The following is a 56479-nucleotide window of genomic DNA, read 5'->3' as shown; positions in this document are numbered from 1 at the left end:
GAGGCCTACCGGCAGAGCATCACCGACTTGCAGTGGATGGGTGAAGAAACCAAGCAGGAGGCGTTGAAGAAGCTGGACGCGTTCCGGCCCAAGATCGGATATCCGGAAGAGTGGATCGATTACTCGGCGGTGGCGGTCGACCCCTCGGATCTCCTCGGCAACGTGGAACGCGCCCACAACGCAGATGTCGAAAGGCATCTCGGCGAAGTGGGAAAGCCCGTGGACCGGAACAAGTGGCTCATGACGCCTCAGACGGTCAACGCCTACTACCACCCGATGCTGAATGAAATTGTCTTCCCCGCGGCGATCCTGCAGCCGCCGTTCTTCACAGCCGACGCCGACGACGCCGTCAACTATGGTGGGATCGGCGCCGTGATCGGGCATGAGATCGGCCATGGGTTCGATGACCAGGGCTCACAGTTCGATGGCGGCGGAGCCCTCCGCAACTGGTGGAGTGAGGATGACCGAAAGGCGTTCGAGGCTCTGACAGCCAAGCTCGTCGCGCAATTCGATGCTCTGTCTCCGCTGGCGGCGCCCGAGCACAAGGTCAACGGCAAGCTAACACTCGGCGAGAACATCGGTGACCTCGGCGGACTCACCATCGCTTACAAGGCCTACCTCCTCAGCCTGAACGGTGAGGAAGCGGCTGTCATTGATGGTTTCACTGGGGAGCAGCGATTTTTTGCTTCCTGGGCCGCAGGCTGGCGGCAGGTGATCAGGACAGAAGAGGCAATCCGCCGCCTCGCGACGGACCCCCACTCCCCCAATGAGTTCCGTACGAATGCCATCGCCAAAAATCTGGATGCCTTCCACACGGCGTTCGAGGTCACCGACCACGACGGGATGTGGCTCTCACCCGAGGATCGCGTCAGTATCTGGTAAGCCGCCCGCTGATACCGACGGCGGATGAAACAGACGGCGGCGGACCCCACTACGGGGGCTGCCGCCGTCGTCGTTCCTGAGCATGATGGCTCCAGGCCGTCGCAGTCCCTATCCGTCGATGTACAGCGGATTGACCTGCTGGCAAAGAGTTTCCCCGGCCGTTTGATTAACGATGTTGGGCGGCAGCGTCACGGAGCCGAACTTGGTGCCTGTGGTGAAGTCTGAACCCAAGTAGACCTGCACTCCTGCCACCCCAAGCGAAGGAACCACCTGCGCGGACGGGATACCCAGCAGGGCCGCGACGTCAGGGGCAACGTCAGCGTACTGCGCCCCGTAGTAGACCATGGTGGTCTGTGTTGGTTCAGCGGCAAACTGGCTTGTCTGGGTAAACCCACCGTCAACAACGGCCTGGACAATCTCCTGTGCCCGTGCGGGCAGCCCGGTACCGTTCGCGATGGTCACCGGCTGGAGTGTCTTGTCATAGGGCGGCGGCGCGGGTGCGGCTGGAGTCGTTCCCACAGGCGGGGTGGTCGCCGTCGAGGTGGGCGTTGGCGTTGGCGACGGAGTGGCTGTCGGATCAGTGAGGTCCATGTCATTCCTCAGGCCCGCGAAAAGCTGTGAGGCGTCCGGCTGAGCCAGTTCCAGCCGGTTAGGGTCGCTGACGGCTTGAACTGTGGGGGCCGCAACGAACGCCACCTTGCTCACATCGATGGTCTTGAGCCGGTTGCCGATGGTAAGCAGGGCCGGAACCGAGGCCAAGCCGTCATCCACGGTGAGGTTCTGGGTGACCGTATCGGCGATTTGCAGCATCTTTCCAGGATCGGAGAGGGTGCCGTCGTCCTTTATTTTGCGCGTCAGTGAGGACAGGAAGCCCTGCTGGGCCTTGATCCGGCCGAGGTCTCCGCCGAGTTCAAAGGCATGGCGCGTCCTGAGGAATGCCAGTGCCTGCTCGCCTTGGACCGGGGAGGTGCCTTTCGGCAGGCGTAGGCGTGAGTCAGGATCAAAGACGGGGTCGCTGACACAGACGTCCACGCCGCCCACAGCGTTGGAGAGCTCCTTCACGGCGTTGAAGTCAGCCATCATGAAGTGATCGATCTCGAGGCCGGTCAGCTGATTCACGGTATCCACGGCGCAACCGATCCCGGCTTGGGCCATGGCTTCGTTGATCATCGCGTTCTGTCGCTCCGGGTAGACGTTGCCCGTTTCCTGGTCCTTGCACTCGGGGATGTCAACGAGGAGGTCTCTGGGGAAGCTGACGACGCTGACACGCTTGTTGTCGGCGGAGATATCCATCATCATCATGACATCGGATTGTCCGTAACCCGACGAAAGGTCTGCCGCTCCGTATTCGGAGTTCTTCCCGTCGCGGGTATCTGAACCAAGGATGAGAATCTGCATCCGGTCAGTCGCGTCGTTGACGGCTCCTTCTGTCTTTTGGTTCCCGGCACCCAATGGCGCCTTTTCGATGTTGCCTTGCAACCGGATAACCCAGAAAGCGGCAAAAGCGAGTCCCGCGACCAGGAAAACTGACACGATGGCGGTGGTTACCTTCAGCCAGGCCGGCATGTGGCGGGTGGCCCCAAGATGCCGGGCAGCGCCGAGGCCGGCGTGTTCCGAGTGCCTGGCGGCGGCGTCGGAGCGTGACCCGCTGGGCCTGTCTGCGCTGTCATCGCGGCCTTGCACCACTGAATGTACCTTCCTGTAAAAACATGATCCGCCCTATCTTAGGGGCTGAGACTGGGAAAAAGCCGGGCGCGCACGAAGCGCCGCGCTGGTATCGGCTGTTTTCCAGAACGAGTCAGAAACCGAGCTTGACCAATTGTTTGGGATCCCGCTGCCAGTCTTTGGCGACCTTGACATGGAGATCCAGGTAAATCCGGGTTCCCAGCAACGCCTCGATTCCCTTGCGGGCGTTGGTGCCGACCTCCCTCAACCGTGCACCGCCCTTACCAATGATGATGGCCTTTTGCGACGGCCGCTCGACGTACAGGTTCACCCGTACGTCAAGGAAAGGACTGTCTTCCGGACGGCCTTCCCTTGGAACGATTTCGTCCACCACAACAGCCAGTGAGTGCGGAAGTTCATCCCGGACGCCTTCAAGGGCCGCCTCCCGGATGAGTTCGGCCACCATGACTGCTTCCGGCTCGTCCGTCAGCTCGCCATCCGGGTAGAGGGGAGGCGACGGCGGCATGTGGCTGATGAGGACGTCCGCGACCGTACTGACCTGGAAGCCGTCTGTTGCGGATACAGGCACGATGTCTTTCCAGCCTTCCTCCCCCAGGACAGTCCTGCCCAGGGCGGCCACGGCCAGCAATTGCTCTGTCAGGGCCTGCCGGTCTACCAGGTCGGCTTTCGTTACGAGCGCGATGATCGGCTTTTTTCCGACGGCGGCAAGCTGGGCTGCGATGAACTTGTCGCCAGGGCCGATTTTCTCATTGGCAGGAAGGCAAAAACCAATTGCGTCGACCTCGGCCAGGGTATCGGCCACGAGGTCGTTGAGTCGTTTGCCCAGCAGGGTACGGGGACGGTGAAGGCCTGGTGTGTCCACAAGGATCAACTGCGCATCCTCACGATGGACTATGCCGCGGATGGTGTGCCGTGTTGTCTGCGGTTTGGCGGAAGTGATGGCAACCTTCTTACCCACCAGGGCGTTGGTCAGTGTTGACTTGCCGGCGTTGGGCCTCCCGACCAATACCGAGAACCCGGCACGGAAGCCGCCGTAGGCGTCCCCGGCATCGGCCTTATTCTGCTTGCTCACGTGGCACTCCCTGTTGCGTTGATTCGGCCTCGTCGAGAAGCTCGTTATGGTCAGTTTCTTCCTTTGGCACCGGAGCCGCAATGATGTGGCTTACCCGGTTGCGGCGGCCCTCAAGGCGGTCAGCCCGGAGCGAGACACCATCCACCGTCACGGCGCTTCCAACGATCGGAACCCTCCCCAGGGCCTTAGCCAGCAGACCACCCACGGTGTCCACTTCGTCGTCGTCGAGTTCTATGTCAAACAGCTCACCGAGGTCATCTATGCTCATCCGGGCGCTGACACGGTAGCTGCCATCCCCAAGCTCTACGGCCTCGGCCGACTCCGTGTCGTATTCGTCAACGATTTCGCCCACGATTTCCTCGATGAGGTCCTCCAGCGTCACCAGGCCGGCGGTGCCGCCGTATTCATCAATCACAATGGCAACGTGGGTGGATTCCTTCTGCAGTTCGCGGAGAAGATCACTCACCTGCTTGGACTCCGGGACGTACCGGACTTCCCGGGCGAGGTCGTCCACCGTACGCGGTTCATCCCCCGGCCCGAGTTCGTGCAGTGCAGCGGCGACGTCTTTCAGGTAAATGATCCCCAGGATCTGATCGGTGTTGTCGCGGATCACCGGCATCCTTGAATACCCCGAGCGCAGGAAGAGCGACATTGCCCTCCGAAGGCTCGAGCCGGCGTCGATGCTGACAATGTCGGTCCGGGGAACCATAACGGCGCGGACCAGGGTGTCACCAAAATCGAACACGGACTGGATGAGCTCAGCTTCGTTATCCTCAATCACGTCCGACTCGGTGGCGCGGTCCACGAGCTCACGGAATTCCTCTTCACTGAAGAAGGCTTCGTCGCCGTTTGAGGAGCCAGGCGCCACTGCGCTTCCCAGCTTCACCAGCCAACCGGGAATGGGACCCAGCACCCAGCACAGGGACCGGATCAGCGGCGCAGTGAACCTGACCAATGCACCCGAATGGACGCGGCCAAGCTGGCGCGGCGAAACGCCCACGATGACAAAGCCCACAACCGCCATGATGCCCGTGGCAGCCAGCCCGGCGAGCCAGATGCTGTCGAGAATGCTGTGGAGCAGGACAGCAACGGCCACAGCCGCCGCCATCTCGAACCAGACGCGCCAGAAGCGTAATGCCCGGATGTGCGAAACGGGCTGTGCCAGGATGCGTTTCAGGGCGGGGTTGCGGGTCCTGAGCAGAGCCTGCTCTGCGTCGTGCCGGGGAAGGAAATTGAATGCGGCTTCTGCTGCCGTGAGCAGGGCAGCCATGCCCAGGAAGACCACGGCCATGCCCACAAGAATAAGGGGCGTCACTGAGTCGTCTCTGCCGGGGCCTCTTTGCCGGTAAAGCCGGTCAAAAGCTCGCGCTGCAGGCCAAACATCTCAGCCTTTTCCTCAGGGTCCTCGTGGTCGTACCCCAGCAGGTGGAGGATCCCGTGGGTGGCGAGGAGCAACATTTCATCCTGCGTCGAATGGCCTGCATTGCGTGCCTGGACTTCAGCCACCTGGGGACAGATGGCGATGTCGCCCAGCATCCCTTGGGGCGTGGGCTTATCCGGTGTGCCTGGAGTCAGCTCATCCATCGGTACCGAGAGGACATCGGTGGCACCGGGTTCATCCATGAGCTCGATGTGCAGCTTTTCCATGGCTTCTTCGTCCACAAGCAGCACCGACAGCTCGGCTTGGGGATGAATGAACAGACGCTCGAAAATGTAGCGTGAAAGTGCCACGAGCTGCTCCTCGTCAACCTTCACGCCGGACTCGTTGTTGATCTCTATGCTCATGAATGGTCCCCGCGCTTCTCGCGGGGCACCGTGTGCTTGACCCGGTTCCGCTGGACTTCGTCCCAAATGCTGTACGCATTCACGATGTCACCGACGAGCCGGTGCCTCACGACGTCGGAGGAGTCCAGCACTGAAAAGTTGACGTCGTCGATACCGTGCAGAATCTCTTCGACGATCCGCAGCCCCGAGCGGGTGCCGAACGGAAGGTCCACCTGCGTGACATCTCCGGTCACCACCATTTTGGAGCCGAACCCAAGGCGCGTGAGGAACATCTTCATCTGCTCGGGGGTGGTGTTCTGCGCCTCGTCAAGAATGATGAAGGCGTCATTGAGCGTCCGCCCGCGCATGTAGGCCAGGGGTGCCACTTCGATGGTTCCCGCAGCCATGAGCCGAGGGATGGACTCGGGGTCGATCATGTCGTGCAGGGCGTCATACAGGGGGCGCAGGTACGGATCGATCTTGTCGCTAAGGGTTCCCGGCAGGAATCCCAGACGCTCCCCTGCCTCCACGGCAGGCCTGGTGAGGATGATCCGGGTGACTTCCTTCTGCTGAAGGGCCTGGACCGCCTTGGCCATGGCCAGGTAAGTCTTGCCAGTGCCCGCCGGGCCGATACCAAAAATCACCGTGTTGGCATCGATGGCGTCCACGTAGTTTTTCTGGTTCAGGGTTTTAGGCCGGATGGTCCTTCCCCTGCTTGACAGGATGTTGTGGGTCAACACCTCAACGGGGTTCTGCAGCGACTGGGTCCGGAGCAGCGAAACGAGCTGTTGAAGGACTGCCGGAGTGATAACCGTTCCCCTGGCCACCAGCCCGTTGACTTCGTTCAGCAGACGGAGGATCCGGGGAACGTCATCGGAGGGTCCACTGAAGGACAGTTCGTTACCGCGAACGTGGAAATCGACGCCGGGGAACTGGTCCTCGATGAAACGCAGCGCTTCGTCATGGCTGCCGAGTGACTGAACCATCTGTTCTGAATTGTCAAAAACAATAACCTCTGTCCGGATGCCCGGAAGGGTATGGGGAAATTCGCTGGGGGTCCGTTCGCCGGCGCTGGTCCGGGACCTTCCGTTCGCTGCTTCAGTCATAATGATGGCCCGCAGGCCTCTGGTCCCCTCCAGTTTGGAATCGTTGGGTCGGCAACTCCCGGCGTCAGCCGAGTCTTCTTATCTTACGCCAGACCCGCGTCCCCCACGCAGCGCTGACGTGACCGCGGCTACAGTTCCGTGACGTGTTCCCGAAATTAGATATCAACTTCGTATCGTCCTCATATCGTTCCCGTTGCAGTTACGGGCTTGGGAGGTAATCCTGAGAGGCTGCGGACAGCCGTATGTAATGCTGGAAATGGCGGTAACCAAGACACGCTTGCGGGTACTGCCGACACAACGAACTATGGGAAAGAGCCACATGATGGATAGGCACGCGACAGGAAAGAGGCACCTTCGCGCTGCCCTCCTGCCGTTGGTGCTTGGGCTCGCCTTGACCCTTTCCGGCTGTATTGCCGATCCGCAGCCCGCCCCCACCAACGGCGGTACGGCGGACCAGTCGACGTCGGCTCCCGCCACCGGGGACATACCAACCACGAGTGCCCCCCTCGAGACAACACAGGCATCGAACAAGGCTCCCGTCTACTGGGTGGGCAAGAGCAACGAGGACTTCTTCCTTTACCGGGAGTTCCGGGACGTCCCGGCCCAGGAGAACCCCGTCACCAGCGCCCTCCGGGCCATGATGTCGGAAGAACCCATGGACCCTGACTTTTTCACTCCCTGGCAAAATCCGAAGGAGCTGGCCACCTCCATTTCGGGGAAGAACGTCATCACGGTGGACGTCTCACCCGACGCCTTCAACAGCAACCTTGACGCTGACACGGCCGATCGCGCTATCCAGCAGCTTGTCTACACGGCAACGGCGGCAGGCGCCAGCGCCGGCCTGATTGACACCAATCAGCAGTTGCAGGTTGTAGTGCTCGTGGACGGTCATACCGGCTATCTCGGCTTTGACCACATACGGCTCGGTACTCCCATGTCCCGGAGTACCGGAATGGTGGCGCCTGTTTGGATCATCGATCCGCAGGAGGGAACTGAATTTCCCGAGGGCGTCGTGAAGATCAACGGTCGAAGCACGAGCCCCGGCAACAAGCTGCGCTGGCGCATCCTCCGGGTGGAGGGAAACAGCGACAAAACCTCGTATCTCAGCGGGGAAGTTACCGCTTCCGCAGACCCTTCCCAATCGGGGATCTTTGGTTTGTCGGTCAACCTCGGCCCGGGCAAGTACGAACTTCGGGTGTCCCGGATCCTGTCCGTGCAAGGCGACTCCGAAGTCAACGTGGACAGCCGCGGCTTCATCGTCCGCTAAGGCTGCGCGCAGCTGCCACAGTCAACAGCTGCTGTTACCAGCGTCCCAGCACGTCGCTGGCCAGGACTGTAGCGGCAGGGCCAGCCGTGGAGGACCGCAAGACATGGTTGCCCAGCAAGGCTGTTACTGCCCCGGCGTCGCATAGCTTGGTCACCTCCCGCGGACTGATTCCACCCTCCGGCCCCACAATCAGCAGTACTTCCCTGGCCCCGGCGCCGTCGGCACCATCTCTGAGTTCAAGGTCAGGGTTGGAATTGTGCCAGCTTTCCAGGACCTGCCGCAGGGGCCGCACAGCGTCCTCATGCAGAATGATGGCTAGGTCAGCCGCCGAGACAGTCCGCTGCAGAGCGGCAGTGTCGACGGCGTCGCGTACTTCGGGGATCCACGCCCTTCGCGCCTGCTTGGCAGCTGCTGTCACCACGGATTGCCATTTGGCATGGGCCTTTGCCGCACGCTCGCCTTTCCATCGGACAATTGAGCGTTCTGACTGCCAGGGAATAACGGCATCGATCCCGAGCTCAGTGGCGGTCTCCGCAGCAAGCTCGTCACGGTCCCCTTTCGCCAGGGCCTGCACAAGGACCAGCCGGATACCGGGCCGGTCCTCAACCTCCAATGCCCTGCATTCGACGGTAAGCGCAGACGGAGCGGCGGAGGTGACAATTCCGGTCATTCGTTTTCCGGAACCATCCGCAATATCCACTGGCTCCCCCACCGCAAGCCGTTTGACCGTAACAGCGTGACGGGCCTCAGGGCCCTCGAGGACAAACTGTGACCCCGGTTGCTGTCCGTCGAGGGTTCCTGCAAGGGTAAAAAAGACCGGGTTGCTCACTGCTACAGGTTACCGAACCTGTCCCGCAGCTTCGCAAAAACCCCGCCGCTGGCGGCAAGTTTGCCTTCAGTGAACTGTTCACCCCGGAGCTTGGCGAGTTTCCTGAGCAGCTCCTCCTGTGCGGGATCGAGCCTGGTCGGTGTTTCAACCTGCAGGTGCACCTTGAGGTCGCCGCGGCCGTATCCCCGCAGGTGGGTGACTCCAAGGCCGCGGAGCGTAATGATCTCGCCGGACTGAGTGCCTGCCTTGACGTCGATCTCCTGCTCGCCGTCGAAAGTCTCCAGGGTGATTTCGGTGCCGAGGGCAGCGGCCGTCATGGGGATATTGAGGGTGGCGTGAAGGTCGTCGCCTTCGCGCAGGTATGTGGAGTCCGCGTTGACCCTGATTTCCACGTACAAATCGCCGGAGGGGCCGCCTGCGGGACCTGCTTCGCCCTGGCCGGACAACTGGATCCTTGTTCCGGTAGCCACGCCCGCGGGGACCTTGACGGTCATGGAGCGGCGGCTCCGGATCCTGCCCTGGCCGTTGCACTCATTGCAAGGGTCTTTGATGATCGTTCCAAACCCTTCGCAGGAGCCGCAGGGAGCCGCGGTCATGACCTGTCCCAGGATGGAGCGGACGGCGCGCTGCACTTGTCCGCTTCCGCCGCAGATGTCGCAGCGGACCGGGTGGGTGCCCGGACGGCAGCACGAGCCCTCGCAGCTCGGGCAGAGGACCGCCGTGTCCACTTCGAGCTTTTTATTGACGCCGAATACTGCATCGCGCAGGTCGATGCGGACGCTGATGAGGGCATCCTGCCCCCGGCGCACGCGGGAGGCAGGTCCTGCGGAACCGCCGGCACCGAAGAAGGTGTCAAAAATGTCCTGGAATGCGAAGCCCTGGCCGGCATAACCGCCGCCGAAGCCGTTGTCCGTACCGTTCTCGTTGCCTGTGGTGTCATACACACGGCGTTTTTGGGGGTCCGAGAGCACCTCGTAGGCGTGGGTCACGGCCTTGAACTTGTCGGAGGCATCAGGACCAGGGTTCACATCCGGGTGCAGGGTACGTGCAAGCTTCCGGTAGGCCTTCTTGATTTCTTCGCCGGTGGCCTCCGGTGAGACTCCAAGGACGTCGTAATGGCTGCTCAAAGTTTGTGTCTCTTCCTGGTTGTACTGCCTGTGATAGGAACGCGCTGTCTACGAACGCGGCGCCTCAGGTGCGGGCGCAGAATCGGGTGGGACCGTCAGCCCCCGGGGCCGAGGATCCTGGAAAGGTAGCGGGCGACGGCTCTGACGGCGGCCATGCTGGTGGGGTAATCCATCCGTGTCGGGCCGAGAACCCCGATCTTGGAACTTGAGTCAGGCCCGTATCCGGTGGCCACCACGGAGGCCTCCGCCAGGCCGTCGTACGGGTTCTCGCGACCGATGCTCACGGTAACCCCCCGCGGATCCTGAGCCATCTCGCTGAGCAGGCGCAACATCACCACCTGTTCCTCCAGTGCTTCCAGAACGGGGCCGATACTCAGGGGGAAGTCCACGTTGGACCTGGCCAGGTTGGCTGTTCCAGCCATGACCATGCGTTCCTCGCGGCTGCTGTGGGCGAGTCCTTCGAGTCCACGGGCCAAGGCCTGTGCCACGTTACGGCGGGACGGTTCGCAGGAGGCAACCACGCTGGGGAGAACGTGGGGCAGTTGGCTCAGGGGTGTGCCGGACAGGCCCATGAGGAACCGGGTGCGCAGGGCAGCCAAGACTTCATCGCCCAGATCCTGCCCCGCGTCGATAACCCGCTGGTCCACTTTCCCGGTATCAGCAATCAGCACGATCAGAACCTGCCGCGGTGCCAGCAGGACGAATTCTATGTGGCGCACCAGCGCCCGGCTCAGGTGCGGGTACTGCACCACAGCAACCTGGTTGGTCAGCTGCGACAGCAGGCGGACGGTGCGCTCGAGGACGTCGTCGAGATCGTCAGATCCCTCCAGGAGGGACTGGATGGCCCGGCGTTCTGCCTGTGAGAGAGGTTTGACGGCAGAAATCTGGTCGACAAACAGCCGGTAGCCCTTGTCCGTGGGTATGCGGCCGGCGCTTGTGTGGGGTGCGGTGATGAGGCCTTCATCCTCCAACGCAGCCATGTCATTGCGGATGGTCGCACTGGACACTCCCAGATGGTGCCGTTCCACGAGGGCTTTCGAGCCCACTGGTTCACGTGAATGGACATAGTCCTCCACGATGGCACGCAACACTTCAAGTTTGCGTGGTTCGCTCACTGTCCACCTCCGATCTGCTGTCCGCCCAAATGTCTGTGCTGTCGGCTCGAGGTCCGCGTTCAACCTCACGACGCTTAATTGTCGGGCTCCACGTCACGACGGAGTTCCGCGGTTAGCACTCGACATGCCTCAGTGCTAACCAGTCTAATATGACTCAACGCGTTGTTAGCATTGGTACCGCTCCGGGCGAAACTCCCGCAGTGAACCGGCGCGTGCAGATTCCCGAGGCCACGAGCGGATTCCAAGTGAAAAGCAGAGTGGCGATGACATACCAGGACTGGGGCCCGCAGGACATCACGGTGCCCGCCAAACGTGAGCTCCCTTGCGTTCCGGTGGAACGTGGAATGGTCCTCGAAGACGTCCAGTCCGGATGGGTAGGAGCCGTCACCAGGGTTGAAAAGTCCGGTGGAATGCACGTTGTGGCCCTCGAGGACCGCCGGGGTAAGTCACGGTCCTTCCGCCTGGGCTTCGGCTTCCTGCTGGAAGGTCAACCCATCCGGTTGCTCCCGCCGGCGCCCCGCAAAGACGCCGCTTCCGCCGGTCCCCAGCGGACGGCCTCCGGCTCGGTCCGCGTAGAGGGCCAACGTGCGCAGGTCGCCAAAGCAAGCCGCATCTGGGTGGAAGGAAAGCACGACGCCGAACTGGTGGAGAAAGTTTGGGGTGATGACCTCAGGATCGAAGGGATCGTCGTCGAACCCCTCCACGGCATTGATGACCTGGCAGGCGCGGTGGCCGCGTTCCAACCCGGACCCAACCGGCGTCTCGGGGTGCTGGTGGACCACCTTGTAGCCGGTTCCAAGGAGTCCCGGATTGCACAGTCGGTAATGTCATCGCCGGGGGCGGCAGGAAACGTGCTGATCGTCGGACACCCCTACGTTGACGTATGGCAGGCAATCCGGCCCGGTGTCCTTGGAATAGAGCAGTGGCCCGCGATCCCGCGTGGCATGGACTGGAAGACAGGTATTCTGGCCGCCTTTGGCTGGCCCCACTCCACAAAGGAAGACATCGGCCTCGGGTGGCAAAAACTCCTCGGCGCAGTGCGGACTTATGCCGATCTTGAACCATCACTCCTGGGCCGTGTGGAAGAGGTCATCGATTTCCTGACAGCTCCCTAGCAACCGGCGCGCCGAGGCTACCCCGCGAAGCCGGACGGAAACCAGTATTCTTGGAACGGCGGTGGCTTCTTGCAAGCCTCCCCTGCTATCCAGGCACCAACGCACCACTGCAATCCAAAGGACGTAACCGTGGCAGAAGACGCACGTGAACACAGGGACGACCATGGCAGCCAGGGTCAGTCCCAGTACCATGGTGTTCCAGCCAACGCGCTGCCGTTGACCGCCAGCGAGGACCGTCAATGGGCAACACTGGCGCACTTCGGCGGCATCCTCGGGTGCGTACCTTCACTGCTGATCTACCTGATCTTCAAAGAGCGGGGTCCCTTTACCGCCCAGGAATCCAAAGAAGCCCTGAACTTTACGCTTCCTCCCACCATTGCCGCAGTAATCGCCAACATACTGGTCATGCTTCCCGTGGTCGGCAATCTCTTCGCTGTGCTTGCCACCGGGATCTGGATCGCCCTGACCTGCTTTGCCGTGGCCGCCGGGATCCATGTCAACCGGGGTCAGCCGCACCGCTACCCGTTCAATCTGCGGTGGATCAAGTAGCCCCGGCAGAGCGGCGCCTGCCTGACTAGTCCGGCAGGACGCGTCGAACCACGGCGTCAGCAAGCAACCGACCCTTGAGAGTCAGGACCAGCCGCCCCTGAAAAGCGGCTGGTGCATCGACCAGCTCGTCGGCTATCAGGCCGGCAACGGCACGGCGCCCGGCGGCATCCAGAGCTTCGACGTCCAGGCCTGAGGACAGCCTCGCCTCCAGCATGATGCGCTCCACGCTGCGTGTTCCGGCGTCGAGGGTCTCCCGTCCGGCTGCCGGGGACAGTCCCTGCCCAAGGCGTCCAGCGTACGCTGTGGGGTGTTTGACGTTCCACCATCGCACTCCGCCCACATGTGAGTGCGCTCCGGGTCCCACTCCCCACCAGTCGTCACCGCGCCAGTAGGCAAGGTTATGGCGGCAGGCCTGCTCCGGCGTGCGGGCCCAGTTGCTGACCTCATACCAGCTGAGACCGGCTTCGGTGATCAGCTGGTCGGCGAGTTCATACTTGTCGGCGTGGTCGTCGTCGTCGATTCCAGGGACCTCGCCACGGCGGATCTGGGCGGCAAGTTTGGTGCCGTCCTCTACGATCAGCGCATAGGCGCTGATGTGGTCGGGCTGGTAGGACAGGGCCGTCTCCAATGAATGTTGCCAGTCATCCAGCGATTCACCCGGCGTACCGTAGATGAGGTCCAGGCTGACAGCGAGCCCGGCCTCCCGCGCCCATTGCACCACCTGCGGCACCCTGCTGGGCGTATGCGTCCGGTCGAGGACCTTCAATACGTGCGGAACCGCGGATTGCATGCCGAACGAGACCCGGGTGAACCCGGCTGCCTTGAGGATTGCAAGAGACTCAGGGGTTACCGAATCGGGGTTCGCTTCGGTAGTGACTTCCGCGCCGTCCTCGATCCCCCACTGATCGATGGCAGCACGAAGGATCAGGGCAAGGTCATCCGCGGGAAGCAGGGTAGGCGTGCCCCCGCCGAAGAACACTGTGCTGAGCCTCCTGGCGGGGAGTCCGGACTGCATCAACGCACGGCCCGCCAACTGCACTTCGGAGATTGCAGTGCCGGCGTAGGCATCCTGAGACGCGCCCCCACCAAGTTCGGTGGCAGTGTACGTGTTGAAGTCGCAATAGCCACAGCGGACGGCGCAGAACGGAATATGGACGTACAGACCGAACGCCCGCTCCGCCGCACCTTCCACTGCCTGGGCGGGCAGCAGGCCGTCCGACGGCGCGGGGTCGCCGAGGGGAAGGGTGCTAGGCATTGCAGGGGCCTCCGGTGTTGCCGGACGCTGTGTTCACTACTTCTTGGCCTTGTCCTTGGACTCGTCTGTGGTCAGGGCGGCGATGAATGCTTCCTGGGGGACCTCCACGCGGCCCACCATCTTCATGCGCTTCTTGCCTTCCTTTTGCTTCTCCAGCAATTTGCGCTTCCTGGAGATGTCACCGCCGTAGCATTTGGCCAGTACGTCCTTGCGGATGGCCCGGATGCTTTCACGTGCGATGATCCTGGAGCCGATGGCTGCCTGGATCGGAACCTCGAACTGCTGCCTGGGGATGAGTTCGCGGAGCTTGCCAGTCATCATCACGCCATAGGCGTAGGCCTTGTCGCGGTGGGTGATGGCGGAGAATGCATCCACCTGTTCGCCCTGGAGCATGATGTCCACCTTGACCAGATCGGCAACCTGTTCGCCGTCGGCCTTCCAGTCCAGCGACCCGTAACCTCGGGTCTTGGATTTGAGGATGTCGAAGAAATCAAAGACGATTTCGGCAAGAGGCAGACGGTACCGGATTTCCACGCGGTCCTCGGAGAGGTAGTCCATGCCGCCCATGATGCCGCGCCGGCTTTGGCACAGTTCCATGATGGCTCCGACGAACTCGTTCGGCGCGAGGATGGTGGCGGAGACCATCGGCTCGCGGACCTCTGCGATCTTCCCGGTGGGATACTCGCTGGGGTTGGTCACGTGGACCACCCTCTTGTCCTCCAGGGTGACCTCGTATTCCACGTTGGGAGCTGTGGAGATCAGGTCAAGGTTGTATTCGCGTTCGAGCCGCTCACGCGTGATTTCCAGGTGCAGCAGGCCCAGGAAACCCACACGGAATCCGAAGCCCAATGCGGCGGATGTCTCCGGCTCGTACACCAGAGCGGCATCGTTGAGCATCAGCTTCTCGAGCGCATCGCGCAGCACCGGATAGTCCGTGCCGTCCAACGGGTACAGCCCGGAGAAGACCATGGGCTTGGCATCCGCATAGCCGCTGAGTGATTCCGCAGCCGGCTTGGCAAGGTTGGTGACGGTGTCTCCGACCTTGGACTGGCGGACGTCCTTCACACCCGTAATCAGGTAGCCGACCTCGCCGACGCCCAGGCCCTTGGAGGGTGTGGGCTCCGGGGAGCTCACACCGATTTCCAAAAGCTCGTGAGTTGCACGCGTGGACATCATCTGGATCCTCTCCCGCGGATGCAGCATGCCGTCCACGACTCGGACGTACGTCACTACGCCCCGGTAGGTGTCGTAGACCGAGTCGAAAATCATGGCTCGGGCCGGGGCGTTCGGATCGCCCACGGGGGCCGGCAGATCACGGACGATCTTGTCCAGCAGGGCTTCCACGCCGGCACCGGTCTTACCGGAGACGCGCAGCACTTCATCGGGATCGCCGCCGATCAGGTTGGCAAGCTCGGCAGCATACTTCTCCGGCTGCGCCGCCGGAAGGTCGATCTTGTTGAGGACCGGGATGATGGTGAGGTTGTTTTCCATCGCCAGGTAGAGGTTGGCGAGGGTCTGGGCTTCAATGCCCTGCGCCGCGTCCACGAGGAGCACTGCGCCTTCGCAGGCGGCCAAGGAACGCGATACCTCGTAGGTGAAGTCAACGTGGCCTGGAGTATCGATCATGTTCAGCGCATAGCTGGCACCGTCCAGTTCCCAGGGCATGCGCACAGCCTGGGACTTGATGGTGATGCCGCGCTCGCGTTCGATGTCCATACGGTCCAGATACTGGGCCTTCATGTCGCGGGATTGAACGACGCCGGTGTACTGCAGCATGCGGTCGGCCAGGGTGGATTTACCGTGGTCAATGTGGGCAATGATGCAGAAGTTCCGGATGATGGCCGGATCTGTCGCGGCGGGCACCGGTGCGGTGCGGGCCATGGGAGACACGCAGGGTCCTTACTGTTGGCTTCTGTTGGCGATACTGATGGCTTCCAGGGAGCACGACGGCTGCAATTTGTCCGGCCGCCTGCCACTTCTCTGAAGTTATAGTCTCCCACGTTCGGCGGTTCTGCGGTGCATCCTATCCGGGAAGGATGCACCGGCACCTCTCACGGCACCGGCAAGACTGGGGCGGCGCCCATGACCCCACGAAGGTATGGTTTTCTCCATGGCCCTGAACTTCCGCTCATTAGGCGCAATCGTCCGTTCATCCCTGCGGCTTCTGGAAGGGCTGCGCGGGCAGGCGCCTGCCGGGAAAAAGGGAACGCGCGGGGCGGCTCCCGTCAGAGGTGCGGCTCCCGTCAGGAAGGATCACCGGCGAGGGGCAGCAGCACCCGTGAAGCCCTCTGCTATCAAACGCGCCACCTTCAACCCTTCCTCAGGGCTTTCTGCTCCTTATAGCGGCGACTTCACCGGCACCGCCCACCTGCGGTATGCCCCCTCCCCCGACGGCAAACCGGACCCCGGAGAAGTGATCTGGACCTGGGTCCCGTTTGAAGAGGACCACTCGCGGGGCAAAGACCGCCCGGTGCTGTTGATTGGCAGCCATGGGCGTTATCTTCTGGGAGTTATGCTCACCACCAAGGATCATGGAAAGGACCATCGCCGGAGCGGCGACTACGTTGACCTTGGCCCTGGAAGCTGGGACCGGCAATGGCGGCCCAGCGAAGCGAGGCTTGACCGCATCCTCCAGATCAACCCCAGGGACATTCGCCGCGAGGGTGCCATCATCGACGCCGGCAGTTTCGTTATGGTGGCTGACGCACTCAGGGCGCGACACGGCTGGAACTAGTCCAGGAATCGCCACAGGTTCAGCCAATCTGCTAATATTTATAGCTGTGTGTCCGTGCAGGTCGACGGCCACTGATGGTTGGCCGCCATAGGTATCCCCACGCCGCTCAGTCAATGGCCAATCTGAAAGCCCTCTAGACCATTTCCGCATTAAAAAGAGAGTTCACACGTGGCTAATATCAAGTCCCAGAAGAAGCGCATCCTGACTAACGAGAAGGCTCGCCTGCGCAACAACGCAGTCAAGTCCGAGCTGAAGACCGCCATCCGCGCGGTCAACACCGCCGTTGAGTCCACTGACAAGGATGCCGCTGCCGCTGCGCTGGCAACTGCCGGTCGCAAACTGGACAAGGCTGTCAGCAAGGGCGTTCTTCACAAGAACAACGCTGCAAACCGCAAGTCGGCGATCTCCAAAAAGGTCAACGCACTCTAAGGTTTTCCAGTTCACCTGAACTGATGATTATGGTCGGCACCTCCGGGTGCCGACCATATCCGTTTAAGCGGCTGGTCCTCAAATCCTCTTGCCCTGTGTTTGAGCGATCTTTTGGGCGAAGTCGTTCAGCGCAGCAGCAACAGCGTCTGGATGGCTCAGGGTGGCGTAGTAACCCCCTGGAACTTCCCACGATTCGACGCCAAGTCGCTGGTGTACTTGGCGTCTCATGAATGCTGGAAAGAACCAGTCGCCACGGCACAGCAGTGCTCTGGTGGGCACGGCCGGATGCCCCTGACCGGGCCAGGGCCGTGACATCCATGCACCTTGCTGGTCGCGCTCCTTGTCACCTGCCTGTTGCGCCAAATGTTCAGGAACGTCGTTGAAAACACCGCATGGGGGTCCGGATCTATGGCCTCGCGACTATGTGCTGGGCGTGTACGAAAACCGCCAAGATGCCACCCCGATTAGCCGCGGCGAACAGATGTGGCCACAACTGTCACGGCATGCTCGACGGCATAGACGGGATCCCGCGACAGCCCTTTCACCTGGGCATCTGCCTCTGCGGTGACCTGGATGGACCGGATAAGGCCTTCGGGAGTCCAGCGACGGACGTCCCGCTGTGCCTGCTCCACCAGCCACGGTTGCATTCCCAGCTGCCTGGCCACCTGGGCGGATGAGCCCTGAGCACCGGCTACCTTAGCCAGGGTGCGAAGCTTCGCTGCGAGGGCGGCCACCAAAGGCACCGGATCCGCACCCGTAGCGAGGGCGTGCCGCAGCGTGGACAGGGCCAGCGGCGCGTTCCCTGCCATCGCCGCATCGGCGACTTTGAAGGCAGAGGCCTCAACGCGACCACCGTAGTAGCGGTCAATCATGTCCGCATCCACCGCCGTAGCGGCATCGGAAATCAGCTGGCTGCACGCCGCTGCCAGCTCTGCCAAACTGGCGCCAACCGCGTTTACGAGGGCCTGGACTGCTGCGGGCTCGATCCGGCGGGAGGCTGCTTTGAACTCCGCCACCACAAAGGCGGTCTTATCCGCCTCTTTCTTGAGGGGCTGGCAGTCCACGGTGGGCCATCCTGCCGACTTCACTGCGTCGAGCAGCTTCTTGCCGCGGTTTCCGCCGCCGTGGCGCAATACCAGGACAGCATCGGGCTCCGGATGGGCCAGATAGGCCAACGCATCCGCAAGGAACGCGTCATTCATGGACTCGAGCCCATCGACCTCAATGAGTTTTTGCTCCCCGAACAGCGACGGGCTCACATTCATTGCCAGGGAACCTGCTTCGTAGCTGCCGGCGTCCAGACGGGTGACTTCAACGTCCGGTTCCGCAGCCCTCACCAGAGAACGGATTCTGTCCATTGCCCGCGTTCCCAGATATTCTTCTGGGCCGGAGATCAGTACCACGCCTGTCGGTGTCACGTCCCGCCAGGTTGCCGTATTCGACGCCGGCGTTCTGGACGATGCCTGGGTTGCGGCCACTCTTGGTTCCTCCCGGAAATAATTCTGCGGACTCTAAGCCTGCCACGCAGTCTCCGCGCCACCAAGCCCAACCGGGACCTGCTGTTATTGAACGGGAAAGGACCTGCACCGGCCAGCCGGTCCAGGTACCCCACGAGGGCAGCATGGACAAGCAGCAGCTTCTTTCCGGCACTCAGAGGATGGAATACCAGCCACATTCCCGGAATGCCGAGACAGGACAGGATAACCATTGTGGAGAGCCCGAATATTCCTTCCGGCCACGGCAATGAGGCTCCCGGCAAGGATGCGAAGAACCGGGCCGTGCCAGCGACGCAGTTGGCGAAGAACCCGGCGTTGAAAACCAGTATCCCGCCGGGCAGCGGGGCAAGAGGCAGCAGGGGCACGGCCGCGGTTCCCAGTATGGTGACGGGACCGACGAACGGTGAAGCAACGATGTTGGCAGTCAGGGCGTATGGCGAGAACTGGGGTTGCAACAGGACAATCACCGGGCTGCAAAGGAGCTGTGCTGATAAGGGAACAGCCAGCCCCGCAGCCGCCCATCGCGGCACAATCCTGGGCGTCCACTTGACGAGTTGCTGCCCGATTGTCACGATGCCCAGCGTGGCAAGAACTGACAGGATAAACCCGTAACTGGATCCGAGTGCGGGATCAACCAGCAGCAAGCCGATCACCGCCAGGCATAGGAAACTGAGTCCCCGGCCCGGTCTCCCCCCGGCCAGCGCCATCAGTCCGATCGAGCCCATGAGGGCTGCCCGGAGGACGCTGGCGTCCGGTCCCACTACAAGGACGAAAAAGCCGAGGCCACCCAGCGCGCATCCCGCCGCTATCCCGCGTGGCAGACGGAGACTGCGGGCCACCAGAAGCAGCGCCCCGAGGACGAGGCTGCAGTTGGCTCCAGTGAATGTTAAAACTGGAGATGGGTCGGTTCGGGCCCGCGTCTCCCCCGTTCAGGCAAGGTTCTCGGCATTTAATAGGCCCCTGGGGCGGCGATCAAGTCGACCGGGCCGAGCTTGACCGGAGGACGATAGCGACCCTGCGCGAGACCATGTGAGAGGAACTTGATTGACGAACGTTCAAGAACGAGGTGGGTCGGCAGGCCTAGGTCGCATCGTACTAGCTCAACCAACCAGCGTCCGTCTGACGGACGAGTGATCGGGCACATGGATGATCATCGCGTGGGACGGGGCTCGAGCTCGGTCACGATCACCTGAGTCCGGCAGAGCCGCCGTCAACAGTGCGCCGCCGATTGTCTCCCGAAATGTTGTCGCCCGGGAGTCCAAGTGGGCAGGCTCGAATGGTCACCGTGGCGCGGCGTCGCGATCGGGCGAAATTCGCCGCCCCACCGATCGTACTTAGTCTTGCCTGCTCCCGGAGGAGTGTGTATCGGTACGGTGATGTGCTCGTAAATGAGCGAAAAGCGAGCTTCAGATCCGTGCCAGCACGCCGATATCGCCCTCGCCACCACATGCTCATGTGTTGGCGAACTCCGGCACTGCGATGGAGTCGCCGGCTCCGCAATGTTGCGCTGAATTTGGCCGACCTGGAATGGATCCTCGCACCGCCTCCCCCGGCCTGGCCGAGCTCGGCCGCCGCCGAGCTTCCCCGATGAGGACTCCCCGACGGGGCGGGCACATGTCGCCCCTCCGGACTGGTGAGCTGGACAGTCCCTCCTTCTGGGCCGGGCGCTTTTCCTTGTGCGTCCTCAGCCGCTGCGCGTTATCGAAACGTCCTTTCGTTTACCTGGCGAGTGCCTTACCCTGTCTTCGTTCCGAACGACGATAATGAGCTCTCTCAAGATCCAAACGGTCCTCGGGGCCCCGTGGGCCATAAGAAGGAGTGAGAGTTCGAAAAGCCAGGGCGCAGCGACATCCGGCCCATTGACGACTGTGATGGCAGCACCCAGGCTCAAACCTGCGGCCGCGAACCCTGCCAATGATGTCGAAGTCCAGTTGCCACGGAGGCTCTTACCCGCCTCCAGCCTGAAGACTCTAAACCTGTCACCGTCGGCGGTCAATCCGAAAACTACGACCACGCCGGCAAACCCAGCCAGAATCGCAGCGGCCGCAGCAGTTCCCAAGAATAGCGTCACCGTGACGGAGTCCTCCTGAGCCAAGGTCCCTGCCCACATGTTAGGTAACTGATCCAGCCACGTAAGCGCTGCTTGTGCCGCCACGGCGGCAAAGATCGACAGGGAGACATAGAGGGGATGATCTTGGACTTTGCTTCTAAGCCACTGCATGGCTCCTCCTCGCACGGCAAGCTACCCGAGGGACGTCCTGAACTTACGGATGGCCTCAGACATCGCGGACAGAACAACCCCGGGCGTCGCAGGTTCATCCTCTGATGTCCCAACGTACTCGCTACCCGTGACGCGATCCTTGAGGAAGTCGATCTTTTCGCGCTTGGAGCGTCCATCTGCATCGGTGGTGAGCAGAGTGGCTTGTGCCGATTTCAGCGGCACTTTTCCGACAATTGCCCGCACCTGATTTGCCACCTGTTCGGCATAAAAATGATCAGGCTCGGCGTTCCCGAAACTCACTGTCAGGTCAACCGATACTCCCCCGGCGCCCAGATCCTGTATTTTCCTCATCGCGTTTCCAAAATCGTCCGAAGCACAGCCACATATGTTGTGCCGGAGACCGGCACTTGTATGCCGGTTCGATGAGTGCATCAGCTCCGCTACCCAGGTTTAGCGTCGTAACAACGCCATTGGAGTCACTGATATCCGGCCAGTCTGCGCTCCCGCGAGGTTTGCCGATGTAGAGATAATCCTCGGACGGTGAGACTTCCGACCGGGTCTCTCCAACGTACTTCCGACGTATATCTTGAGTCTGCATCGCGCCGGCTCGAGGCTAGCCACGTGCTTCAGGAAGAACGACCAGAAGTCCGCGGAGAGCTCCTCGAGGCTGCCATCTTACTTCTCAATTACCGGCTCAAGAGTGTAGATCCTGCGCTTCGCACTCTGCGACTGTGCCACAATGTCCCCTGTTGTGATGAATTTCACAACCTTATGGCTCATCAACGGATCCTTTCTTTCTTGACGCAGCAGACCAGAGTTAATTCCTATCCCGATGACCGGTAGCACTCGCTCCCGGACAGCTGTGACCGCAGGGTAGGTCCACTATCGGCTCTTGAAAATGAACGGGGGAAGGTCTGACAGCTCTCAGCGGAAGTGCTGTGTAGGTGTCGGATTCGTTGTCCGGTGAGCATCACCGCGGCGGAGTAGTTCCTCCGGGATAGCGTGCGGTCGCTCGAGCCATTAGACCGGATTTAGGGATTTCGCGTGCTCATCTTTCAATGTGACTTGTAACCGAAACCTCCCGGGTTGCGGCAGGCAGACCCCGGCAGTTTGTTGGTCGCACAATTCGGCTAGTCCGGTTCAGAACGGCAGTAGATGCATGACGGCTCACATTCCAGCCGTTGCAGTGGCGAGTCATTGCGCGAATCGGATCCAGCTTCGTTCCGGTGTTGGGTGGCCACCTCAACTACCGACTGCCGTGCGATTGGGATTGGAGGGGAGGTCATGCGAGTGAAATGCCGGCCATCCACGACCAAGGTGTGGCCGTTGACGTGGCCCCAAGGCCCAGCGCTACGCATTGTCCGTCGTCGAAGGGAATTAGCTGTTGCGGAAGGCAGCACAGCTGTCGCTTTGACAGGGCCGGCACATGAACCGTACCCGGAAGTCGGAGCCCTGGCTTTAAAGTCAGCCGGACCTGTTGGAGCTCCAACAGGTCCGGCCGGGTAGAACGTCTCCAACGGAGGCGGAGGTTCGAGTGTCTGAGACATTGATGTGCGGGTGACTTCCCGCAACTGTGACCTAACTGACGCTCTTGGATCTTGGCCCGGGTTTAGAGGCCGAGGTGCTTGTTCAGCTCGTCAAGGGACTTCACGGTGGTGATGTTGTAGCCGTCGGCGAAGGGTTCTGCGCTACGGTCCAGCATTACAAGATCCCGGAAACCCAGGTTGTACATCGGTATGTGGTCGTACAGGGGGTGCGAGGAGACATGCAGGAAGTCCTCCGGCTTGGCGTCCAGGGTGTCCAGCATGTACTCAAACGCCTGTAGGCGCGGCTTGTACGCCCCGGCCTGTTCAGCGGTAAACACGGCGTGCCACTCTGCACCTAGCTTGGGAATGCTGATGTCCAGGAAGCTGTCGTCAGCGTTGGACAGAGCCACCAGCTTGTAGTTGTCGCCCTGGAGCTTCAGGGCAGCCGGCACGTCCTCGTGGGCAACGGCGTTGCGCACAGCTTCAGCCAACTCTGCCCCGGCACCGGGAGTCGGCCCAATGCCGAACCTCTTGCATGCGCGGTCAAAGGCACTTTGAAGAATCTCCACGTAGGGCTTGTAGTTGCCATTGACCTCGTCGAACCGGTAGGCACGGAACACCCTCTTAAAGGCCAACCACTGCTCGTCCGGGATGCGGCCAGCGAGCAGGCGCTGGGTGGTGGGATAGATGTTGAAGTTGATCAGCGTGCCGTAGACATCATAAGAGATGTACTTCGGCCGGAAGTTCGTGTCTGCCATGATTAATCCGTTCCTGGTTGTTTTGTATTTTGCTGCGGGTTGTTGATTGATTGATTGATGCTGCCTTAGCTCAGAGCCAGTGACGTGAGTTGTGTGTCCGGCCCGAGGAACCTGGCGGGGTTCATGAAACTGACGTCGGTGGCCGTGGTTCCGTCCAGCACAAGATCGGCGGCAATAGCACCCAGTGCAGAAGCCATTTTGAAGCCGTGGCCGGAGAAGCCGGCCGCCACGACGACGCCTTCCATTCCGGGCACTTTGCCGAACAGTGCGGTCTTGTCAGGTAAATGACCGTCCGCGCACGCGGCAACCCGCACCGGATCCGGAATCAGTCCCGGAATGAATTCCCGGACCCATGCCCGGATGGTGTCCAAATGCTGAGGATCCCAAGTAGGAGGCTTCTCCATGGACTCAACCTCGTCTAAGAAGATGCTCGCGACGACTTTCACTGTCCAACCGTCAGCGCTCGAGAACCCATAGAACTCGGCTTTGTCTGACCTTCCGTCTTCCTCTGCCCTCCTGAGGAAGACTGGCATGCCTTCCCTGCAGAATGCTGCTGGATCCCTCACGGGGAACCATGTCAGGATCTGGGGCAGAACTGAAAGGTGAACACCGAGTTCCTTGCAGACTGCTCCCGCACCATTGCCCTGCGAGATGATTACGCGGGAGGCAATGATTTCTTCTTGATCGGTCCGGACGATGTACCGGTCACCGTACGGTTCAACGCTGTGCGCTTTCCGGTTTCCCAGGAACTGAGCACCAAGCCGTGTAGCTTCCGCCAGTGCGGCGGTCACGGCCCTTTCGGACTTAAGGTAGCCGCCCTCTGGATCAAAGATGGTGACATCCGTGTCCCTGATCACATGTTCGGGATACTTTGCCCTGGCCTCGTCACCCCGGAGAAGCTGGTAGTCAAGGCCGTTGTCTTTCCCGGCTGCAAGGAGCGGTGCCAACCGCGGATTGTGCTCGTCATATATCGTGACGGCTCCCGTGGTGTTGAGCAGTTGGATCCCGCTGATTTTCTCCAGCTCGCGCCACAGGTCCTGTGACCTCTGCAAAAGGGGCGTGTAGTGCCCGCCCTCCGCATAAACCTTACGGAAAAGGCGCGATTCGCCGGCGTAGGCGGAGAAGGGGCCGGGGATCGAAAACCTGTCTATTCCAATGACCCGCTGACCCCGGGAGGCGAGTTGCCAACTCGCCATGCTTCCTACCGAGCCGACTCCGACGATTACGACGTCCGTTTCGAGTGCAGTCATGCTTCCACCTTGCTTTCCCTTATTGCACGCCGTAGTCCCAGTTCCGGGTCTGCCTATGAAGGCAAGATCTTCGGCTTCTGCTAGCGTACGAGACAAGAAGAAGGCGAACAACGGCCCGTGAGACAATGCATTGTTTCCAAGAACGATAGAAGCAGGATATGGACCTCAGAACGATCGATGATTTGGACTTTTTTGAACAGATTTCCCGTTCCCAGAGCCTTACCGAGGCGGCCAGGAGCTGGGGTAAGTCGGTGTCGGCGGTGAGCAAACGCCTTGCCGCGCTTGAGTCGCGGCTGGGGGTACCGCTGGTCCGGCGCAGCACCCGGAGGCTGACCCTGACCGAAGAGGGGCAGCGCTATGCCTCAGGCGCCCTGGCCATCTTGCAGCAGAAAACTGACCTCGAAGAAGCCCTGTCCGAGCAGCATGGTGAGCTCAGGGGACGCATTACCGTTCATTCGTCCCTGGGAATCGGACGTAAGCACATCGCGCCGCTGCTGGGGGAGTTCGTCCGGCAGCACCCGTTGATCCAGATAGACCTGGAGCTTTCACCGTTGCCTTTGAACATCTCGGGTACGAGTTTCGACATCGCCATCAGGGTTGGAGGACTTTCGGACTCCAGGCTCAAGGCAAAACTCCTGGCCCGAAACCGAAGGATCGTCTGCGCCGCACCCAGCTACTTTGACACCGCACCGCCGCTGGAGACCATCAGGGACCTGGAACGGCATAACTGCATCGTCCTGCGTGAAAACAACGCAGATTACGCACTGTGGCGCTTTGGCGAGAAAGAGCAGGAGTACGTCGACGTCAAGGGCAACATGATCAGTGACGACGGGGATGTGGTGACCGACTGGTGCGTCCAGGGCCTCGGCCTGATCATGCGCTCCACATGGCACGTCAACCCGCTGATCCAACAGGGAGTACTTCAGCAGGTCCTCCCGGACGTCCCCACGCCCAACGCCGACGTTTTCGCTCTCTACCCCGCGACGGAACGGACACCCCGCCGGATCACCTCGGCAATTGAGCATCTGCGGCAGGGCCTTGAAGCGAGAATAGGTCCCTAGCCCCGGCAAGGTGCGCGGCCCCGCGCACCAAAAAGCCCCGAAACAGCCGCTGCTGTTCCGGGGCTCCTTTTGGTCAGGCTCCGTCCTAGTCGCGCCGGACTGGTCGTTCGCCGGCCTTGTCGATTGTCGGACTACTCGACGTCTTTCACAACCCACATTTTGCGGACCGTTTCACGGATAGTCCAGCGGCCCTCCCAGCCGGCGGGGGTAACGAACAACGTCCCCGGGCCGATTTCAAAGCTGGTGCCATCCGGTTCAGTGATGGTGCCGGATCCACTCAGAATCTGGCAGATCTCGTCATACCCGGGCCGGGTGCTCTTGAACTCCCCCGGAGTTACCTCCCAGATACCGGTTTTGAAGTCGTCCCTGGCCCAAAGGCGAAAGGACACTTCGGTCTGGCCGGGCGTAACTGAGGTTTCCTTGGATTTGTGCTCCCCCGGATTTGCGGTTGTTGCGTCACTCATGACGGTCGCCTTGACCATAGCTACTCCTTCTCGTCTTTCATTTGTTGTAATGCCGTTGTCTCGACATTGGACTTACGGTGCTTCCAGCGTACGAGACAAGAAAATGCGGATTAACGGCAACTGAGACAACGCATTGTTGCTAAAGACGACAGAAGCAGAAGCTGAACCGCGTTGCGCCGCTACAGGGGAAGGTCGTCGGACAAGCTCCGTTGACCCATCGATTGATCTAAGCTCCACAATCCCCTTCTATCCTTCTTGGAAACAATGCATTGTCTCCAATGCCCTATTTCAGGCTCTTCTTGTCACATACGCTAATAGAGCCGCAGAAGTCTGTGGTCCTTGAGAGCGAAACCCGGAATCGGGACAACGGCGGCCAACTCACTCATCGGACCCCTGTCAGCCGGGTTAACAGCTGCACACTCCTGAAGCTTCATCAGCCGCTGCGAACAACAGAAAGAAGATCATGAACTCACCTTTGAAGACCATCAATCCTGCCGTGGCGGCCCAGGACACGAACCATCCTCCGGTGCTTGCCATGCTGCACACGGTCCCCGGCCTGGTAGCGGGCATGGAAACGCTGGCCGCGGGCACGGTTCCCGGCCTCCGTGTGTTGCACTACGTTGACGAGTCATTGCTCCAAGACACGATTGCCACTGGAACTACGCCAGGACATGTTCGACGGCGGCTGGTCAACTATGCCCGCTACGCCGAGGAATCGGGTGCCCAGGCACTGTTGGTGAGCTGCTCTTCCATCGGTGAAGCGGCAACCGCCGCCGCGGACTTCGTCTCCATCCCTGTCCTGCGCATCGACACTCCGATGGCCGAGCTTGCCGTACTGTCCGGCGAGAGGATCGGCGTACTCGCCACCCTGTCTGCGACCCTTGGGCCGACCACCAGGCTCGTCCAGGACTCAGCGAAAAGGCAGAACAAAACGCCCACCATCACCGCAAAAATAGTCGACGGCGCTTTCCCCGCCCTGCGCGCAGGTGACCGGGCGATGCATGACAGTTTGGTGCTCGCCACGTTCTCAGAACTGGCAGCGCAGTGCGACGTCATCGTTCTCGCCCAGGCGTCCATGGCCCGCGTCATTGAGCATACCGAAGACAAGGCGGGGCGACCCATAGTCCTTGCCTCTCCCGACTCCGGGATGACCCAGCTCAGCACTGTTTTCGCCTAAAAAGACTCATAGGCAACGCCACTACCCGAGAAGGATCCGATTATGTCGAACACTCACATGAGAGCAAATGTCCCATGGCTGGGAGTCATCGCCGACGACTTCACAGGAGCCTCCGATGTGGCCGGCACGCTTGTGGGCGCCGGGATGCGGGTAGTGCAGACGTTCGGCGTCCCCGACCCATCAATGCAGCTGCGCGACGTTGACTGCATCGTGGTCTCCCTGAAGACCCGCAGCGTGCCGGCCGCCGAGGCTGTAGAAGAATCTCTCGCGGCGGCACGTGCCCTCAAATCCCGAGGCGTCCAGCAGCTCTACTTCAAATACTGCTCCACCTTCGACTCCACCCCGGAAGGCAACATCGGCCCGGTCGCCGACGCCCTGCGCAAAGAGTTCGTCCCGGCCGGCCAGATCACCGTCGTCGCTCCCGGAACCCCGGCACTGCGGCGGACCGTGTACAACGGTGTGCTGTTCGCTGGCACGGATCTCCTGCAGGAATCATCCATGCGCAACCATCCGCTGACCCCGATGACCGATTCGAGCGTGCCACGGCTGCTCCAGGCCCAAACCAAAAACGTCGTGGGCCACATTGGCTACAGCATCATAGAAACCGGTGCTCCCGCAGTTCATTCCGAGATCCAAACTCTGAGCGGCCAGGGTACCCAGTACGCCGTCGTCGACACGCTCAGTGACGGGCACCTCGCCGTGCTGGGCGCTGCACTCCTCGATCACCCGCTCGTCACCGGCGGATCAGGACTGGTCGGAGGGCTTGCGGTTGCCCGCGGGTTTCAAGCCCAACCAGAATCGGCGCGCGCCGCCCGGCCCGCGGGTCCGGCCGCCGTCGTCGCCGGCAGCTGCTCGGAGATGACTAACCTCCAAATCGACACCTTCCGTCAGTCCCGCCCCTGCTTCCTGGTGGATCCTGTCGCCATAGCTGAAGGACACGACGTCGTCGCCGCAGCGCTGCTGTTCGCGCGGGAAAACCTGGCGGACGGCCCAATCCTGATCCACTCCTCCGCCTCCCCACAGGAAGTCTCGAGAGCGCAAAGGCACCTTGGTCAGGCCCGGGCCGCGGAAATAACCGAAGACAGCCTTTCCGCGATCGCCGAAGGGCTTGTTGGTCTGGGCTGCCGGCAACTCATCGTGGCCGGCGGAGAGACCTCCGGCGCTGTAGTCCGCAGGCTCGGCATCACCACAGCCCACGTCGGCAAGGAAGTCTCTCCCGGCGTGCCATGGCTGAAAACGGAAACAGACCCCGGGCTGTCCATCCTGCTCAAATCAGGAAACCTCGGAATGCCGGGTCTCTTCCTTGATGCATGGGACCATAACCGGTGACCGACATGGACAGCCGCAACGAGCTCGTCCGGCTGGCCAGGTCCCTTCACCGAAGAGGACTGACCAGGGGAACATCCGGAAACCTCAGCCTGCGCGTGGACGGCGGAATGCTGGTCACCCCCACCAACGCCTCTCTGGGAGAACTCACAACTGATGATCTGTCGATGGTCTCCGACAACGGCGAACACCTGTCCGGAGCCCGCCCGTCCAAAGAGGCTTTCCTGCACTTGGCCATGTACCGGGCCAGGCCGCAGGATCATGCGGCCGTCCATCTGCATTCCACCTACGCGACCGCGCTTTCATGCCTGGACGGTCTGGACGACGATGACGTTCTGCCGCCCTTGACGGCCTACTTTGTGATGAGGGTCGGACGGCTGGTCCGGTTGCCTTATTTCGCCCCCGGCGACCAAGGCTTGGCCGAAGCTGCCCAAAAAGCGGCTGCATCGACCCGGGGCCTGCTGCTGGCGAACCACGGACCGATCGTTTCCGCGCCTTCCCTCGCACAAGCTGTGGACGCCGTTGAGGAAGTAGAAGAAACTGCCCGCCTGTTCTTCCTACTGCAAGGCCATGCGACGCGGCCCCTCCAACCCGCACAGATTGCCCAGCTCTGCCCAGGGTGTGCTTAGGAAGTGGCGCAGGAGAAACGGAAACCAGTCCCAAATGACCCTCACCACGAATTTCCCTCACTTTTCTGCAGGTTGGCAGTGGGAGGAATCCGCATGAGTGGCAGCAGCCTGCCTCTTCAAGGACCGAAAGCCAGCATTCATCAGTATCCGTCTACCGGCGCCATTCAAGCGCTGGCTCTAGAATCAGGAGAGTCAACTGGCACGTAAAGGTCTTGTCAGGGCTGGACCAGCCCCGCAGCTGTTACTGGTCAGCCAGTTGATTTTCAACATCGGCTTCTATTCCGTGGTGCCGTTTCTCGCAGGCGTGATGCGGGACGACTTCGGCATGGGAACGTTGGCGGTCGGGATCGTTCTTGGCGCGCGCACATTTGCGCAGCAAGGATTGTTTCTTTTCGGCGGGGCGCTTGCCGACCGATGGGGAGCAAGGCAGTCAATGATTGCCGGTTGTCTGGTACGGGTCGTGGGCTTCCTGCTTTTGGCGTGGGCATCGGACTTCCCGCTGTTCCTACTCGGTGCCGTGGTGACGGGCATTGGCGGCGCGCTTTTTGCGCCTGCGATGCAAAGTCTCGTGGCATCTGCCGCCGAACTGCCCATCGCCCTGAAAGGCACCAAACAGGAGGGCGCCACGCATTGCGCCGCCGCACGGAAAAACCATAGATCCACACTCTTTACATGGCTGGTGGTCTGCGGCGAGGTAGGTGCTGTCGTAGGTCCGCTTTTGGCAGCTCTTCTACTCAAAACAGGCTTTGACACCGCCCTGCTGGTTGGGGCAGGGGTCTTTGCCGTGATGGCTGCAGTCTTCCTGTGCTTCCTGCCAAAACCACACCGCGGTGCCCCCAAAACAGCAGGCGGAAAGACTTCCTCCTCACCGGCGCCGGGCCTGTGGTCCTGTCTTAAGGAGAAACAGTTCGTCCGGTTCACGGCCTTCTACAGCGTCAATCTCCTGGCGACCAACCAGCTGTATTTCGGGCTTCCAGTGGAACTGGAACGCAGCGGGGCAGGGGCAAGTGCGTTGGCGGTGGTCTTTGCCTACGCATCCGTCCTAACTATCATCCTTCAATGGCCCATAGCCCGGCTCATGCGCAAAGCAGGACCAGAAATTGCACTTCCCGTCGGCTTTGCCCTGCAGTCTCTTGGCTTCGCTTCCATCGCGGTCCTGGCTGTCATCCCTCCGCCAAGCGGTCTATCCATGTTTCCGGCCCTCTTGCTCGTAACAGGTCTTGCCCTCGGGAACATGTGCGTGATGCCCATGGCCATGGGATTAGTATTGGAGTTCGCCGCCGGGCGCCCCACAGGCGCCTATTACGGGTTGCTCGCAACCGCAGGAGGACTCGCCGTCATCATCGGCAATGCGGTCCTGGCCCCGCTCTACGAACACGCCTACACACCGTCAATCACGGCACTCCCTCCATGGCTCCTCATGTCGCTCTTCGCAGCGATAACGGCAACATTCATTCGCCGCTTCGTCCCCAACAGGCCCCTCCGGCCCCCCAAACCGTTTGTCTTTCTACGTGGTCTTCGGCCAAGAAAAGTTCCAGGGTGACCTGATCGGGGAGCGACTCGCGATGGCTTTCAGCGTAAGACCTGTTACACCAAGCGCCAGATTGAGGAATCCCCGGCGCCGGCGCTTACTGCCACTTCCTGAGCATCAGGATGAGCACAACCTTGGAGCTGGACCGCACCGCGGTGCGAAGCAGTCCGGCTACGGTCTGGAATTCGGAGCAGAAGCTTCGAACACGGCGGTGCGTCGGAGACGCCTCACCTGCTGACCATCCTCGAGGTCAAATAGCCCGTGTTTGGGCTGCCACCGGTCCAAGCGGCCTCCTTATCCTCCAAGAAGGACGATCATGCCTCCCATGAAAGAGTTGCCCACGTTTGTGCTGGCCCTTTCAAGGTCTTCCCGCTGTCCAAGGAACTCTTCGCTCCAATCGCGCTGACGTGTGTTCATCCCCTTATTCACCAAGCAAGTCTAGGCGCATAAGCCTTGCACACGTTCAAAAAAAGACACACCCCAACCTGACGTCGGGCACCACTCGGGTCCTGTCACGATAGAGTCCATTTCATTCTTTCCTGGCAAGGTCACGAGTGGGTCCTACAACTCAACCTGACACGTGGGGGCGAACGACCTTCTCCCCTTGGAGCGCACCGCCACCCTTGGACCACTTGCCCATTAACCCTGGCGCCGGGGCGCAGCCAGCTAACCGCCTGGCTCGCTCGGCGTCCTCGCGGTCGGTTCCCAACAGGTTGGCCACGATGTCTGCGGCGGTAGCGGCGTACATCCGAGCGATGTAGTCCTCCAGGTCTCAGCTAGGGCAGCCTCTGCCCTCACGGCGATGGTTCCCTGACCGGATCCTAACGGCCAAGCCATTCGGATCGAGCATGTCCTAGAGCCGAATGGGCTTGCATTAGGGTACGTCTCTCGCGGATGCCTCCGACCCGACCGGCGCAAACCACCTCCGCTAGGATTGGTGGCACCGTATCCCCCACGCCTCTCAACGAAGCGCATTGGGGGATTTTCGATGGTTAGAGGTCCTCGCAGGAGCCCTGAGTCTGGCCGGCCCGATGTCGTTGCTGAGCAGCTGTAAGTTCCGGGAACAGCATTCTGCGCTGACAGTGGGCTCCTCTCCCCCAGGTTCGACTCTCAATGGCCGCGGCGCGATGCCGGTCAGCAGAAGTTCGCGGCCGGATGAAGTCTCATCGGCGCATCGAGTACCTCAAAAGTGAACATTATGGGTCACAAACTATATGCCGGGGATGGGTAGCAGAAATTGCTTTGACCTGCGGGAATGCGTGAAATTACCCCGTTTTGAACCCATATAAAATTCCAGATTTTCTTGCCAGTGAATGTTAAAGACAGAGGTGGGTCGATCGGGCCCGTGTTTCCCCTATTCAGGCAAGGTTCTCGGCATTCAATCGGCCCCTGGCACGGCGATCAAGTCGACCGTGCCCAGCTTGACCGGAGGACGATAGCGACCTTGCTAGAGACCATCTGGGAGGAGCTTGATCGACGAACGTTTAAGAACGTGGTGGGTCGGCATGGGCCCGGTCGAATCGTGCTCGCTTGGCCAACCAGCGGCCGACTGACGGATTAGTAATCGGGCACATGCATCATCATCGCGTGGGACGCGGGCTCAAGTTCGGTCACGATAACCGGTGTCCGGCTGTTATAGCCTCGACCTGGTGATCCGCTGGATCCGGAGTCGTCGACCCTCTCCCCCGCGATGCATGGGCACAACCTGAGCACAGCCAGAGTCCGCACCAACTCTCAAGTTCGGGATTGGTGGCGAAAGTTCTGTCCGAGCAGCCGCTTTGCATAGGCATGGGGCGCGGCAGGGCGGCGACACCCATCCGCTAATTTTCGCCACTGAATGTTTTCAACGGAGTGGGTGCCACGCTAAGCACACCCTCAAGAACTGCCTAAGCAGATTCTCCCCTGCTTGCCGGGCTCCAGACGTTTTTTCGGCTCCGTCTCGTCGTTTGACTGGCTGTCAAAAAGAAATCCCATCAAAACAATCCGTACATCTTTCGCCACGCCCGGCTGCGTGACTCAAGCTGTGGATGAAGGTTGGCCAAAAGAATATTTCCTCCCCATCTACGTTCGAGTGTTTGCGCAGGTCAGCAGGCAGCAGTCTTCGAAAGATTTTCTATATCCACAGGCCCAGCAACAGTATGTGCACAGGTATCCCCAGTTAGTGCACAGGTTATTCACAGACTTGGGGCGCCGGGGGTGGGTTAATCCCGGATCTTCCGGCTACCGTCATGGTTATGGACTTCTTCGCATTCATTAACGGCTTCCTCGCCTGGAGCCAGACGCCCCTGGGCGCAAACATTGTCGGGCCGCTGGTGGTGGTCCTGGCCACCGCTACTGGTATCTTCCTCATCAAGTGCATCCGCTCCGTTCCGGACAGGTTTGACCGCTGGTTGAAGCGGAGGGTGGGGCTGATATGAAACCAGCCCACCGCTCGCGCCGTACGCTGGTTCGTCGTCCAGCAGTTTGAGCAGGGACTCCCGCAGGGCTTCCGTGCTGCCACCGGGAACTGCCTCCACCAGCTCGAACTCAAAGCCCGCCAGGGCAAAGAACAACATCCTCACCCTGTATAAGGCAGAAGGACGGCTTCCACCAAGGGCGCCTCAGCCCGGGAACGGGCGCTGGGCATCTGGCTCCACCGCCGCCGGCACGAAGCCGCGCAGGGGATCCTCTCCCCCTCCTACAAGGAAGCCCTCGACGATATCCCCGTATGGTACCACCCGTCCACCAAGAAGGCCGATGACGAAGCACGCTGGAAGCAGCGCCTGGCAGAGGTCGCCGACTACGAGGCGGAGGCAACGACTGGCCCCGGCACAACAAAACCGACATGGCGGAAGAACGCCTCCTGGACTAGGCGCCGGTCCAGCGCCGTGCGGTGCTGTTGAGCAGCCCGATCAGAATGCTGGTCCACCAGCATGCCTGCGAGATGCCCAACGCCATCAAAAGGCGGAGTTGCAACACCCGGCCGATTTCCCCGAACCGGGTGCCGGCCGGCAGTGCAAACAGCTGGTGCATGGCCGGGCCGATACTCAGACCATTGAGCATGAGAAGGAGGACACAGCCAAGTTTTACCGCCGTGACAGGGTTGCCCATGTTGGGGTGAACGAGGGCTCCGGAGGCCAAGAGCAGAGCGAGACCGCCCCAGATCAGTGGCTTTGCCGCGGCCTCAAGTCGTGTGGATTCGTGCAGATCCCGCCTGCCTAGGAGCCATAGCAGTCCAAGCCAGTCAACGGCCAGCACGGAGCCGAAGGACAGCACAAGGGCGAGGATATGCACGGCCAGCCCAATGCGGTGCACCTCGGGTCCCCAGTCCACGTTGTGCCCGACGAGCACCGAGGCAAGCCAGCCCGCCGTGCACAGCCCGCCCAGCAAGACCATCCGGCTTCTTTGCCGCCCCGAAGGCTTTCGGTGCCCGCCCGGTGCTACCGGCCCGGAAAGCGCGGCCGGGGCGTGGGTAGTCATACCGGATAAATCGACATGCGGCAGCATAGCGGTAGGCGGAGTTGTAGTCATGACTCTCCTTGAGACGAAATTACGCTATACCTTAGAAAAAAGTTTAGGGGTGCCTAAAAAGACTACAACCACGGTTCCTAACTGGGTAGTTATTTCCGCAACCCATTCCCGAGGTCCATCAACGATTTCGTTGCACTAGTGCCACGCCGGTCGCCCCAGCTGACCCTCGACGACTTCACCGACGCACGAGCATTCGTGCGAATCGAGCGCACCACCCGCGGCAACTTCCGACGCCTCGAGCGACTCATCCCGCAAATCGAACGCGTTCTGAAGATCAGGGACCTCAACGCCGCCGAGTATCGCGCCCCGACGGGCGTCATTCATCGGGCGTGGACGCCAGGCCGTCCAAGGCGCAAGATGAGGTGCATGACAACAACCGTCATGATCCTCGGCGCCGGCTTCGGAGGGTTGGAACTCGCGAGCACACTGTCGGAGCGCCTTGCCAGCGAGGTCGACGTCACCCTCGTCGACCAGCACGACGCCTTCGTGTTCGGCTTCTCCAAGCTGGAGGTCCTCTTCGGGCACCAGAACGCCGAACAAGTGCGGATCCCCTACCGCGAGATCAGCACTCCGGGCGTGGAATTCCGCCAGGAGCGGGTGCTCGCAATCGACCCGGGGACGCGGCACGTCGTCACCGATGCTGCGGTTTACGATCCCGACATCATCGTCCTCGCCCTCGGTGCCGACTACAACATCGCCGCGACACCCGGCTTCGCCGAAGGAGGGTTCGAGTACTACACGGTCGCAGGCGCCGAGCGGCTGCGCGACGAACTGGCGGCGTTCCGCGGCGGCCGGGTGATGCTTGCCGTGCTCTCCATCCCGTTCAAATGCCCGCCCGCGCCATACGAGGCGATCCTGCTGCTCCACGACCGGCTCGTCGCCCGCGGCATCCGCGAGGGCAGCAACCTTCACATGGTCAGTCCGCAGCCGTCGCCCATCCCGGTCTCACCCCAGACATCGGCCGCGCTGGAACGCGCGATGGCCGAGCGTGGGATCGCGTACACGAAACGCCACCGGATCCACGGGATCGACCCCGACGCGCAGGTCGCGCAGTTCAAGGACCACGACGAGCCGTACGACTTGTTCATCGGCATCCCGACCCACAAGGTGCCCGACGTGCTCGTCGAGGCGGGCCTGACGCAGGACGGCTGGGTCGCCGTCGACCCCGTGACGCTGGAGACGCCGTACGCCGGGGTGTACGCGATCGGCGACTGCGCCGAGACCGGGATCCCGAAGGCCGGCACCTTCGCCGAGAGCGCGGCCCACGTCGTCGCGGACGGCATCGTTCGCAGCATCCGAGGCGCCGGCGGACTTGCATCCGGGGGCACCGGGCTCTGCTATCTGGAGTTCGGCCACGGCGACGTCGGTCGCGTCGACGTCGACTTCCACGCTGACGGCGGGCCGACCGCGCCGCTCCTGGGGCCGTCGCCGGCGTACGCCGCTGAGAAGGCGAAGTTCGGCGCGGCGCGACGCGCCCGCTGGTTCGGGGCCTGAACGCGCCTCGCACGTTCGGGGTGTCGCAGGACCGGGGTGGCAGAGCCGGCGCGGCTACCGTGGAAGCATGCCCGGCCCCCGTCGCACCCGCGCCCCGGCCGTGGTGCGGCGGGTTTGGCTGCCTCAGTAAGTTCTGCCCACGCGCACCGCAGATCCTCCGGGAGTTCCGGCGACACGGGTGCATCCGGGACAGGGACGGCCGCCTGAACAGGACCCAAGGGTGCCGCAGTTGCGGCCTTTCACCGAAAAAGACTTCTAAGGCCCATTTCTGTTTCCCACTGACAGTTTGGGCGAATCCAGAGTATCAATGCCGCATCAAGGAGTCGGGGGCCCTCCCTTAAACGCTGTTCCCAAGAGTGCATCTGACAGACTGGCCCGCATGATCGAGATGCCGACGCCTGAACCGCCTGAGCTGGAGCCGGACAAGATCCGGGCCCTGTTCGACTACGCGGACAGGATGGCCGCGTTCATGGAGGCTGAGATGGAGCTGGCCCGTCACCTTGTCAGGGCAACTCCGGAGAACGACCTGCGCGACTGTGCGGCGCGATTTTCGGCCTCGTCGTCCTGAAGCTGCTGCTCGGCACCGTCCTGCTTGCCGGGCGCCGTCGCCCCGCACCCTGCCGGCCACAGCCGCTCACTGACCCAGGCGGGTCGGGTGGCAGTCTCCCGCGACCGGACCCGCCGTCTTCCGCCTGCCGATTTTCGCTAAAGGCTGAGATGATGGAACCGAACTGCCCCACTATCTGATCATCACCAACCCCGAAGACCTGGCCGGGGGCGCCCGTTCCTGCCGATGGGAGCACAGCGTGTCCAGACCCGGACTGCGAGCGGCGGCTGCGGTGGTCCTCGCACTCGTCGCGTCGTCTTGCGCAAGCAGCACCTCGAGCGAGGCGCCGGACTTTACCCCGCCTCCGAGGGCGAGCACTCCGACTCCGGAGAGCCCGAAACCCCAGCCGAGTCAGCCATCCAGCGCGCGAGAGCCGGGCACCATGATCACCACAGCCGCGAGCGACTTCGGCCAGATGCTCTTCGATGCCAAAAAGCAGGCCATCTATATCTGGGAGAGTGAGGAGAGCATCACGCCGGAGTGTTACGACGACTGCGCTGAAGCGTGGCCACCCGTGCTGACCGACGGAGCGCCGACCGCTAGCGGCGAGGTCGACTCAGCGCTGCTGGGGACGACGAAGCGGCGGGACGGCACGACCCAGGTCACCTACAACGGGCATCCGCTCTACTTCTACGCGCACGAGGGGCCTGGCGAGGTGAAGTGCCACAACGTCTCGACTCACGGGGGGCTCTGGTGGGTTGTAGATCCGGACGGGATCCGAGCCCCGTAGCTGCAGTGCATGCGGAGCCGAACCGGGCGGCGCATCCTGCAGCTACGTGGCGTGGGCTCACCATCCGGGGACTGGCTGCGCCTCGTGAAACTCGACGGTCCAGCCACCAGGGATGTTGAGGTGCGGGTCAGCTCACAGCGGCGAGTAGGTCGCCAAAGATCGTCGCCGCTTGGCGAGACGGTGACGGCTTGCGCTGCGTTTTACTCCCTGCGGACGCTGTCGCGAGCTCATCAGAGAAGTCGACCCAGCCCATCTCGACACCGAGATGATTCTTGGATCAGGTCAATCCGCATTGCTGCGAGAAAGGCTGCCAGCAAATGAATGGACAGAGCCGCTGACGTCTGACTGATGCGCACCGTAGACCGATCCCCTAGCGGACCGTGCCACAGATGGTTCCTCAAAAGGCCCGATGCTTACGGGCAGATCTGGAAGCACTACGATTAGGGGTGATCGGAAGGCCTGGGCAGAGAAGCTCCAACCGAACTTTTAGAGCCATCGTCCGGCGGAAAGGTCATCGGCCAACCGTGTCTGGAGTGTGGGAAACCTGGCCGTGCCAAGCCTTTGCCTTCATTACGGCACCGGACTAATAGCTGGCCTCGCGCGTACTCACCTCGACCTCTACGCAATGGACTGTGCGCTGCTGACCCTGCGAGATGGCATAGTTCCGGCAGCGACAGAACAACTCACCGAAGTTCGGGGTACTGGGCAGCGAACGGTCGGTGCATCTACCTATATCAACCTGGTGAATGCGCAATACGCACAGGACAGGATGGACGAGCCAGAACCTACCCTCTTCGACCCGTCGGAGCGGACGGAGCAATCTAGCGACCTCGCCCGAGCGGGCCAATCCTTGATCAATGCGCTTTTGAGTCCTTGGACGCTACGAGGGAGAGGCTGGTGATGCCGTACGTGTCTGTTGCCCGGCGTGCCCTGCCCGATAGGAACGTATAGGGATTCTTCTTCCGCTCCCTCAAGGTCAGCCCGCTGTCGGCGATCAGCTGTTCATAGACGCCCAGCTGCTCCGCCCCGCCAACACAGGCAGCCCATAACTCGGTATTACAAACGATCTCAGGCGTGAGCGCCCTGCCGCTGACAATGTCGGCAATGACCAGCCTCCCGCCACTGCGCAGCACGCGGGATGCCTCGCTGAACACTGCCGCCTTATCGGGAGACAGGTTGATCACCCCGTTGGAAATGACGCAGTCAAAACTTCCGTCCTCGAACGGCAACTCCTCAATATGACCTTCCCGGAACGCCACATTGGCAAACCCGCCGGTCCGCTGGAGCTCGCCGGCCTTGTGCAGCTGCTCGGGTGTCATGTCCAGACCGACGACCTCCCCGCCGCTTCCGACCGACACAGCAGCGGCGAAGCTATCCGTTCCTGAACCGCTTCCCAAATCCAGGACTCTTTCCCCCAGGGAGAGACGTGCCAGGTCAAAGAAATATCCCACACCGGCGAAGGACTCAACAGCGCCGGCAGGTATTGAATCGAGCAGTCGTGCCGGATAGCCCAGACGTTCGGCGAGGGGGCGGCCCACTTCGAAGTGATACTTGCCCTCCGGGGCCAGAGCCACCTGCCGGTAAACGTCCTTGACTTTGACTTCAAGGTCGACCCGGTCAAAAATGCCTGCCGGAATGCTCATGGCAGTTCCCGCCTTCACACTATTTCCAGCACGGTCTTCACCGCTACCGGATTGGCGAGGCAATCACGGACCGGAGAAGTGTCCTGGACATAGCGGCACAAATCCTGGAGCTGCGCTTCGCTGGCGTTGGGACTTGAAACCTTCGCCTTCGCCCGGATACCCGTGAAGCCGGCGCGTGGGCCCTGCAGTCCCAGGAAGGAACGCACATCCAGATCGCCCTCGACCTCGATCTCGAGGGAGGTGATATCGATACCCTGGGCCGCGGCGTTAGCTACATATCCCACGCCGTAGCAGAAGCCGAGTGCCTGCAACAGCAATTCGACTGCGTTCGGTCCGGCATTATTTCCCAGGAGCACGGGCGGTTCATCACCCTCAAGAGTGAAGGGAACAGACCGAGTGGTGTCCGGGGCCCCAGCATGGACAAATCCGAGGATTTGGCCGCTGTTGCGTGTGCCCTCGCGCCATGTGCTGCTCGCCTTGAATGTAAACCTGCCCAAGGATTCGTCAGTCTTGACCGCGCCGATGGTCTCCACCAGCTGCCTTACGTCTATGCCATTGCGGACGGTGTCCACGGCCTCCATTGCTGTTCGCCTCTTTTCTGTTCCGGCCAGAACGGATGCCCAAGCCGTATTCAAGTAGATAGTTGAATACTCGTCCCGACCGGCGTAGATTGTCAAGTAGTTACTTGAATAAATTTGAAGGGGTACTTGATGAGCAGGCATGAGACGAGCGGCCACGAAGCGAAGAGGGAACTGTTTGACGCTTTCGCCTCCGTCGCGAAGGTCCTCAGCAGCGGAAGGCGTGCGGAAATTGTGGACATCCTCGCTCAGGGGGAGCGCCCGGTTGATGATATTTCCCGCGAAATCGACCAGACGATCGCCAATACATCGCAGCACCTGCAGCAACTGCTGCGCGCGGGATTGGTAAAGTCCCGGCGTGACGGGACCAGGATCTACTACTCACTGAGCGGGACGGCCGTCTCGCGGCTGTGGGCTGCTGTTCGCGACGTGGCGGCCGAGCACGTTGCCAAGCTTGACGAGCTGGCTACGTCCTACCTGGGCGACCGCTCAGCCTTGACCACTATGACGCGCACCGAGGTGTATGAGCGGATAGGCAGTGGGGATCTTGTAGTCATTGATGTCCGGCCCGAAGCTGAGTTCCGGGCAGGCCACATTGCGGGCGCGACGTCTGTGACGCTCAAGGAACTGGAGAAGTGGCTGGACGAATTACCCAATGACCGCCTCATTGTGGCCTATTGCCGCGGACCGTACTGCGTCTTCGCGGACAATGCCGTCCGCACCCTGAGCCGCCATGGGTTCAAGGCCGCACGGCTGGAGGAAGGCTACCCCGAATGGAAAGAAGCAGGCCTCCCGGTCGAGGCCAAGACCGACTTGCCTGGGCATGATCGTGCTTCGTAAGCCATGGCCGAAAACTGTGCCCCGGCCTCCCGTCCAACTGCTCGCGCGGGAGGCCAGGCCTCTCGGGCTTGACGTCAGCCCGCCGGGTCTGAAGGTCAGGCAAGACCGCCAGAACCGATGTGATTCATGCAACAGACAGGGTCGCATTGAGTCGTTCCTAATGATGCGTCGCTACAAGCCAGTAGCACCGTATGGACAGTCCCTCATGCTGAGAGAGGCCTGAGAACGCCAGTCGCAAGTTCGGTTCAGCCCTTTACGGCACGCCGTCCCGGGCAGTACCGGACCTGCATTCCCGGAGCACCAATCGCGCTTCCGGAGGAACAGTTATTAACCGCTCCCTGTTGAGGAGAACTGAAATGCCTGCAGTAACTGTCACAACCCTTGAATCAAAGTCCTTCAACGAACCGGATGAAAAGCGCCGCCCGCCAAAGACAGAAGTCGACGTCGTCACCATTGGTGGCACCACGCTGGGTAGGTTCACCTTCGACCCCGGTTGGCGCTGGTCCGAGACGGTCAAGACCGTGGTCCACACCGACAGCTGCCAGAACAACCATCTGGGCTTCTGCACCGCCGGAACACTCACGGTTCAGTTGGACGACGGGACAAGCACCACAATCCACGCCGGCGACGCCTACGCCATCCCACCGGGCCACGACGCGTGGGTGGAAGACGACGAGACGTTCGTGGGGTACGAAATCATGAGCGCGGCCACGTACGCCAAACCCGCCTAGTACACAGTCGCGTTTGTTTTGGCTGCTGTCCTTTCTTGTAATGGTGCTGGCGGGCGTTGTGTTGGTGTTTTCGGCACCAGTGTGAGCGGGCCAGGACGTGCGCCGGCTCGGGAATGACTAGTAAGGACCCAACAGGCTGTCCGCGCAAGGTTAAACCGTTAGAGCGGCCCAGGCGACTCAGGGGAAGCAGCCCATGGGACCGCCCGCAGACGCTAAGTGATCTCATGACCGCCAGCGGGTGCTGGAAGCCAAACCCGTCGAGCAGGTGCAAATTTCGAATACCCTCAAAACGCGGGCCATGTTGCTCCTCAGGGACGCGGCCCGAGGGCGTAGGCCCGTCGCCCCCTGAATTTGTAAGGGCTGAAGGTGCCAGCCCTCCGCATGGCCGCCTCCCAACTCTAGTGTGGGCATCCGCAGTGCTGTACCGGAGGGGGTTATGTAGTTCTGAAATATGAGTACTGACTACTCGTGACGGAGTCGCTGGGGGGATGTTAACTGGGGTCACGGCATAGCCCCGCCAGCCGGTTCGGGTCGGAGGGGTATGCCCCTTCGCCGAGCGCTGGAGCAGCGTCTCCAGATAGGCAGGTGCCGGCCAAGCACCTCCCTGACGGGACGTCCGGCGCGCGACTGCTGGGGCCGGTGCTTTGTGAGAACGGCTCCTTGTTCACGTTTCTTTTTGATAGGAAGGAAAAGCAATGGCTTGGATCAGGACATCAGTCTTAGCTGGTGCCGTTTTATTCGCGGGAATACTGGGCTTTGCCCCGGCAGCCTCCGCCACCATCCACCCGATCGTGGAATCCGCCGACTGTGCCAACGTGACAGCCGACACCAATCATCCCCTCGGCGATGTAGCAGACCCAATCGGAGCCACACCCGGCGAAGGCAGCCATTCCGATCAGAGCAGCCTGCGGGCGATCATCGTGATCACGGATGGGTTCACCGATCCCAGCAGCCCGGCGTTGTTTGGACACAAACTCGATGGAAAGTGCGGAAAAGTCGGGCACTGATACAAAACGATGCGCCGACGAAAGGTGATCAACGTCAGAATAGCTTGATCCCTGCGTTTCAGTAGACAGAGGCCCATCAACCGTTTTGCGCGGTGGCCCGTCTCGAAAGAGGCGGGCCACCGCTTGCGGGTTGTGGGACAGCTCGCTTTCTCGAAATACGGGCCACATCATCTAGTTCCCCAACGCACACAGTTGGGTAAAGGCACGGTCATCTCCGCCGAGTCGCCGAGTTCCGGCACTGTCAATATGGGGAGGCGTCTACAAGCCGAACAGTTGGGCTGCCAGCGAATATACCCCCTCCGCTTCAGGGTCAGGCGTGTGTCCGTGCGGACCTGCGTGCTTGGAGCGAACCAGCTGCGACGGCAATGACCCGGCTGCAATACGCCGGGTATCAGAAGCGGAACGCATCATTCCTCCCCCTCGCTGACTCAGACCTGGCGGTCCGGGAGAAGTTCCCGGCCCGTTGCTGTGCTCATTCGTTGCCTGGCCACGGCCGGCCACGCCTGGACAGCGCAGAAGGGAGCGCACTGGTGATCGCCGGCGTCGCTCTTTGTGCCCACATGAACACAGCATTGCGTGAGCCGTTCCTCGATCATGGTGGACATGTCCATAAAGGGTTTGACCATGATGCGGGTGATCCGTTCGGCGAGGAGCCGGCGCAGCCGCTGTTGCTGCTCTGGAAGCTTGCCTGCTGCCTGTGTCGTTAGTGTGCCGATGCCGAGGTCGCACTGGGTGCAGATGTTCTTCCAAAGGTCCATGGACCGCGGGTGGGACAGGGAGGACTGCTCGCTCAGCAGACCACCAAGACCTGCTCTGCACGCGGCATCGGGACGAGGTAGCCGGTCGCGGCCGCCAGCAGCTTCCCCGCCCGGCCCCTGAGCACCAACCAGCACAACACCAGAGACGGTTGGAGATCCGCCGGATAGACAGGCTTCCGTCCCGGCCGCGCCGCCCGTGGTCGAGGCGGCTTTAGAGCCTGGCGCAGCGCGGCCGGGCATAGTCCCGGTGCCAGCCTGTCAGCCACCAGCCCGGCGAGGATCTGGCCCTTTACGCGCCGGTCCGCCGCGCGGTACCGCAACGCCAGATGCTTCGTCACTGCCTTGCGCTCACCCATCGTCAGTCCAATCCACAACAATCACGAAGCAATCAAAGCCCCGACAACCCTGCGCATCCGGAAGTTTTCCAGTGAGGCAACGTTTCGGCCGCCGCGGAGGTTTTTTATGAGTCAATTCGCTATGTAGACACAGTTCGTGAACGGTGCCACGATGGCCTATTACAGGGCTTGGCGCGCCGCGCCGGCGTGAAGCGAGGCTGGAGGAACCAATGTCGGGGTCCGATCTCGATCTTGTGGTGGAGCAGTATCATCGAGCGCTCGATGCTTTCGTGCGGGGAGACTCGGGGCTGCAGAAGAAGATGTTTTCGGAGCGGGAGGATGTCTCGCTAGCAAATCCGCTCGGCCCGCCGGTCCGGGGCCGGAGTGCAGTTGAGCAGACGATGGATCGGGCGGTTTCTCAACTGAGGGAAGGCAAGCCCACGACCTTCGAACGAATCTCGGACTATACCGGGACGGAACTCGCATACATTGTCGAAATTGAACGGGCTCAGGCCAAGGTTGGCGGAGCCGATGAACTTTCCCGGATCTCTCTTCGGGTGACGACGATTTTCCGATTGGAAGACGGTGACTGGAAGGTTATCCATCGTCACGCAGATCCGATCACGTCCCCGCGCCCGATCGAGTCCGTCGTCGAGGGTTAGGTCCGGGCGCCGCAGGACGTCTCTTCATGCGGCCGGTGCTCCGGAAATAGGGTACTGGCGATATAGCGTGAGGGGCGTACGCGGAGTTCTGCGGCAAGTTCGGCCAGCTGCCCGCCCGGCCCACCACTGCGTCTCACTTCAATGCGCGACTGCGTTCGTGCGGCAGAAACGCCCGCACGACGGCATCAATGGGCGCGAACACTTCCGCATCCGGATCTACCGCCACACGCTGGATGATCATGCCCTCGCCGACTGCGGTGATGGCAGTCGCCGCTGCCACCGGATCAGGCGCTCCGAGCCGCGTCATCGCGGTTTCGACAAAGGCACGGAAGTACACTCGGCCGGCGAGCAGCGGGCTGCGGACTTCTTCGTTGTGCGTGCCTTCGAGGAAAAGCACATACCGGGCAATCGTCCGGGTCCGGGAAGCGGTGGTGGTGGTCTCGACCGTGTGCGCCAGCAGAGCGACGAAGGCAGCGACATTGGCCGGCGGGTGTGGTGGACTACCGAGCGCGGCCAGATCCTGCTCCGCCAGCCACTCGACCACACCGGTCAGGAGCGCGGCACGAGTCCGAAAATAGTTCGACGTCGAGCCCCTGGGTACCCCGGCCGCCTCATCAACCCTAATATGCGTAAGTGCCTTCAGACCTTGCGTGCCAAGCAGCTCTACGGCAGCCTCCATAACACGTTCACGAGTGGACATAGTCCATACTACAAACATAGTGACAATGCACTATAGAAGTAGTATCTTGTGTCCATGACAGGAACAGCTGTCACCCCAACCGGCTATGGTGCCACGTCCCGGAATTGCGCGCAGACATTCCCGAGGGCGCATTCGCGCGACGCCGTCCGGCAAGGAGCATGGCCATGAACCCGTTGAGCCAGATCATCGCCGGACTCTACGCTGTAATCCTCATCGCCGTCTTTGTCATGGAGGCGTTCTTCGTCCACCGCCAAGAGCTCTCCAAATTCACGCTCATCAAACCCAAGGACATGAGTCCGTTGGTGCAGGTGGCCGCCATCAACATTGGCTTCTACAACCTCACCTACGCCCTGGGGCTGATCATTGGCCTGGTGCTGCTGGGCACCGAATGGGTCGAAGCTGGTCGAGCGCTCGTGTTGTTCAGTTGCGCCGCCCACGTCCTTCTCGGCATAGTGCTCTACGCCTCCGAACGACGCCTGTGGATAGGCGCCCTGATACAAGCCGTTCCACCCCTGATCGTGCTGGCGGCTTACTGGCTGTGGGGATAATCGGTTTGATTCACGCCCACGTCACGGAGAAGTGATCGTTGCGCCAGTAACGATAAGAATGCCTTCCTTTTAGGGCACGGTCTTGCACTGAATCGGGGGAATATGAGCACTAACGGGGGGGCTCCTCTCCCCCCCGTTACCAAGATGCGACCCTTAGGCGTGTGCCCGACGCTGGTCAATTCAAGTTCGCGGCCGGTTGAAGACTCATCGGCGCATCGAGTACCTTAAAAGTGAACTTATGGGTCACAAACTATTTGCCTGGTATGGGTAGCAGAAATGGATTTGACCTGCGGGAATGAGCGAAAATACCCGATTATTGACCCATATAAAATTGCAAATCTTCTTGCCGATGAAAGTTAACTTAGGGGGTGGGTCTGCTTGGAACAGCGTTTTCGCTGCTCAACGGCGTCTTCGTGCTATTCGATGATCGAATTGGCGTGACGACCACGCCCATCTTCCGGTCGTGAGTGGACGGCGATCAGGTCCCCGCGGAGCCCATCAAATGGGAGATCAACTGACGAACGTTGAAGTGGGAGATGGGTGGATTAGGCCCCGGCACGGACGCCAGATGCTCTCGTGTCATGAACTCGCTTTCGAGGAGACCTCGCAAGGCAGCGAACCCTCCAGGCGCAGACCGAACGTGAATGACCTCGCACCTGTTGGTTGAGAAAACTGGAGATCTCCGGCCTTGCCGGACGTCCGAGCCCACCTTCGTTGCCAATTGCGTATGACACGACTACACTCACTGTCATACACATCTATTGGAGGACGTTATGGCAGTTCTAAACATACGGGTCGAGGACCGAATCCGTGATCAGCTCAAGGAGATGGCGGACGACGAGGGTGTGACTCTCAGCGAATTCATTCGCAACCTGGTCATGGAGGCCGTAGTTCCCGTGTTCGAGCGGGAGGTGAAGCATGGCGACGAGCCGCCGCAGGAGAGCTTGCGGATCATCGACCGTCAGGTCCTCTCCCTGCTGCACCGGATCCTGGGTCGCGTGCTGCCGGAGGATGCCAACGACGTCGACGGTGACCTCGAGTACCAGCTCATGCGTGCGCAGATCCTGGAGGCTGGTTACACGGGCGAGTATTGGTTCGAGACTGCCGGTTTCCAGACGGAGCTCTCGAAGCGCGACTGCGGTCGGGTCGCGGATATCCTCGACATGTTTCGCGTCATCACCTACAGCCTCGAACGCCTCGACGGAGAGGGGTCGGGGGTCGACGAGAAACTGAAGTTCCGGCTCGAGTTCATGGGGTTCGATCATAACGATGCCCTCGAGGGCCACATGGCCAGCTACGTAGACTTCCTGATGCGAGACGACCGCTGGACGGAGCTGAAGCCTCAGCTTGAGCGGCACGACAACGGCAACTCGCATCATCGGGTGCTCGACGTCTACCTGCGGATGCTGGCCGAGTACCGCCGGATCATGGACAGCCGCGGACGCGGACTCAGTCGAACGGACTACTACCTCTCCCCCGAGGAGCTGCGGCAGATCGCCGAGGCGAGCGTCCATCCCTCGAACCGGAAGCACGACTAACCCATGGTGCGATCCCGAGTGGCACTACCGCAGGGCGAGTACCTCCCGTGAGGCAGTGAGTTCACGTAAACCGGGGCTTCGATGGAGTGGATGAACATCGGCTCTCTCCGCTGCCTCGGGAACCGCCTGCCCAAGCGCCTCGTCGAGGCATATTTTTCCTAGTATTTGCGCTAGACTGTAACGAGATCGGTGACACCAGCTTGGAAGTAAGGTTCGAAGACAAGAAGCTCGAAAAGCTGTGTATGGACGAACGGGAGATGCGGAAGAAGCGCGCTGACATCGCCGACCGGCTCCGCCTGCGGATCAACGCACTCAAGACCGCGCAGACAGTCGGAGAGCTTTCCACACACGACCCATTGGGAGGCTGGCATTCACTCAGCGCCAATCTCGACGGCCTGTGGTCGGGAAAGCTCAGCGCCAACTACCGGCTGCTGGTCCGACCGGATGACTCCGCGGAGCCGCGGGACGCCGTGACCGTCACCGTGATTGAGATCTCCAACCACTACGACCGCTGAGAGAGGAGAAGCCATGACCGGGACCAACTACGCCGTTGCTCCAGGCGAGTACCTGGAGGAATGGATCGACGAACACGGCTTGTCCCAGCAGCGCGTTGCCGAGCTTCTGGGGTGCAGCCGCAAGCAAGTCAACGAGATCGTCAACGGGCGCGCGCCGATCACCGCCGACACGGCGACGCGCCTCGAGCGCGTCACTGGTATCCCAGCCGACTCGTGGCTCCGTTTCGAGGCTGCCTACCGTGCAGACCGGGCGCGGATCGCTGATGAGGAGAACCTCGCGGTGCACGTCGAGGAGATCGATCCGAACGCAGTAACCTACCTCCGCAGCATCGGCGCGACGCAGGCGACCAAGCGGTCTCCCGGCAAGCTCGTCTCCGACTTTCTAGCCTTCCATCGCTGCGGGACCTGGGAGGCGTATACGCACCTGCACGAGGTAACATCGACCGGTGACTATGCTCTGGCCGCGCTGAAGGATTCAGGCTCGTCCATCGATCGGACTTTGCTGACGACCTGGCTGCGCGCCGCGGAACTCGATCAGATTTTCGAACGGGGCCGGAGCTACGACTACCGCCCGGAGAACCTCCAGGCTGCCCTTCCCGAGCTGCGTACGCGAGCCGCGACCCCTGACACGACGATGCTCCGGGACGTGGCGAGCATGCTCGCCGATGTAGGCGTGGTCTTCATGGTGGTCGAACCACCCAAGAAGTTCCCACTCCTCGGCGTGACGCGTTGGATCGACAAGCGCGTGCCTGTGATCCAGCAGACGGGTCGCTGGGGCAAGGACGGCTTCGTCATCTGGACGCTCTTCCATGAGCTCGGCCACGTCCTCAATGATCCTCGCGGTGAGATGCACCTCGAATACAGCACCGAGAAGAAGCGCAGCAGCGCCGCGGAGAAGGCCGCTAACAAGTTCGCCTTGGACACGCTATTCGGCGATGCGGGACTCTCGGAGCTCTCGGGTCTGTCCTATGACCGTGAAATCGAGGATGCCGCGAAGCGGGTCGGCATCTCCCCCGGAGTCGCAGTCCACCAGATGCACCGGCGGAGAATGCTCAGCTACAAGTACGGCAACAGGCTCTGCGTTGACCTCGCGGACACTTTCACCGTATAGGAGAGCCGTTCGCCTAGTTCGGCATTCACTACCGCCATGCGCGAGGTGATCCCAGGTCGTCAAGTCGGCAATCCCATACCTAGGCGAGATGATCGGCACGTAAGCGAAGTGCCGTGTTGCCCAGTTTCGCGAAGGAGGTTCGACCATGACGACGGTCGAGGGAGCATTCAAACGAGGCAGAATCTACGCCGAACGCCACATGGCCGCATGCGAGCATGCAGGCCTCCGGTGGAATGAGACGTCGATCACAGAAATCGTGATGTCTCAGGCCGCACTCGCCGCCACCGTCGTACCGTTCACTCAGCCGGCCGAAGCTCTTAGTGGTGCCGATTGGGTCTGGTGGTGGATCGACGCCACGGGCGGGTACGGAATGCTCGTCCAGGCGAAACGCTTGACGGTGACAGGAAATGGGTGGAGCTTCGGCTTCGATTACCAATCGAAAAGCGCACCGCATCAGCAACGCGAAATGCTCTTTTCCACTGCAAAGACCCTTGACCTATTGCCGGTCTATGCCCTCTATCTGGGAACGGGAGATTACCGCGGGTGGGAATCGTGCTCTGAGAGTCATCAGAGCGAAGGCTGCCTTCACTGCATCAAGCGATCAGTTTCCTTAATACCGGCGCTCCTCGCTGAGCAGCTCATTGTGGATGATGCCGCTTCGACATACGAGCGCTCAATAGCGATCGAGGATCTGTGGGATCCACCGAGGTCAGAGTCACTGTTGATCCCGGCACTCAGGCCGCAACTTGCGCCTGAACTCGCGGAGTTTCTAAAACATGAGCAACATGGAACTCGAGCAGTCACCCGCCAAATGATAGACAGAGTGCTGCGAGCACGGGCCGGCGCGTTTGGAGCCACTCCGACAATCGCGGCAAACCTTTCTCGCTCGGGCAACCACGACATGCTCGGCCCCATCTTCAACGATGTCCCCGCCGATGCCGGGCACTGGGGACTCAACTATTTCGATCACATGCTCGCCCCGCTCAGGCACGCACCACCTGCATACGTACTTGAGATCATGTCCGGCGGCTTTGATGTCGAGCGACTGGCCTCGGAAATGCCCGACAACGTGGCCGGTATTGCCATCGTGCGCGTGCCACAACAACGGATGAATGAAGAGTAACCAGCCGCACGCCTTGTGGACTTCGAAGCCCCGGATTGGTACTCCGGTACGTACTCGTGCGGACATGGTGGTGTCCCGAAGTGAACGGTCAATTGCTTTCGTTCAAAATCTCCGCGAGTGCCGGGCCTCATTGTGGGTGACTGTGCTCATAGCTGGAAAAATGCTCTCAACTCGCTATCGAAGTCACCCTCGGGGTCGAGAAGCTGCGCCGCACGCAGACTCCTCTGATCGATCGTTGCCATATCTTGATCATGAGACGCCTCTCGAGCAGGGTTACGAGATCGACTTTGTTTCATTTCCCTCCATATTGGTGGATCTTCCCGCAAACTGCGCCGCACCACGTCCTCTCGGAGTCTGCGTGCAGCCTCTTTTTCGCCAATCTCCCTAAAGTATTTGAACGCATAATCTAGATGGGCTTCCACTCCTTCCCAACGTTTGGGGTCAACTCCAGGAAAATCGCTCATTTGAAAAACCGAAAGCACCGCAAAGAGAAGCAGCTCTGCGTCCGTCGCTGTTGGTGAGGTGGCTCGTGAGCCAATGTTCCCCATCATGAAATAACCACCGTAGGAATAGTCGGAATCGTCCAATGCGTGGTCGAGCAAACCCCTAGACTCCCCGCCCCCCGCAATGAGGACAGCAGCCCAATCGGTTACGAAGGGCAAAATGTCGCTGCCGGCGATTACATATGCGTCATTGTCGTTCATGAGGTTGATGATGACATACAGATCACACAGGCCCCACGATTGCTTCCGAGGTAAATAGTGTTCGTGGTTCAATCGGGCAGTGCAATGATCGCGCGCATGTTGTGCGGTCAATGAGCGGAGGCTCACTGCGCCGCTGCTGGAGGCCAGTTCCGCAACAAGGCTTGATGCTCGAAGGTTCCGCCGAATGGGTGATCCGCTGCTTCCCACGCAGCCGGGCGTCGTCTGCCATGCTCTTCACGCAACGTTCGCAGGGAATTAGCCGAACTGGATGCTCCCGGGAGTCCAATCGACGACCTTCGCCGTTGTGACCGAGTCATCTGCCCCTGGCACGAGTCGGATTGTGTCTCCGGGGTACAGTGTTGCAGGATCGCCGCCTGATTCAAGCTGAACCGAGTGGGTAGTACTGGCAAGGGGATGATCGATCGTGTAGGTCCGGTTCCCCAAAGTGAAGACCGGTGTCTCCACCTGCACTATGCTGCCACGGCCGGCGATAGCCTCTATGACTACGGTCCTAAAAGATTCTGCCGACCTTTCGTCCTCGGGGACCCGGAACCTGAGTTCCTTCCAGCTCCAGCTATTCGGAATGCCGTCATAGATGGTTGCAAGGAGCGCGAGGTGCCGGAACTGACCATCGGTGATCTCGTCGATCGATGGCATGACAAATGCGGGAGCTGTGGGAACTTGCAGCATTGTGAGGTGGCGAGCGACAGGAAGGTACAGGGCATCCAGCGCCGTGGGTAAAACGGTGCCATGCGCTCGAAGAAGCGGATCCCCGGTGGCAGTCTCCACTGAGATGACGTCACTTTCGTGGATACCAACCAGCATCTCGAGCTCGTCGCAGACGGTCTCTGGATCACGTCCGTCAACGTTTCCCATCCCAGCCTTCGCTTCTGTGCCTTCCCCTTGTTTGAAACGAAGCTCGAAGTTGAGCGTACGTTCCGGTGTGTCGAGGACTAGCCGCAGCCAACCTGTTTGTGTACCAACTGTTTGCGAGGCGACGACCAATGGCATCCGGAATCGACGCTGGCCGCTGCTCGCAGTGCATCGCAGGTAGAGCTGGGGCGCATCGTTACGGCTTCTTTCGATGATGGAGATGACCGAATCAAGCGGCTCGTCATGAGCGAATGGTCCACCGCTGATGGTTGTCCTGACTCGTACGTCCTTGAACGGGATACCCCATTCCTCCCAGGCCCGTACGGCATCGTGTTCGGGTGTCCCGGGAGTCGTCAGGAACTCGACGCCCATGCTGATGGGATCAATCTCAGCGGCGTCTGGCGTCCGAGGCACGACGGATTCGCATTTCCAACGCGAATCTCCCAGGTAGGTCATCCGGCGAAAGACTGCAGGGTCACCATCAAGCGGCAGCGGAATTTCCTGGCTGTTGGCTACAGTTCGGGTCCCGTGCTCGATCCGGTAGTTGTCGTGGATGGTGTCGCGGAGAGCATTGAGGGCATCCTGCCGGGTCTCTATGGCATCAAGCATCTTTAGCGATTCGCCTCTTTCGACTGGAGAGGAAGCGAGCATGGCCTTTTGGCTAATGAACTGTTCCAACGCTGCTTCGCCGTAAGTGAACCGCTGCATGGTCTCAGGAAAGCGGTCCGCCAAGCCGGCAATGAAGGCATCACCGTCCCATTGGCATGGGAATCCCGCGTCTGCAGTGAGCTCGTCGAACTCTGTGACGCGCTCCTCGGTAGGTGTCCACGGGGTAACCAGGTGATAGCGGACAATTTGCTTTTCACCGGGGCATACGTGTTCCTCGATGAATCGTTTCCAAGAGTTCTTGACTTGGCGGAATTGGCTATTGGAGATCGCCGTGGTGAAGCCTTTTACTTGCCAAACCTCGAACCCGTCAGCTGTTAGGCGGAGAATGTCAATCCCGCCATCACCTTGTGAAGGCTTAGTCTGCCGCACGTCGTTGTATTCACGACGAAGGAGCGTTGCAATAAGCGACTCGATAGAGTCGCCACTTCGCTGTTGAATCAGCGGCCAGTCGTAAGTAGGCACGATCTAAGCCTACGAACCAGACCGGAGATCCGCCGATCGGCGCGCTGGATTCCCGGTTCGGCTTGGGCCCACGCGTTTGCGAAACGACCACACGCAAGCGCTTAGCCTTCCATTTGGAAGTCCTAGGCCTGATGCCTGCGATCTACTCTCCGTACACTTACACAGTGAATGGTGACTATTCCTGGGTAGATTTCGTCTCTCTCGCTATCTCTGTGGCTTCGCTCGGCGTCACACTAGCCATATTTCACATAGGCCGTCAGTTGTCCTTCCGCCAGCAACGTGAACGAGTCCGTGAACTGGAAAGCAAGGCGTGGGACGTCCTGAAGCCGATCCGCACTGAAGGTTTGAACAGCAAAATCATCGTAATGAATGCGGCGCTGTACGAACGCGGGTATGACGGCAGCAACAAGGTGACCTGGCGCGGCGGGATGTTTTCAAGCTCGGAACTAATCGAGATCGTTCACAACGGAGTGGAAGTCATCCTAGCCGGAATAGAGAGCTACTACGACGACCGAGGGCACCGCACTCTTACGAGAACAGATCGTCCCGCCCCGAACGTGGCCCAAATTGGTCATATCCCATGGAAATGGATAGAAGACATCGCGCCAGAGGGGGACGAGTACGACGGCTCGGCGATCTTCTTCGTGCGCCACTTAGCACCTGGCCGACGGCCCTACGACTACATCACCTACCGCGAAGGGAAGCCCGAGACGTTCGGTCCGAATGACCGCGATTACTACCATCCCGTCTCCGAACTTGGTGTGACCAAACCCCGGATCCGTGACTGGTTAGGGTTCTACGCATCATTGCGACAGCTCAAAAGGATCCAACGGCTTAGCAGGCAATTCTCACGCTCTACCAATTAACGAATTCCGCAGGCCGTCGCTGTGCCCTCAAAATCACCAAGTGCGGTTGCTCGCCGGGAGCATCGGCACTGCACAGAACCAGAAACCTCAATACGGTTCACCGCGCTGCCAGAGTTGGCTATTCTCAAAAGCCGACAGGTCGCATCCATTGAAGACTGAGTAGATCATTGGCTCTGGACGTTAGTATGCGCCGTGGACCGACTCCGATTGGAGATTCCTTTGCCACAGCACCCTAAGCCGCTCAGCTTTTTACAGTCCAAAGTCTTGAAATGGGTTAATGACGGCTGTCCGGATGGCATCTTCGACGGCTACTCCCATCGGATATCCGCCCGAGCCTTGGCGGACGATCGATACATCACTATTACCGGCAAGGGTCCGACCTGGACGGCCAAGATCACCCAGCTGGGTGTGGAGCTGCTCAAGAGCATCGATGACTCCGATAGCAACAACCACACCCACGAATCCGAAGCCGACAAATTCATACAGAAGCTCACTGCCGCTGGTGGAGTCCTTGAGGTCGAGGGCGGATATTCGCACCGCGCAGCTAACGATGCCCTGATCCGTGACGTGATGAAGTCAGCCCTGCGCCCGAAAGGCTACAAGCTCGAGATAGCGAGCGTCGGGTCGTGGCAGAGCCCAAAGTACGAGGCACGTTGGGCGCGTCATTTCCCTGATGATGTCGACGAGCGTCCTGTCCCGATTCCGGACTCGGTGGGCAAATATCACCCGGTCGCCAAAGCGTTCCGGGACGGCACAAAGGGTGTGTCTAAAGAACACGTCGCCCGTGCAGCCAAACTGCTGCACGCGCTGGCTACCGAAAGTGCAGCTCGCGGCTATGAGGTAACGCTGCCGTCGAGCCACAAACGCAGCAACTCCCGCGGAACCACAACTCTCGATGGCGACTTCGCCATCACGATCGGCACAACCACCGTTCCATTGGAAATGCGGGAGCTTCCCCCGAACGGCGGAGCCGCAAGGCCCTACATCCGCAAATACAACTCCCGCAACCAGTCCTGGACGCTTGTAAACAACACCGACTTCCTATCAACGGGGCGACTCCAACTGGAGTTGACACAAAAATACTCAACCGACGGTCGCCGAGAACGGTTTCGCGACGGCAAGCGACAGCAACTCGACACCGCCCTGCCGGCCATACTTCGCGAGATCGAAATTCAACATCTGGAAAACGCGTGGAAGCGCGAGCAAGCACGCCTCAAGGAGGAGGAAACGCAGCGACGGTGGGAAGCAGCTATTAAGCGCGCCCGCATACGAATCCAGGACCACCACAAGGCCCAGCAGCTGAAGATTCAGGCGGACGCCTGGGCAGAAGCCGGCATGCTGCGCAAGTACGTGGAGGCACTGAGGCGAGGCTGACCTCAGAACGGGATGTAGAGCTGGTCAATCGCGGGCTTGCCTGGCTGGCATGGGCGCGCGACTACATCGACGCCAAGGATCCCCTGCTCCGCCCCATCGAGGTTCCCGTCCTGGCAGACTATCGCGATGAAGACCTTGTGCCGTTCCTCGACGGCTGGAGCCCACACGGACCGCATGGGATCAGGTAGAAGCGTATCGCTTTGAGCATACGATGATTTCTGCCAATTCCCGGCCCTTCCAGGGCACTACGCCAGTCCAACAAAACGAGGACTGGTTCGCATAGCCTAGGGCTAACGACTTTGGGGGGGAACCAGTGAATGTAAGTCCAGCCTTCGGTGTTATTGGTGTTCTGTACGCGATCTTTACGATCGTGCTGGCCGGACTGGCGGTATACGCCCTGGTCCTCGTCATCGTGTTCCTCCGGCTGCGGATCGCTGAGCTGAAGCAGGCTGGACCGTCCAAGGGCGACCCCCTGCGGTGATGACACTGGCAAGCGCATGACCCAGACGAGGCGCACCGCGCCCGATCCTGAGTGGGTGCTGATGTACCGGCAAGGCATTGCCACGCCGAAAATCGCCGCGGTCGCCGGCGTCGCTGAAACCACGGTCAGGTACCACCTGGCCATCGCTGCAAAACAGGATACCCGCATCAGGGCTGAGCATCAGGCGGCGCTTCCCGCCGCACTCCCGCGTCTTACAGCAGCTGGCCGGCGGAACCTGGAAGACATCATCGTCTTCTACAAGACCGAAGGCCGGTTGCCAATCTTCAGCCGCTCGGCCCGCGAAAAGGCACTGGCGGTCTGGCTGCATCGACGCCGTAAGGAAGCAGCGCAGGGCACCCTCTCCCCTGCCTATGCTGACGCCCTGGACGTGATACCTAACTGGCGGAAACCATCGGCAAAACAGGCTGACGACGAAGCGCGCTGGACGCAGCTTCTTACTGAGGTCGCTGAGTACCGGGCTGCCGGCAACGATTGGCCCCGGCACAACAAAACCAACGATCCGTTAGAACGAAGGCTTGGCGTGTGGCTTCACAGCCAACGCATCAACGACCGCGCCGGCAAGCTGAATCCAGCGAAAAGGACCCAGCTGGATGCTGTGATCCCCGGATGGCGTCAGGGAAGGCAGAAGGCAGCAAAGAGATGATCTTGTCGCCACTCAAAAAAGGCAGACACCTCAGCGTCGTTTACTGAGGCACGCTGAAGTAGCTTTTTGGGTCGTCTGTGCCCAGGAGGTCGTGATGGAACACGATGGCGTCCACCGGCCGCGTGTCCACAAACAAGACAGCAACTGTCCGGGAGTGCACCACGGTGTAGCGGGTGCACTCCTCCACCCAGGAGTGGATTCCGGTGTACTCCTCGACGAACAAGCCGTCACCGAGCAGGCTCCGCGCTTCCAGCAGGTCGTAGACAACATTCCAGCAGAAATCCATCAGCTCATGGATTGCTGCCTCCACCGTTGGTGCCGTCATAGAACCATGGTGCTCCCGGGCACTGACAGGATGGCGCAGGTGCCCTGGCGTGTCTTCTCAGCAGGTGGTTGCGTTTGAAATGCAGCCTTGCCCACTATGGAACTTGTTGCATCAACTTAGGCTGCGGTGCCGATGTACTCTTCGCAGGTCATTTCACTTCAGCAAGGGTATGTATTCGGAGGTGAGTGGGAGCAATCCATCCATGGCTGATAATCACGCCACGGCCAGCCGACCCGAGCCCGAAGCGCCTCTTCAGGGCCGGACGGAAGTCAGCAGCATGCGAAGTCGCTCGCGAGGTAATTCCCTGACCGGGCTAGATCTTCAGTTCGAGACTGCGACCATGGGCATTGTCGAGCCGGGATGGGAATGCCATTGTGCCCATTGGTCGGGCAGCAATGTTGGGTGGCCGAGGAAATATCCTTGTCCTGAGGTCATTCCAAGCTTTGTGACGGTGGCAAGTTCTGCAGCGGTCTCAATGCCTTCTGCGGTGATGGTCGCGCCGATGTCGCATGCAAAATTCACCATGGCGCGGCCGAGCGCCTTTTGCAGGTGATTGGTATCAATGTCGGTGATGAGTTCCTTGTCGAGCTTGATGATGTCCGGTGCAAGCCGCAGAATGTGAAGCATTGAGGAATGTCCGGCTCCGGCATCATCGACGGCAACGCGCATGCCGGAACTGCGTAGCGGGGCGAGGGCGTTCAGGAGCGATGTGTAGTCTTCGACCGGGCTGTGTTCGGTGAGTTCGAGGACGATCCGGTCAGCGCGGACCGGTGCCTTTCGGAGCAGCCGACTAAACCGCGGGCTAAGGCACGTCACCGGGGAGGCGTTCACAGAAACGTACAGGAGATCGGGTAGCTGGACCGCCGCGGACAGCGCGGCTTCAACGGCGGCAAGCTCCGCATCCACAGCCAGTCCGGCGGTGGCCGCTTGGGCGAACCAAACATCGGGATCACGCCCGCTGTCGAACCTGGTCAGGGCTTCGGCTCCGGCCACGTGACCGGTGGCGAGATCATAGATGGGCTGGAACGCAGTGGCCATGGAGCCATCCCTCAGCACGGTATGAACCCGACTCCTGATTAAGTCCATCGCCGAAGCCGTGGCTCCCGGCAGGACGCCCGCGCCCATGCTGCTTTCAGGCCCTTCAACAAGCGGATCAAGGTTGGAGAAGATGGAGGAGGTCTCAAGAGAGCGGGCTCTTGCTCCGAAGAGCCCTGCCGGCCGCGGTATTGCTTCTGCCGCAGACAGCCCCCGCACGTACTCCG

General features: G+C 60.9%; 57 protein-coding genes and 2 pseudogenes (2 of these 59 cut by a window edge). 29 read left to right on the top strand and 30 right to left on the bottom strand.

The annotated features are described in order from the left end of the window. Positions 1-882 carry the end of a M13 family metallopeptidase gene (locus tag MU551_RS01980; protein ID WP_247040452.1) on the top strand. It extends 1071 nt beyond the left edge of the window, so 882 of the gene's 1953 nt are visible here — the last part of the coding sequence; the start codon falls outside the window, past its left edge; the stop codon is at positions 880-882. 108 nt (positions 883-990) lie between these two features. Here the strand turns inward: MU551_RS01980 and MU551_RS01975 are convergent, their stop codons facing one another. From MU551_RS01975 to MU551_RS01955, 5 genes are all read right to left on the bottom strand, one after another. Next, positions 991-2568: an LCP family protein gene (locus tag MU551_RS01975; RefSeq protein ID WP_247040451.1), complete on the bottom strand. Its 1578-nt coding sequence runs from the start codon at positions 2566-2568 to the stop codon at positions 991-993. 112 nt (positions 2569-2680) lie between these two features. Continuing rightward, positions 2681-3640 (bottom strand): GTPase Era, encoded by a 960-nt coding sequence (gene era, locus MU551_RS01970; protein ID WP_247040450.1) that lies wholly within the window; start codon positions 3638-3640, stop codon positions 2681-2683. Further along, positions 3624-4955 carry a hemolysin family protein gene (locus tag MU551_RS01965; RefSeq protein WP_247040449.1) on the bottom strand — a complete coding sequence of 444 codons (1332 nt, stop codon included), beginning with the start codon at positions 4953-4955 and terminating at the stop codon, positions 3624-3626. Before MU551_RS01965 ends, era begins: the two co-directional genes overlap by 17 nt. Then, on the bottom strand, positions 4952-5425 hold the full coding sequence (ybeY, locus tag MU551_RS01960; RefSeq protein WP_247040448.1) for an rRNA maturation RNase YbeY: 474 nt from the start codon (positions 5423-5425) through the stop codon (positions 4952-4954). The genes MU551_RS01965 and ybeY overlap by 4 nt, the downstream gene beginning before the upstream one ends. Then, a complete protein-coding gene (locus MU551_RS01955; RefSeq protein ID WP_247040447.1) occupies positions 5422-6510 on the bottom strand; it encodes a PhoH family protein in 1089 nt (362 codons plus the stop codon). Before MU551_RS01955 ends, ybeY begins: the two co-directional genes overlap by 4 nt. Before the next feature lie 319 nt (positions 6511-6829). Between MU551_RS01955 and MU551_RS01950 the strand changes: the two genes are divergently transcribed. Then, positions 6830-7777, top strand: a complete 948-nt coding sequence (locus MU551_RS01950; RefSeq protein WP_247040446.1) for a GerMN domain-containing protein — start codon at positions 6830-6832, stop codon at positions 7775-7777. Between the two features lie 34 nt (positions 7778-7811). Here MU551_RS01950 and MU551_RS01945 read toward each other — a convergent pair whose 3' ends face one another. The 3 genes from MU551_RS01945 to hrcA all read right to left on the bottom strand — a co-directional run bounded on the left by MU551_RS01945 (position 7812) and on the right by hrcA (position 10848). Next, positions 7812-8606, bottom strand: a complete 795-nt coding sequence (locus MU551_RS01945) for a 16S rRNA (uracil(1498)-N(3))-methyltransferase (protein WP_247040445.1) — start codon at positions 8604-8606, stop codon at positions 7812-7814. 2 nt (positions 8607-8608) lie between these two features. After that, positions 8609-9733, bottom strand: coding sequence for a molecular chaperone DnaJ (dnaJ, locus tag MU551_RS01940; RefSeq protein ID WP_247040444.1), 1125 nt, complete (start codon positions 9731-9733; stop codon positions 8609-8611). Between the two features lie 95 nt (positions 9734-9828). Beyond that, positions 9829-10848, bottom strand: coding sequence for a heat-inducible transcriptional repressor HrcA (gene hrcA / locus MU551_RS01935; RefSeq protein ID WP_247040443.1), 1020 nt, complete (start codon positions 10846-10848; stop codon positions 9829-9831). Between the two features lie 263 nt (positions 10849-11111). On the opposite strand from hrcA, the gene MU551_RS01930 reads away from it, so the two are divergent. Continuing rightward, positions 11112-11963 carry a DUF3097 domain-containing protein gene (locus tag MU551_RS01930; protein WP_247040584.1) on the top strand — a complete coding sequence of 284 codons (852 nt, stop codon included), beginning with the start codon at positions 11112-11114 and terminating at the stop codon, positions 11961-11963. A gap of 129 nt (positions 11964-12092) precedes the next feature. Beyond that, entirely contained in the window at positions 12093-12512 is a 420-nt protein-coding gene (locus tag MU551_RS01925; RefSeq protein ID WP_247040442.1) for a DUF4870 domain-containing protein, read from the top strand. Between the two features lie 25 nt (positions 12513-12537). On the opposite strand, the gene hemW is transcribed toward MU551_RS01925, so the two are convergent. Further along, the gene (gene hemW / locus MU551_RS01920; protein WP_247040441.1) at positions 12538-13767 is read right to left on the bottom strand and encodes a radical SAM family heme chaperone HemW; all 1230 of its coding nucleotides are present in this window, start codon (positions 13765-13767) and stop codon (positions 12538-12540) included. A 36-nt stretch (positions 13768-13803) separates the two neighbouring features. Next, a complete protein-coding gene (gene lepA / locus MU551_RS01915; protein WP_247040440.1) occupies positions 13804-15657 on the bottom strand; it encodes a translation elongation factor 4 in 1854 nt (617 codons plus the stop codon). 220 nt (positions 15658-15877) lie between these two features. Here lepA and MU551_RS01910 point away from each other — a divergent pair, with 220 nt between their 5' ends. Both MU551_RS01910 and rpsT read left to right on the top strand, forming a co-directional pair. Continuing rightward, positions 15878-16501 (top strand): type II toxin-antitoxin system PemK/MazF family toxin, encoded by a 624-nt coding sequence (locus MU551_RS01910; protein WP_247040439.1) that lies wholly within the window; start codon positions 15878-15880, stop codon positions 16499-16501. Between the two features lie 168 nt (positions 16502-16669). Beyond that, the gene (rpsT, locus tag MU551_RS01905) at positions 16670-16930 is read left to right on the top strand and encodes a 30S ribosomal protein S20 (protein WP_247040438.1); all 261 of its coding nucleotides are present in this window, start codon (positions 16670-16672) and stop codon (positions 16928-16930) included. A gap of 78 nt (positions 16931-17008) precedes the next feature. Here rpsT and MU551_RS01900 read toward each other — a convergent pair whose 3' ends face one another. The 7 genes and pseudogenes from MU551_RS01900 to solA all read right to left on the bottom strand — a co-directional run bounded on the left by MU551_RS01900 (position 17009) and on the right by solA (position 24181). Then, positions 17009-17158: a hypothetical protein gene (locus MU551_RS01900; protein WP_247040437.1), complete on the bottom strand. Its 150-nt coding sequence runs from the start codon at positions 17156-17158 to the stop codon at positions 17009-17011. Positions 17159-17394: 236 nt separating this feature from the next. Continuing rightward, a complete protein-coding gene (gene holA / locus MU551_RS01895) occupies positions 17395-18348 on the bottom strand; it encodes a DNA polymerase III subunit delta (protein WP_247040583.1) in 954 nt (317 codons plus the stop codon). Further along, positions 18345-19292, bottom strand: a pseudogene (locus MU551_RS01890) (ComEC/Rec2 family competence protein); the annotation flags it as partial. The pseudogene MU551_RS01890 and the gene holA, both read right to left, overlap by 4 nt. A gap of 818 nt (positions 19293-20110) precedes the next feature. Beyond that, a complete protein-coding gene (locus MU551_RS01885; protein WP_247040435.1) occupies positions 20111-20647 on the bottom strand; it encodes a hypothetical protein in 537 nt (178 codons plus the stop codon). Between the two features lie 21 nt (positions 20648-20668). Next, the gene (locus tag MU551_RS01880; RefSeq protein WP_247040434.1) at positions 20669-20998 is read right to left on the bottom strand and encodes a hypothetical protein; all 330 of its coding nucleotides are present in this window, start codon (positions 20996-20998) and stop codon (positions 20669-20671) included. 1258 nt (positions 20999-22256) lie between these two features. Next, entirely contained in the window at positions 22257-22931 is a 675-nt protein-coding gene (locus MU551_RS01875) for an HAD-IA family hydrolase (protein ID WP_247040433.1), read from the bottom strand. A gap of 65 nt (positions 22932-22996) precedes the next feature. Then, positions 22997-24181, bottom strand: coding sequence for an N-methyl-L-tryptophan oxidase (gene solA / locus MU551_RS01870; RefSeq protein ID WP_247040432.1), 1185 nt, complete (start codon positions 24179-24181; stop codon positions 22997-22999). 158 nt (positions 24182-24339) lie between these two features. Here solA and MU551_RS01865 point away from each other — a divergent pair, with 158 nt between their 5' ends. Beyond that, positions 24340-25242 (top strand): LysR substrate-binding domain-containing protein, encoded by a 903-nt coding sequence (locus tag MU551_RS01865; RefSeq protein ID WP_247040431.1) that lies wholly within the window; start codon positions 24340-24342, stop codon positions 25240-25242. 131 nt (positions 25243-25373) lie between these two features. Here the strand turns inward: MU551_RS01865 and MU551_RS01860 are convergent, their stop codons facing one another. Then, on the bottom strand, positions 25374-25706 hold the full coding sequence (locus MU551_RS01860) for a cupin domain-containing protein (protein WP_247040430.1): 333 nt from the start codon (positions 25704-25706) through the stop codon (positions 25374-25376). Positions 25707-26169: 463 nt separating this feature from the next. Here MU551_RS01860 and MU551_RS01855 point away from each other — a divergent pair, with 463 nt between their 5' ends. The 4 genes from MU551_RS01855 (at position 26170) to MU551_RS01840 (ending at position 30381) form a co-directional block, all read left to right on the top strand. Continuing rightward, positions 26170-26883, top strand: a complete 714-nt coding sequence (locus MU551_RS01855; protein ID WP_247040429.1) for an aspartate/glutamate racemase family protein — start codon at positions 26170-26172, stop codon at positions 26881-26883. A 42-nt stretch (positions 26884-26925) separates the two neighbouring features. Next, entirely contained in the window at positions 26926-28212 is a 1287-nt protein-coding gene (gene otnK / locus MU551_RS01850) for a 3-oxo-tetronate kinase (RefSeq protein WP_247040428.1), read from the top strand. A gap of 5 nt (positions 28213-28217) precedes the next feature. Beyond that, positions 28218-28838, top strand: a complete 621-nt coding sequence (otnC, locus tag MU551_RS01845) for a 3-oxo-tetronate 4-phosphate decarboxylase (RefSeq protein ID WP_247040582.1) — start codon at positions 28218-28220, stop codon at positions 28836-28838. Positions 28839-29094: 256 nt separating this feature from the next. Next, the gene (locus MU551_RS01840) at positions 29095-30381 is read left to right on the top strand and encodes an MFS transporter (RefSeq protein ID WP_247040427.1); all 1287 of its coding nucleotides are present in this window, start codon (positions 29095-29097) and stop codon (positions 30379-30381) included. Positions 30382-30663: 282 nt separating this feature from the next. On the opposite strand, the gene MU551_RS23250 is transcribed toward MU551_RS01840, so the two are convergent. After that, positions 30664-30798, bottom strand: coding sequence for a hypothetical protein (locus MU551_RS23250; RefSeq protein ID WP_281506802.1), 135 nt, complete (start codon positions 30796-30798; stop codon positions 30664-30666). A gap of 1805 nt (positions 30799-32603) precedes the next feature. Between MU551_RS23250 and MU551_RS01835 the strand changes: the two genes are divergently transcribed. After that, positions 32604-32786 carry a hypothetical protein gene (locus tag MU551_RS01835; protein WP_247040426.1) on the top strand — a complete coding sequence of 61 codons (183 nt, stop codon included), beginning with the start codon at positions 32604-32606 and terminating at the stop codon, positions 32784-32786. Between the two features lie 430 nt (positions 32787-33216). Here MU551_RS01835 and MU551_RS01830 read toward each other — a convergent pair whose 3' ends face one another. Continuing rightward, a complete protein-coding gene (locus tag MU551_RS01830) occupies positions 33217-33879 on the bottom strand; it encodes a hypothetical protein (RefSeq protein WP_247040425.1) in 663 nt (220 codons plus the stop codon). Positions 33880-34038: 159 nt separating this feature from the next. On the opposite strand from MU551_RS01830, the pseudogene MU551_RS01825 reads away from it, so the two are divergent. The 4 genes and pseudogenes from MU551_RS01825 to MU551_RS01810 form a co-directional block, all read left to right on the top strand. After that, a pseudogene (locus MU551_RS01825) lies at positions 34039-34164 on the top strand (AAA family ATPase); the annotation flags it as partial. Between the two features lie 81 nt (positions 34165-34245). Beyond that, complete coding sequence (locus tag MU551_RS01820; RefSeq protein WP_247040581.1) at positions 34246-35373, top strand: NAD(P)/FAD-dependent oxidoreductase; 1128 nt, start codon at positions 34246-34248, stop codon at positions 35371-35373. A 379-nt stretch (positions 35374-35752) separates the two neighbouring features. Next, on the top strand, positions 35753-35941 hold the full coding sequence (locus tag MU551_RS01815; protein WP_247040424.1) for a hypothetical protein: 189 nt from the start codon (positions 35753-35755) through the stop codon (positions 35939-35941). Positions 35942-36362: 421 nt separating this feature from the next. Next, the gene (locus MU551_RS01810) at positions 36363-36710 is read left to right on the top strand and encodes a COG4315 family predicted lipoprotein (RefSeq protein ID WP_247040423.1); all 348 of its coding nucleotides are present in this window, start codon (positions 36363-36365) and stop codon (positions 36708-36710) included. A gap of 854 nt (positions 36711-37564) precedes the next feature. Here MU551_RS01810 and MU551_RS01805 read toward each other — a convergent pair. Then, positions 37565-38353: a methyltransferase domain-containing protein gene (locus MU551_RS01805; RefSeq protein WP_247040422.1), complete on the bottom strand. Its 789-nt coding sequence runs from the start codon at positions 38351-38353 to the stop codon at positions 37565-37567. Between the two features lie 14 nt (positions 38354-38367). Further along, positions 38368-38934 (bottom strand): OsmC family protein, encoded by a 567-nt coding sequence (locus MU551_RS01800; protein WP_247040421.1) that lies wholly within the window; start codon positions 38932-38934, stop codon positions 38368-38370. 129 nt (positions 38935-39063) lie between these two features. Here MU551_RS01800 and MU551_RS01795 point away from each other — a divergent pair, with 129 nt between their 5' ends. The 3 genes from MU551_RS01795 to MU551_RS01785 all read left to right on the top strand — a co-directional run bounded on the left by MU551_RS01795 (position 39064) and on the right by MU551_RS01785 (position 41509). After that, positions 39064-39771: an ArsR/SmtB family transcription factor gene (locus tag MU551_RS01795; RefSeq protein ID WP_247040420.1), complete on the top strand. Its 708-nt coding sequence runs from the start codon at positions 39064-39066 to the stop codon at positions 39769-39771. A gap of 356 nt (positions 39772-40127) precedes the next feature. Next, positions 40128-40502, top strand: coding sequence for a cupin domain-containing protein (locus MU551_RS01790; protein WP_247040419.1), 375 nt, complete (start codon positions 40128-40130; stop codon positions 40500-40502). A gap of 695 nt (positions 40503-41197) precedes the next feature. Then, positions 41198-41509, top strand: a complete 312-nt coding sequence (locus tag MU551_RS01785; protein WP_247040418.1) for a hypothetical protein — start codon at positions 41198-41200, stop codon at positions 41507-41509. 428 nt (positions 41510-41937) lie between these two features. Here MU551_RS01785 and MU551_RS01780 read toward each other — a convergent pair whose 3' ends face one another. Continuing rightward, positions 41938-42267: a hypothetical protein gene (locus MU551_RS01780; RefSeq protein WP_247040417.1), complete on the bottom strand. Its 330-nt coding sequence runs from the start codon at positions 42265-42267 to the stop codon at positions 41938-41940. Between the two features lie 32 nt (positions 42268-42299). Further along, on the bottom strand, positions 42300-42623 hold the full coding sequence (locus MU551_RS01775) for a hypothetical protein (RefSeq protein WP_247040416.1): 324 nt from the start codon (positions 42621-42623) through the stop codon (positions 42300-42302). Positions 42624-42832: 209 nt separating this feature from the next. On the opposite strand from MU551_RS01775, the gene MU551_RS01770 reads away from it, so the two are divergent. Continuing rightward, the gene (locus MU551_RS01770; RefSeq protein ID WP_247040415.1) at positions 42833-43264 is read left to right on the top strand and encodes a YybH family protein; all 432 of its coding nucleotides are present in this window, start codon (positions 42833-42835) and stop codon (positions 43262-43264) included. Positions 43265-43397: 133 nt separating this feature from the next. Here MU551_RS01770 and MU551_RS01765 read toward each other — a convergent pair whose 3' ends face one another. Next, positions 43398-43964, bottom strand: coding sequence for a TetR/AcrR family transcriptional regulator (locus MU551_RS01765; RefSeq protein WP_247040414.1), 567 nt, complete (start codon positions 43962-43964; stop codon positions 43398-43400). A gap of 164 nt (positions 43965-44128) precedes the next feature. Between MU551_RS01765 and MU551_RS01760 the strand changes: the two genes are divergently transcribed. The 5 genes from MU551_RS01760 (at position 44129) to MU551_RS01740 (ending at position 48799) form a co-directional block, all read left to right on the top strand. Then, complete coding sequence (locus tag MU551_RS01760; protein WP_247040413.1) at positions 44129-44512, top strand: DUF1304 family protein; 384 nt, start codon at positions 44129-44131, stop codon at positions 44510-44512. 773 nt (positions 44513-45285) lie between these two features. Then, positions 45286-46050, top strand: coding sequence for a YfbU family protein (locus tag MU551_RS01755; protein ID WP_247040412.1), 765 nt, complete (start codon positions 45286-45288; stop codon positions 46048-46050). 86 nt (positions 46051-46136) lie between these two features. Beyond that, positions 46137-46565 carry a type II toxin-antitoxin system RelE/ParE family toxin gene (locus tag MU551_RS01750; protein WP_308198280.1) on the top strand — a complete coding sequence of 143 codons (429 nt, stop codon included), beginning with the start codon at positions 46137-46139 and terminating at the stop codon, positions 46563-46565. Between the two features lie 13 nt (positions 46566-46578). Continuing rightward, a complete protein-coding gene (locus MU551_RS01745) occupies positions 46579-47676 on the top strand; it encodes a HigA family addiction module antitoxin (protein ID WP_247040410.1) in 1098 nt (365 codons plus the stop codon). A 145-nt stretch (positions 47677-47821) separates the two neighbouring features. After that, on the top strand, positions 47822-48799 hold the full coding sequence (locus MU551_RS01740; RefSeq protein ID WP_247040409.1) for a DUF6615 family protein: 978 nt from the start codon (positions 47822-47824) through the stop codon (positions 48797-48799). Positions 48800-48945: 146 nt separating this feature from the next. Here MU551_RS01740 and MU551_RS01735 read toward each other — a convergent pair whose 3' ends face one another. Both MU551_RS01735 and MU551_RS01730 read right to left on the bottom strand, forming a co-directional pair. Next, a complete protein-coding gene (locus MU551_RS01735; protein ID WP_247040408.1) occupies positions 48946-49575 on the bottom strand; it encodes a hypothetical protein in 630 nt (209 codons plus the stop codon). Between the two features lie 183 nt (positions 49576-49758). Next, positions 49759-51507, bottom strand: coding sequence for a hypothetical protein (locus MU551_RS01730; RefSeq protein WP_247040407.1), 1749 nt, complete (start codon positions 51505-51507; stop codon positions 49759-49761). Positions 51508-51671: 164 nt separating this feature from the next. On the opposite strand from MU551_RS01730, the gene MU551_RS01725 reads away from it, so the two are divergent. Together MU551_RS01725 and MU551_RS01720 are read left to right on the top strand one after the other, a co-directional pair. After that, on the top strand, positions 51672-52373 hold the full coding sequence (locus MU551_RS01725) for a hypothetical protein (RefSeq protein WP_247040406.1): 702 nt from the start codon (positions 51672-51674) through the stop codon (positions 52371-52373). A gap of 264 nt (positions 52374-52637) precedes the next feature. After that, complete coding sequence (locus MU551_RS01720) at positions 52638-53747, top strand: hypothetical protein (RefSeq protein WP_247040405.1); 1110 nt, start codon at positions 52638-52640, stop codon at positions 53745-53747. 2 nt (positions 53748-53749) lie between these two features. Here MU551_RS01720 and MU551_RS01715 read toward each other — a convergent pair whose 3' ends face one another. Next, positions 53750-53923 carry a hypothetical protein gene (locus MU551_RS01715; protein WP_247040404.1) on the bottom strand — a complete coding sequence of 58 codons (174 nt, stop codon included), beginning with the start codon at positions 53921-53923 and terminating at the stop codon, positions 53750-53752. Positions 53924-54060: 137 nt separating this feature from the next. Between MU551_RS01715 and MU551_RS01710 the strand changes: the two genes are divergently transcribed. Both MU551_RS01710 and MU551_RS01705 read left to right on the top strand, forming a co-directional pair. Beyond that, on the top strand, positions 54061-54228 hold the full coding sequence (locus MU551_RS01710; RefSeq protein WP_247040403.1) for a hypothetical protein: 168 nt from the start codon (positions 54061-54063) through the stop codon (positions 54226-54228). Positions 54229-54244: 16 nt separating this feature from the next. Further along, entirely contained in the window at positions 54245-54892 is a 648-nt protein-coding gene (locus tag MU551_RS01705; protein ID WP_247040402.1) for a helicase associated domain-containing protein, read from the top strand. Positions 54893-54932: 40 nt separating this feature from the next. Here MU551_RS01705 and MU551_RS01700 read toward each other — a convergent pair whose 3' ends face one another. Together MU551_RS01700 and MU551_RS01695 are read right to left on the bottom strand one after the other, a co-directional pair. Then, on the bottom strand, positions 54933-55217 hold the full coding sequence (locus MU551_RS01700; RefSeq protein ID WP_247040401.1) for a hypothetical protein: 285 nt from the start codon (positions 55215-55217) through the stop codon (positions 54933-54935). Positions 55218-55538: 321 nt separating this feature from the next. Beyond that, positions 55539-56479: the 3' portion of an EAL domain-containing protein gene (locus MU551_RS01695; protein ID WP_247040400.1), read on the bottom strand. The gene runs 46 nt beyond the window's last position; the window shows 941 of its 987 coding nt (coding positions 47-987); its start codon lies off the right edge, out of view — the gene reads right to left on this strand; its stop codon occupies positions 55539-55541.

It is taken from the genome of Arthrobacter rhizosphaerae (assembly GCF_023062595.1).
Lineage (GTDB): Bacteria > Actinomycetota > Actinomycetes > Actinomycetales > Micrococcaceae > Arthrobacter > Arthrobacter rhizosphaerae.
Note: the sequence above shows the minus strand (reverse complement) of the source record. Positions and strands in the feature narration are given on the sequence as shown.

What these genes read in the sequence shown, in the direction of transcription:
- MU551_RS01795 (WP_247040420.1), top strand. Translation starts at nt 39,064, where the DNA reads ATGAGCAGGCATGAGACGAGCGGCCACGAAGCGAAGAGGGAACTGTTT.
- MU551_RS01875 (WP_247040433.1), bottom strand. Translation starts at nt 22,931, where the DNA reads ATGGCAGACACGAACTTCCGGCCGAAGTACATCTCTTATGATGTCTAC.
- MU551_RS01755 (WP_247040412.1), top strand. Translation starts at nt 45,286, where the DNA reads ATGGCAGTTCTAAACATACGGGTCGAGGACCGAATCCGTGATCAGCTC.
- MU551_RS01740 (WP_247040409.1), top strand. Translation starts at nt 47,822, where the DNA reads ATGACGACGGTCGAGGGAGCATTCAAACGAGGCAGAATCTACGCCGAA.
- MU551_RS01855 (WP_247040429.1), top strand. Translation starts at nt 26,170, where the DNA reads ATGAACTCACCTTTGAAGACCATCAATCCTGCCGTGGCGGCCCAGGAC.
- MU551_RS01815 (WP_247040424.1), top strand. Translation starts at nt 35,753, where the DNA reads ATGATCGAGATGCCGACGCCTGAACCGCCTGAGCTGGAGCCGGACAAG.
- MU551_RS01910 (WP_247040439.1), top strand. Translation starts at nt 15,878, where the DNA reads ATGGCCCTGAACTTCCGCTCATTAGGCGCAATCGTCCGTTCATCCCTG.
- MU551_RS01865 (WP_247040431.1), top strand. Translation starts at nt 24,340, where the DNA reads ATGGACCTCAGAACGATCGATGATTTGGACTTTTTTGAACAGATTTCC.
- MU551_RS01880 (WP_247040434.1), bottom strand. Translation starts at nt 20,998, where the DNA reads ATGAGGAAAATACAGGATCTGGGCGCCGGGGGAGTATCGGTTGACCTG.
- MU551_RS01820 (WP_247040581.1), top strand. Translation starts at nt 34,246, where the DNA reads ATGACAACAACCGTCATGATCCTCGGCGCCGGCTTCGGAGGGTTGGAA.
- MU551_RS01700 (WP_247040401.1), bottom strand. Translation starts at nt 55,217, where the DNA reads ATGACGGCACCAACGGTGGAGGCAGCAATCCATGAGCTGATGGATTTC.
- MU551_RS01830 (WP_247040425.1), bottom strand. Translation starts at nt 33,879, where the DNA reads ATGACTACAACTCCGCCTACCGCTATGCTGCCGCATGTCGATTTATCC.
- MU551_RS01955 (WP_247040447.1), bottom strand. Translation starts at nt 6,510, where the DNA reads ATGACTGAAGCAGCGAACGGAAGGTCCCGGACCAGCGCCGGCGAACGG.
- MU551_RS01900 (WP_247040437.1), bottom strand. Translation starts at nt 17,158, where the DNA reads ATGAGACGCCAAGTACACCAGCGACTTGGCGTCGAATCGTGGGAAGTT.
- solA (WP_247040432.1), bottom strand. Translation starts at nt 24,181, where the DNA reads ATGACTGCACTCGAAACGGACGTCGTAATCGTCGGAGTCGGCTCGGTA.
- MU551_RS01790 (WP_247040419.1), top strand. Translation starts at nt 40,128, where the DNA reads ATGCCTGCAGTAACTGTCACAACCCTTGAATCAAAGTCCTTCAACGAA.
- MU551_RS01885 (WP_247040435.1), bottom strand. Translation starts at nt 20,647, where the DNA reads ATGCAGTGGCTTAGAAGCAAAGTCCAAGATCATCCCCTCTATGTCTCC.
- MU551_RS01785 (WP_247040418.1), top strand. Translation starts at nt 41,198, where the DNA reads ATGGCTTGGATCAGGACATCAGTCTTAGCTGGTGCCGTTTTATTCGCG.
- MU551_RS01765 (WP_247040414.1), bottom strand. Translation starts at nt 43,964, where the DNA reads ATGTCCACTCGTGAACGTGTTATGGAGGCTGCCGTAGAGCTGCTTGGC.
- MU551_RS01760 (WP_247040413.1), top strand. Translation starts at nt 44,129, where the DNA reads ATGAACCCGTTGAGCCAGATCATCGCCGGACTCTACGCTGTAATCCTC.
- MU551_RS01800 (WP_247040421.1), bottom strand. Translation starts at nt 38,934, where the DNA reads ATGGAGGCCGTGGACACCGTCCGCAATGGCATAGACGTAAGGCAGCTG.
- MU551_RS01805 (WP_247040422.1), bottom strand. Translation starts at nt 38,353, where the DNA reads ATGAGCATTCCGGCAGGCATTTTTGACCGGGTCGACCTTGAAGTCAAA.
- otnK (WP_247040428.1), top strand. Translation starts at nt 26,926, where the DNA reads ATGTCGAACACTCACATGAGAGCAAATGTCCCATGGCTGGGAGTCATC.
- otnC (WP_247040582.1), top strand. Translation starts at nt 28,218, where the DNA reads ATGGACAGCCGCAACGAGCTCGTCCGGCTGGCCAGGTCCCTTCACCGA.
- ybeY (WP_247040448.1), bottom strand. Translation starts at nt 5,425, where the DNA reads ATGAGCATAGAGATCAACAACGAGTCCGGCGTGAAGGTTGACGAGGAG.
- MU551_RS01835 (WP_247040426.1), top strand. Translation starts at nt 32,604, where the DNA reads ATGGACTTCTTCGCATTCATTAACGGCTTCCTCGCCTGGAGCCAGACG.
- MU551_RS01950 (WP_247040446.1), top strand. Translation starts at nt 6,830, where the DNA reads ATGATGGATAGGCACGCGACAGGAAAGAGGCACCTTCGCGCTGCCCTC.
- MU551_RS01780 (WP_247040417.1), bottom strand. Translation starts at nt 42,267, where the DNA reads ATGGACCTTTGGAAGAACATCTGCACCCAGTGCGACCTCGGCATCGGC.
- MU551_RS01705 (WP_247040402.1), top strand. Translation starts at nt 54,245, where the DNA reads ATGACCCAGACGAGGCGCACCGCGCCCGATCCTGAGTGGGTGCTGATG.
- MU551_RS01810 (WP_247040423.1), top strand. Translation starts at nt 36,363, where the DNA reads ATGATCACCACAGCCGCGAGCGACTTCGGCCAGATGCTCTTCGATGCC.
- hemW (WP_247040441.1), bottom strand. Translation starts at nt 13,767, where the DNA reads ATGCCTAGCACCCTTCCCCTCGGCGACCCCGCGCCGTCGGACGGCCTG.
- MU551_RS01770 (WP_247040415.1), top strand. Translation starts at nt 42,833, where the DNA reads ATGTCGGGGTCCGATCTCGATCTTGTGGTGGAGCAGTATCATCGAGCG.
- MU551_RS01775 (WP_247040416.1), bottom strand. Translation starts at nt 42,623, where the DNA reads ATGGGTGAGCGCAAGGCAGTGACGAAGCATCTGGCGTTGCGGTACCGC.
- MU551_RS01715 (WP_247040404.1), bottom strand. Translation starts at nt 53,923, where the DNA reads ATGCGGTCCGTGTGGGCTCCAGCCGTCGAGGAACGGCACAAGGTCTTC.
- MU551_RS01860 (WP_247040430.1), bottom strand. Translation starts at nt 25,706, where the DNA reads ATGAGTGACGCAACAACCGCAAATCCGGGGGAGCACAAATCCAAGGAA.
- MU551_RS01930 (WP_247040584.1), top strand. Translation starts at nt 11,112, where the DNA reads ATGACATACCAGGACTGGGGCCCGCAGGACATCACGGTGCCCGCCAAA.
- MU551_RS01745 (WP_247040410.1), top strand. Translation starts at nt 46,579, where the DNA reads ATGACCGGGACCAACTACGCCGTTGCTCCAGGCGAGTACCTGGAGGAA.